Origin of the sequence: Lysinibacillus telephonicus, assembly GCF_003966145.1 — a bacterium.
GTDB classification, from domain to species: Bacteria; Bacillota; Bacilli; order Bacillales_A; family Planococcaceae; genus Ureibacillus; species Ureibacillus telephonicus.
In genome coordinates this window covers 1-49,506 of the sequence record NZ_RXNR01000029.1, presented here as the reverse complement: position 1 = coordinate 49,506, position 49,506 = coordinate 1, and the positions used below count along the sequence as shown (strand labels likewise).

Annotated in this window: 47 protein-coding genes, 1 pseudogene and 1 riboswitch; of the genes and pseudogenes, 13 read left to right on the top strand and 35 right to left on the bottom strand. The window is 33.7% G+C overall.

From position 1 onward, the window contains the following. Positions 1 to 189: 189 nt before the first annotated feature. A pseudogene (locus EKG35_RS21525) lies at positions 190 to 273 on the bottom strand (YjcZ family sporulation protein); the annotation flags it as partial. Between the two features lie 426 nt (positions 274 to 699). Between EKG35_RS21525 and EKG35_RS11560 the strand changes: the two are divergent. Beyond that, positions 700 to 948, top strand: a complete 249-nt coding sequence (locus tag EKG35_RS11560; RefSeq protein ID WP_246020326.1) for a hypothetical protein — start codon at positions 700 to 702, stop codon at positions 946 to 948. 369 nt (positions 949 to 1,317) lie between these two features. Continuing rightward, entirely contained in the window at positions 1,318 to 1,587 is a 270-nt protein-coding gene (locus tag EKG35_RS21150) for a Parvovirus coat protein VP1-like protein (protein WP_126294612.1), read from the top strand. 227 nt (positions 1,588 to 1,814) lie between these two features. On the opposite strand, the gene EKG35_RS11550 is transcribed toward EKG35_RS21150, so the two are convergent. The 13 genes from EKG35_RS11550 to EKG35_RS11490 all read right to left on the bottom strand — a co-directional run bounded on the left by EKG35_RS11550 (position 1,815) and on the right by EKG35_RS11490 (position 14,145). Beyond that, a complete protein-coding gene (locus tag EKG35_RS11550; protein ID WP_126294611.1) occupies positions 1,815 to 2,471 on the bottom strand; it encodes a potassium channel family protein in 657 nt (218 codons plus the stop codon). Positions 2,472 to 2,496: 25 nt separating this feature from the next. After that, the gene (locus tag EKG35_RS11545; RefSeq protein ID WP_126294610.1) at positions 2,497 to 3,834 is read right to left on the bottom strand and encodes a TrkH family potassium uptake protein; all 1,338 of its coding nucleotides are present in this window, start codon (positions 3,832 to 3,834) and stop codon (positions 2,497 to 2,499) included. 138 nt (positions 3,835 to 3,972) lie between these two features. Next, a riboswitch (cyclic di-AMP (ydaO/yuaA leader) is annotated at positions 3,973 to 4,113 on the bottom strand. 65 nt (positions 4,114 to 4,178) lie between these two features. Next, on the bottom strand, positions 4,179 to 5,156 hold the full coding sequence (locus EKG35_RS11540) for a 2-hydroxyacid dehydrogenase (RefSeq protein WP_126294609.1): 978 nt from the start codon (positions 5,154 to 5,156) through the stop codon (positions 4,179 to 4,181). Positions 5,157 to 5,279: 123 nt separating this feature from the next. Beyond that, on the bottom strand, positions 5,280 to 6,338 hold the full coding sequence (locus EKG35_RS11535; RefSeq protein WP_126294608.1) for a tartrate dehydrogenase: 1,059 nt from the start codon (positions 6,336 to 6,338) through the stop codon (positions 5,280 to 5,282). 23 nt (positions 6,339 to 6,361) lie between these two features. Continuing rightward, positions 6,362 to 7,126 (bottom strand): SDR family NAD(P)-dependent oxidoreductase, encoded by a 765-nt coding sequence (locus tag EKG35_RS11530; protein ID WP_126294607.1) that lies wholly within the window; start codon positions 7,124 to 7,126, stop codon positions 6,362 to 6,364. A gap of 26 nt (positions 7,127 to 7,152) precedes the next feature. Next, complete coding sequence (locus EKG35_RS11525; RefSeq protein ID WP_126294606.1) at positions 7,153 to 8,598, bottom strand: aldehyde dehydrogenase family protein; 1,446 nt, start codon at positions 8,596 to 8,598, stop codon at positions 7,153 to 7,155. Continuing rightward, complete coding sequence (rpiB, locus tag EKG35_RS11520; protein ID WP_126294605.1) at positions 8,582 to 9,064, bottom strand: ribose 5-phosphate isomerase B; 483 nt, start codon at positions 9,062 to 9,064, stop codon at positions 8,582 to 8,584. Before rpiB ends, EKG35_RS11525 begins: the two co-directional genes overlap by 17 nt. Positions 9,065 to 9,077: 13 nt before the next feature. Beyond that, a complete protein-coding gene (locus tag EKG35_RS11515; protein ID WP_126294604.1) occupies positions 9,078 to 9,923 on the bottom strand; it encodes a phosphogluconate dehydrogenase C-terminal domain-containing protein in 846 nt (281 codons plus the stop codon). Further along, positions 9,907 to 10,740, bottom strand: a complete 834-nt coding sequence (locus EKG35_RS11510) for a sugar phosphate isomerase/epimerase family protein (RefSeq protein WP_185807734.1) — start codon at positions 10,738 to 10,740, stop codon at positions 9,907 to 9,909. The genes EKG35_RS11515 and EKG35_RS11510 overlap by 17 nt, the downstream gene beginning before the upstream one ends. A gap of 15 nt (positions 10,741 to 10,755) precedes the next feature. Next, a complete protein-coding gene (locus tag EKG35_RS11505; RefSeq protein WP_126294602.1) occupies positions 10,756 to 11,526 on the bottom strand; it encodes a triose-phosphate isomerase in 771 nt (256 codons plus the stop codon). Continuing rightward, on the bottom strand, positions 11,519 to 12,211 hold the full coding sequence (gene dhaL, locus EKG35_RS11500) for a dihydroxyacetone kinase subunit DhaL (protein ID WP_126294601.1): 693 nt from the start codon (positions 12,209 to 12,211) through the stop codon (positions 11,519 to 11,521). Before dhaL ends, EKG35_RS11505 begins: the two co-directional genes overlap by 8 nt. A gap of 2 nt (positions 12,212 to 12,213) precedes the next feature. Continuing rightward, positions 12,214 to 13,212 (bottom strand): dihydroxyacetone kinase subunit DhaK, encoded by a 999-nt coding sequence (locus EKG35_RS11495; RefSeq protein ID WP_126294600.1) that lies wholly within the window; start codon positions 13,210 to 13,212, stop codon positions 12,214 to 12,216. A gap of 147 nt (positions 13,213 to 13,359) precedes the next feature. After that, complete coding sequence (locus EKG35_RS11490; RefSeq protein ID WP_126294599.1) at positions 13,360 to 14,145, bottom strand: DeoR/GlpR family DNA-binding transcription regulator; 786 nt, start codon at positions 14,143 to 14,145, stop codon at positions 13,360 to 13,362. Between the two features lie 359 nt (positions 14,146 to 14,504). Here EKG35_RS11490 and EKG35_RS11485 point away from each other — a divergent pair, with 359 nt between their 5' ends. From EKG35_RS11485 to EKG35_RS11470, 4 genes are all read left to right on the top strand, one after another. Continuing rightward, on the top strand, positions 14,505 to 15,515 hold the full coding sequence (locus EKG35_RS11485; protein WP_126294598.1) for a DctP family TRAP transporter solute-binding subunit: 1,011 nt from the start codon (positions 14,505 to 14,507) through the stop codon (positions 15,513 to 15,515). A gap of 31 nt (positions 15,516 to 15,546) precedes the next feature. After that, positions 15,547 to 16,029: a TRAP transporter small permease gene (locus EKG35_RS11480; RefSeq protein WP_126294597.1), complete on the top strand. Its 483-nt coding sequence runs from the start codon at positions 15,547 to 15,549 to the stop codon at positions 16,027 to 16,029. Next, positions 16,026 to 17,300 (top strand): TRAP transporter large permease, encoded by a 1,275-nt coding sequence (locus EKG35_RS11475; RefSeq protein WP_126294596.1) that lies wholly within the window; start codon positions 16,026 to 16,028, stop codon positions 17,298 to 17,300. The genes EKG35_RS11480 and EKG35_RS11475 overlap by 4 nt, the downstream gene beginning before the upstream one ends. Before the next feature lie 356 nt (positions 17,301 to 17,656). After that, positions 17,657 to 18,694: an alpha/beta fold hydrolase gene (locus tag EKG35_RS11470; protein ID WP_126294595.1), complete on the top strand. Its 1,038-nt coding sequence runs from the start codon at positions 17,657 to 17,659 to the stop codon at positions 18,692 to 18,694. Positions 18,695 to 18,846: 152 nt separating this feature from the next. Here EKG35_RS11470 and pdxA read toward each other — a convergent pair whose 3' ends face one another. The 11 genes from pdxA to EKG35_RS11415 all read right to left on the bottom strand — a co-directional run bounded on the left by pdxA (position 18,847) and on the right by EKG35_RS11415 (position 31,076). Then, a complete protein-coding gene (gene pdxA / locus EKG35_RS11465) occupies positions 18,847 to 19,866 on the bottom strand; it encodes a 4-hydroxythreonine-4-phosphate dehydrogenase PdxA (RefSeq protein WP_126294594.1) in 1,020 nt (339 codons plus the stop codon). Further along, entirely contained in the window at positions 19,856 to 21,166 is a 1,311-nt protein-coding gene (locus EKG35_RS11460) for a four-carbon acid sugar kinase family protein (protein WP_126294593.1), read from the bottom strand. Before EKG35_RS11460 ends, pdxA begins: the two co-directional genes overlap by 11 nt. Before the next feature lie 486 nt (positions 21,167 to 21,652). Further along, positions 21,653 to 21,880 (bottom strand): thymidylate synthase, encoded by a 228-nt coding sequence (locus tag EKG35_RS11455; protein WP_126294592.1) that lies wholly within the window; start codon positions 21,878 to 21,880, stop codon positions 21,653 to 21,655. A 16-nt stretch (positions 21,881 to 21,896) separates the two neighbouring features. Further along, a complete protein-coding gene (locus EKG35_RS11450; RefSeq protein WP_126294591.1) occupies positions 21,897 to 22,421 on the bottom strand; it encodes a tubby C-terminal domain-like protein in 525 nt (174 codons plus the stop codon). Between the two features lie 143 nt (positions 22,422 to 22,564). Next, positions 22,565 to 23,110, bottom strand: a complete 546-nt coding sequence (locus tag EKG35_RS11445) for a DoxX family membrane protein (protein ID WP_126294590.1) — start codon at positions 23,108 to 23,110, stop codon at positions 22,565 to 22,567. A gap of 164 nt (positions 23,111 to 23,274) precedes the next feature. Then, the gene (locus tag EKG35_RS11440; protein ID WP_126294589.1) at positions 23,275 to 24,633 is read right to left on the bottom strand and encodes an aspartate kinase; all 1,359 of its coding nucleotides are present in this window, start codon (positions 24,631 to 24,633) and stop codon (positions 23,275 to 23,277) included. Between the two features lie 418 nt (positions 24,634 to 25,051). Further along, positions 25,052 to 25,813, bottom strand: coding sequence for an LSm family protein (locus EKG35_RS11435; protein WP_126294588.1), 762 nt, complete (start codon positions 25,811 to 25,813; stop codon positions 25,052 to 25,054). Next, positions 25,810 to 29,625 carry a multicopper oxidase domain-containing protein gene (locus EKG35_RS11430; protein WP_126294587.1) on the bottom strand — a complete coding sequence of 1,272 codons (3,816 nt, stop codon included), beginning with the start codon at positions 29,623 to 29,625 and terminating at the stop codon, positions 25,810 to 25,812. Before EKG35_RS11430 ends, EKG35_RS11435 begins: the two co-directional genes overlap by 4 nt. Further along, on the bottom strand, positions 29,618 to 29,935 hold the full coding sequence (locus tag EKG35_RS11425) for a hypothetical protein (protein ID WP_126294586.1): 318 nt from the start codon (positions 29,933 to 29,935) through the stop codon (positions 29,618 to 29,620). The genes EKG35_RS11430 and EKG35_RS11425 overlap by 8 nt, the downstream gene beginning before the upstream one ends. 40 nt (positions 29,936 to 29,975) lie before the next feature. Further along, positions 29,976 to 30,263 (bottom strand): hypothetical protein, encoded by a 288-nt coding sequence (locus tag EKG35_RS11420; RefSeq protein WP_126294585.1) that lies wholly within the window; start codon positions 30,261 to 30,263, stop codon positions 29,976 to 29,978. Between the two features lie 126 nt (positions 30,264 to 30,389). Then, positions 30,390 to 31,076, bottom strand: a complete 687-nt coding sequence (locus EKG35_RS11415) for a hypothetical protein (protein ID WP_126294584.1) — start codon at positions 31,074 to 31,076, stop codon at positions 30,390 to 30,392. Between the two features lie 78 nt (positions 31,077 to 31,154). Between EKG35_RS11415 and EKG35_RS11410 the strand changes: the two genes are divergently transcribed. Further along, complete coding sequence (locus EKG35_RS11410) at positions 31,155 to 31,562, top strand: hypothetical protein (protein WP_126294583.1); 408 nt, start codon at positions 31,155 to 31,157, stop codon at positions 31,560 to 31,562. 3 nt (positions 31,563 to 31,565) lie between these two features. Here the strand turns inward: EKG35_RS11410 and EKG35_RS11405 are convergent, their stop codons facing one another. The 3 genes from EKG35_RS11405 to EKG35_RS11400 form a co-directional block, all read right to left on the bottom strand. Continuing rightward, positions 31,566 to 32,873: a copper resistance CopC/CopD family protein gene (locus EKG35_RS11405; RefSeq protein ID WP_281274613.1), complete on the bottom strand. Its 1,308-nt coding sequence runs from the start codon at positions 32,871 to 32,873 to the stop codon at positions 31,566 to 31,568. Positions 32,874 to 33,012: 139 nt separating this feature from the next. Beyond that, a complete protein-coding gene (locus EKG35_RS20945; RefSeq protein WP_185807733.1) occupies positions 33,013 to 33,171 on the bottom strand; it encodes a preprotein translocase subunit YajC in 159 nt (52 codons plus the stop codon). Between the two features lie 250 nt (positions 33,172 to 33,421). Further along, the gene (locus EKG35_RS11400) at positions 33,422 to 35,491 is read right to left on the bottom strand and encodes a DNA topoisomerase (RefSeq protein ID WP_126294581.1); all 2,070 of its coding nucleotides are present in this window, start codon (positions 35,489 to 35,491) and stop codon (positions 33,422 to 33,424) included. A 394-nt stretch (positions 35,492 to 35,885) separates the two neighbouring features. On the opposite strand from EKG35_RS11400, the gene EKG35_RS11395 reads away from it, so the two are divergent. Continuing rightward, entirely contained in the window at positions 35,886 to 36,800 is a 915-nt protein-coding gene (locus EKG35_RS11395; protein ID WP_126294580.1) for a class I SAM-dependent methyltransferase, read from the top strand. 153 nt (positions 36,801 to 36,953) lie between these two features. Here EKG35_RS11395 and EKG35_RS11390 read toward each other — a convergent pair whose 3' ends face one another. After that, positions 36,954 to 37,856, bottom strand: a complete 903-nt coding sequence (locus EKG35_RS11390) for an AEC family transporter (RefSeq protein WP_126294579.1) — start codon at positions 37,854 to 37,856, stop codon at positions 36,954 to 36,956. 145 nt (positions 37,857 to 38,001) lie between these two features. Further along, on the bottom strand, positions 38,002 to 38,820 hold the full coding sequence (locus EKG35_RS11385) for a cobalamin-binding protein (RefSeq protein ID WP_126294578.1): 819 nt from the start codon (positions 38,818 to 38,820) through the stop codon (positions 38,002 to 38,004). A 240-nt stretch (positions 38,821 to 39,060) separates the two neighbouring features. Between EKG35_RS11385 and EKG35_RS11380 the strand changes: the two genes are divergently transcribed. Further along, on the top strand, positions 39,061 to 40,887 hold the full coding sequence (locus EKG35_RS11380) for a dihydroorotate dehydrogenase (RefSeq protein ID WP_126294577.1): 1,827 nt from the start codon (positions 39,061 to 39,063) through the stop codon (positions 40,885 to 40,887). Between the two features lie 45 nt (positions 40,888 to 40,932). Here EKG35_RS11380 and EKG35_RS11375 read toward each other — a convergent pair whose 3' ends face one another. Then, positions 40,933 to 41,268, bottom strand: coding sequence for a hypothetical protein (locus EKG35_RS11375; RefSeq protein ID WP_126294576.1), 336 nt, complete (start codon positions 41,266 to 41,268; stop codon positions 40,933 to 40,935). A gap of 116 nt (positions 41,269 to 41,384) precedes the next feature. On the opposite strand from EKG35_RS11375, the gene EKG35_RS11370 reads away from it, so the two are divergent. Further along, a complete protein-coding gene (locus tag EKG35_RS11370; RefSeq protein ID WP_126294575.1) occupies positions 41,385 to 42,011 on the top strand; it encodes a LysE family transporter in 627 nt (208 codons plus the stop codon). Positions 42,012 to 42,021: 10 nt separating this feature from the next. Here the strand turns inward: EKG35_RS11370 and EKG35_RS11365 are convergent, their stop codons facing one another. Then, positions 42,022 to 43,392, bottom strand: a complete 1,371-nt coding sequence (locus tag EKG35_RS11365; protein WP_126294574.1) for an amino acid permease — start codon at positions 43,390 to 43,392, stop codon at positions 42,022 to 42,024. A 247-nt stretch (positions 43,393 to 43,639) separates the two neighbouring features. Next, the gene (locus tag EKG35_RS11360) at positions 43,640 to 44,761 is read right to left on the bottom strand and encodes an MGDG synthase family glycosyltransferase (RefSeq protein WP_126294573.1); all 1,122 of its coding nucleotides are present in this window, start codon (positions 44,759 to 44,761) and stop codon (positions 43,640 to 43,642) included. Positions 44,762 to 44,912: 151 nt separating this feature from the next. On the opposite strand from EKG35_RS11360, the gene EKG35_RS11355 reads away from it, so the two are divergent. Together EKG35_RS11355 and EKG35_RS11350 are read left to right on the top strand one after the other, a co-directional pair. Continuing rightward, the gene (locus EKG35_RS11355; RefSeq protein ID WP_126294572.1) at positions 44,913 to 45,488 is read left to right on the top strand and encodes a YkoP family protein; all 576 of its coding nucleotides are present in this window, start codon (positions 44,913 to 44,915) and stop codon (positions 45,486 to 45,488) included. A gap of 143 nt (positions 45,489 to 45,631) precedes the next feature. Next, positions 45,632 to 46,468: a metallophosphoesterase gene (locus EKG35_RS11350; protein ID WP_421664583.1), complete on the top strand. Its 837-nt coding sequence runs from the start codon at positions 45,632 to 45,634 to the stop codon at positions 46,466 to 46,468. 169 nt (positions 46,469 to 46,637) lie between these two features. Here the strand turns inward: EKG35_RS11350 and EKG35_RS20940 are convergent, their stop codons facing one another. Then, entirely contained in the window at positions 46,638 to 46,802 is a 165-nt protein-coding gene (locus tag EKG35_RS20940; protein WP_185807732.1) for a hypothetical protein, read from the bottom strand. A 357-nt stretch (positions 46,803 to 47,159) separates the two neighbouring features. Further along, a complete protein-coding gene (locus tag EKG35_RS11345; RefSeq protein ID WP_126294570.1) occupies positions 47,160 to 47,780 on the bottom strand; it encodes an FMN-binding negative transcriptional regulator in 621 nt (206 codons plus the stop codon). Positions 47,781 to 47,888: 108 nt separating this feature from the next. Here EKG35_RS11345 and pdxR point away from each other — a divergent pair, with 108 nt between their 5' ends. Next, a complete protein-coding gene (pdxR, locus tag EKG35_RS11340; protein WP_126294569.1) occupies positions 47,889 to 49,268 on the top strand; it encodes a MocR-like pyridoxine biosynthesis transcription factor PdxR in 1,380 nt (459 codons plus the stop codon). The last annotated feature ends 238 nt before the right edge of the window (positions 49,269 to 49,506 follow it).

The window sequence follows — 49,506 nt, the reverse complement described above, 5'->3', positions numbered from 1 at the left end:
TTTATAATCATTATCGTTACACAAAAAAATTAAACGGCTTAAGCCCTTTAGAATTCCGAGCTCAAGCCGCTTAAAATCTTTTTATTATTTATACTGTCTACTTGACGGGGAGCAGTTCATACTTCTGGACAGTCCCTTTCTTAGTTAAATCTTGTTCGGGGGTGAACATTGATAAAAGCTATTTAGTAATTAATAATAGCCTTTATTGTTGAAGAAGGCTGTACCAACGATAATTAATAAAATAAACAAAACAACAATTAACGCAAAATCGTTTTTGTTGTCTTTTCGATCAAAAGCTCCTCCTACGTTATTATCACGTTTTTTATCATAACTTCCGCCTACGTTTTCGTATGACATACTATCACCTCCTTAATTAACATAACTTATGCATTTTTTTAAAAGTGGATTGTACAAAAGTGGAAAACAAAGAAAAAAAACGCCTTAATAAAAGGCGCTAATGCTGTTCAAAATATTTCATATTTACATTGTATATACCACTACACTTATTGATGCTAGCCTCGTTTCATCCATTTATGAAGACAGCTTCCATTCGAGTCTTCCTTGACTCCCCTATATAGCTTTGCTTAAATTGCAATAGATCAAAGGATAAATATGTAAATTGGCGGATATTAAAATTTTAACCGATTCCTCCTATTAAACATATAATTGATTGATGTTAACAATCTGGAGGTTACAACTTTGGAAAGCAAAAACAATCGATTGTTAAATAATGAAATGAACTCAGCTAAACTTGCCCTGATTGCAGGTGCATTTGCTACACTTGGTGAAGGATTATCAACTATTGCTGAAGCTCTAGCAATAGAAGAAGAAGATATTGCTATTGAAAGACAAAGTACGGAACTAAAAAATGAATTAAAAAATTTGCAAAAGCAAATTGATAATTTAACAAAAGAAGTAAGGCAACTAAGAAAGACGCTTGGCAGATAATTAACTCTTCGAAACTTTAACCCCACATCGTATTCCATTTATAATTTAAACAACCATAATTCTAGTAGAAGATTTTATAATACGTTCATTCAACTATTTTATTTCTATTATAAAATTTACATTTATTATATTTACATATTGTACAGTTTCTCTCGCATTATAATATACTATAACAACATATTTTTATATTAATTATCCAATTTTCGCCTTCCTATTGTCTTTTTAAAAGATTCTTAAGCTTAAAATATTAATTTAATCTCTATCTACTTTTTTTATTACACATGAATCCTCTTATTATATAAGCCTTTTCCAAATAACTAAAACTTCATACTATATAGTATCTAGTGTATATAAGAAAAGAGGGAGAAAATGAAAAGAAATAGACGTCGCAGACTAGGCTTATGTTATCCTGGGTATCGATATTGTGGACCATGGTGTACTGGTCCTGGTGAACCCATCAACCCCGTTGATTCATGTTGCAAAATGCATGATGAATGTTATTTAACTTATGGCCCATCAGCATATTGTGACCAACTATTTCAAAATTGCTTGAAACCATATATGAACCCTAATAGCAAAATGGGAAGGGATGCTGCATTCTTCTCCAAAGCCATAAAATTACGCAATTTCTTCTTTTAATTAGCCATTATATTTCTTCAAGAAGTTCCATCCTCTTGAACAAAAAATCAGCTTTCTTTTGAAAGCTGGCAAAATATAAATAGAGAGGCCATTCAGAAAGTAAATTTACTGAACAGCCTCTCTCTATGTCTAAAAGCCTCTCTCTTTTTACAGTCATGTTAACACCACAGCTCAGAAAGATAGAGTGCTTCCCTGAATGCCCTTTAGGATGCTTTTAAATTTTTCCATTATTCTATTCTTGAGAATTTAGCTAAATCATTTCTATTTCCAATCGTTACTAAAATATCATCTTTTTGCAGCAGCTCTTCTGGTGAGGGTGAAATAATAATTTCTCCATTTCTTAAAATTGCAATGACACTAACGTTAAATTTGGCACGAATATTAAGTTCCCTAAGGTTTTTTCCCTCCATTTTCGGCGGCAGAATAATTTCTTCTATATTATAATCTTTTGAGAGTTCAATATAGTTAAGCATATTTGGTGAAAGTAGCTGATTGGCTACCCGTTCTCCCATATCTCTTTCAGGATATATAATCCAGTGGATACCGATTGCTTCTAAAACCTGGCCATGCCGTTTACCAATTGCCTTTGCAATTATTTTTTTTATACCAAGATTTTTTAATAACATAGCTGTTAAAATGCTGGATTGGATATCATCGCCAATCGCGACAATTACACAATCAAAATTGTCAATTCCTAAAGAAGTGATGGCTTTCTCTTCGGTAGAATCTGCTACTACTGCATGTGTCACAAAGGGCTCAGCATTTTCAACACTTTCTTCGTCTATATCAATTCCCAATACCTCTTGACCTGCTTCATGTAATCTTCTAGCTATACTAGTTCCAAACCTTCCTAGACCAATAACAGCATATTGTTTTTTTGCCATCTCTATCTTCTCCCCGCTAAAGTACTTAACCAATCATAATTTTCCCTTTAGGATGACGGTAAGCTTCTTGTTTTCGTCTCTTCGTAATAGCAAACCCTAGTGTTAATGGACCTAACCTTCCAATAAACATCGTTATAATAATAAGGATTCGTCCAATAGGTGAAAGCTCTGGAGTTAACCCCATCGAAAGTCCTACAGTCCCAAAAGCAGAGGTTGCCTCAAACAAATACATAATAAAGGCGTGGCCTCTATCCGTAATACTAAGTAAAAATGTAACGACGACAACAATGAAAAGACCGCTCATTGCAACAGTAAATGCCTTTAATACTGTTTCAATTTCGATTCGACGTTTAAAAATAACAACATCTTCTTTTCCACTAAGTTGTGATTTTACTGTTGTGACTAAAACAGCAAATGTAGAAACTTTTATACCACCGGCTGTTGACCCAGAACCTCCACCGATAAACATAAGAAAAATTGTTAAAAATAATGTAGCATGAGTTAAATCTGCAATAGGTAATGTGTTCGCGCCTGCTGTTCTAGGTGTTACACCATGAAACAATGCGCCCAACACCTTTCCCATTGGCGATAAAGAACCTAAGGTATTAGCATTGCCATATTCAAATATGAAAACTAAAACGACAGCACTAACTGTTAGAATAATTGACATACTTAATACAACCTTTGAATGTAAAGAAAGAACGCGTGTGTGTCGATAGTCATAAAGTTCGTTGATTACAAGAAACCCGAGTCCACCTATGATAATTAAGGAGCATACTGTCAACACGACAGTTGGATCATCCACATAATCAACAAGACTACTGTAATCTCCCATTAAATCAAATCCGGCATTATTAAATACTGAAATTGAATGGAAAAAGCCGAAAAAAATGGCTTGAGCAATTGGCATTTCAAATGAAAATCGAATCGCTAAAATAATTCCGCCAATCGTCTCCGTTATGGCAGTAAAAATTAATATTCTTTTAGCTAATCGAATCATTCCTCCTGGAGAAGCGGCATTGTAGGCTTCTTTTAATAATAGCTGCTCTTTAAAACTAATTCTTTTTCCTAAAAGGGCAAACAAAAATGTAGCAAGCGTCATAAACCCTAATCCACCAATTTGAATTAGTATTAAAATGACAACTTCACCGAAAAAGGAAAAAGTATTTCCAGTATCCACAACAACAAGACCTGTAACACAAACAGCTGAAGTTGCTGTAAATAATGCATCCAAAAATGGCAATGTAGTATAATTTTCCGTTGCAATAGGCATGCTCAATAAAAAAGCTCCAACTAAAATTAAAGAAGCAAAGCCTAGTACAAGCAATTTTGCAGGATCAAGGCTATCTTTAAATTTTTTCATATTTTCTCCTTAATGCCGAAATATAATATTTAGTTTTTATTAAGTAGTATTCATCAATTTTTTAGAAATATAAAAAGACCGATTTAATTAAACGGTATTTGAATTAAATACCGTTTAATCAAGGCGGTCTAACATATGACCTCCTCCGCTTTAGCCGACGAAGTTAGCTGACGGGTAGGATGGCGAAAGAGTCTTACATCCCTTCTGTAACTACAGAATTAACCCCAAAAAAAGTGGGTCCTCCGTTCTCAAATTAATGAGATTTGGCCTGTGTTATTTATTTACTGGGATATTGTACTCCTTGATATGAAATTTGTAAACTTCAAAAATAAAAATATATTTTATTAATTTTTCACGAAAACTTCTGGATTTACTGTATAAAGCAGCTGTTCCCCACTAAGTCCGTTTAATATATTTCTCAATGTTATTTCTACCATTTTATCTCTCGTTTCAACGTTTGCGCTTCCAATATGCGGTACAGCGATTACATTATCTAATGTCAGAAGTGGATGACTTTGATTAATAGGTTCTTTTTCAAAAACATCTAGACCAGCAGCGAAAATTTTCTTTTCCTTTAAAATTTTGTACAAATCATTTTCATCTATTGTTGTACCACGGGAGGCATTGACGAAAATACTTGTTGGCTTCATTAGCGCAAACTGTTCATATTTCAACATATGGTAGGTTTCCTTTGTAGCTGGAGCTAACATTACAACGTAATCGCTATCTTTTAAAAGAGTTTCTAAATCCTTATATTGGACTTGCAATGTTTCCTCCGTATCAAGAACTCGGTTTCGGTTAAAGTAGGAAACGTCCATATTTAAACCTCGAGCCATTTTAGCTAATTCTTTGCCAATTCGACCCATACCAATTATTCCTAATTTTGCACCAGAAATTTTTTGCCCTGCAAATAAATATGGACCCCAGCTTTTCCACTCATCAGCCTTTATAAAATTCATAGATTCGACAACCCTTCGAGCACATGCAAACATTAAAGTTAGCGCAAGCTCTGCTACCGCTTCTGATAGTACATCTGGTGTATGTCCTACAGGAATGTTTCTTTTCGTCGCTGCTTTTATATCGATGTTGTCAAATCCAACTCCCATTGTACTAACAACCTTCAAGTTTTTTGCACAAGAAAAAAGCTCTTCATCAATTCGATCTGTCACGTTTGTAAAAATTGCATCGGCATCTGCGGCTTCTTTTAATAATAAATCTCGCGGCATTACACTATTTTCTTGCTCCCACATTACAACATCAAAACTTTCCGGAATTATTTCCATTACCTCTGTTTCAATTTTACGTGTTATTAAAATTTTCATGTATCATTTCTCCCATATTATAAATAATGAAAGCCCACTTACAGGAAGGTTTGATTCCCTTCTTGGCAGCAGGCTATTTCTCCTTGCAACAATTATACTCTTTTCAAAAAATTTATATCAACATTATTGTTTTTTTAATTTTTCAAATAATGCATCAATAAACTCTGTTGTTCCATAATTACCACCTAAATCTGGTGTTTTAACATTATCAACTAATAATTCTTCTATAGTATTTAGTAATAGGTTTCCAATTTCTTCATACCCAAAATGTTCTAACATTAATTTCGCAGTCCATAATTGACCGATAGGATTCGCGATATTTTTCCCATAAATATCAGGAGCAGAGCCATGAACCGGTTCAAACATAGAAGGGTATTTTCCATTTAGATTAATATTGGCGGAGGGTGCAATACCGATGCTTCCCATAATTGCTCCACCTAAATCTGATAAGATATCACCAAACAAATTACTCGCAACAATCACGTCAAACGATTCTGGCTTCGTTACAAAAAATGCACTTAAAGCATCAATGTGTATAAGCTCTGTTTCAATATCCTCATATTTAGCTTCAGTTTCTGTAAAAACTCTATTCCAAAAAGGCATACTATGATATAAACCATTCGATTTAGTTGCACTTGTCAGTTTATGATTACGGTCATTTGCTAATTGAAATGCAAAATCTATTACACCTTCTGTCGCTTTCCGTGTAAATACATTTGTTTGGATAGCTATTTCATCATTATCCTGATGTATTGTGCCACCGACTTGACTGTATTCACCTTCACTATTTTCCCGAACAACGATAAAGTCAAAATTTTTATCTCCTCTTAGAGGAGAGGTGATGCCTTTTAAACTTTTTACTGGCCGCAAATTAATAACCTGTTGAAATTCTCTTCTTAAGCCAATAACCGTTTGCCATAACGCGATATGATCAGGAACTCGTTTCGGATCACCAATCGCTCCTAAAAAAATAGCATCATGTTGACTTAGCTGCTGAAAGCCGTCATCTGGCATCATCTTGCCATGTTCTTCGTAATAATCGCAGCTATATGGATATAGTTTCTTTTCAAATTTAAATCCACCATGGATTTCGCTTAATAAATCTAAAATTCTTAAACTTTCTGGAACTACTTCTCTTCCAATGCCATCCCCTGGAATTACTGCGATATCAATTTTTCTCATACTGCTTCCCCTTTAATAAGATGTTATAAACCTCTTCCACCGTCAACGTTATATACTGCTCCTGTAATGAAGGATGCGTCATCCGAGCTTAAATACGCGACCATTTTTGCGATATCTTCTGGTTGACAAAGTCTCCCAATTGGAACAGAATCCTCATATAGCTTCCGTCCTTCTACAGGATCCATATTGCCATAGAATTTTTCAAGCATAGGTGTTTCAGCTGGACCAGGGTTTATTACATTTACACGTACTCCAGTATGAGCAACCTCTAAGGCTAAAGAACGAGATAATTGAACAAGAGCTCCTTTTGCAGCACAGTAAGCTGTTATTCCAGGTCGAGGCCGAACCGATGCGATTGATGCAATATTTACGATACTTCCCTTACTATCATTGTTTTTCAAGTAAGGTAGTGCATATTTAGCTAATAAAAATGCAGATTTCACATTAATCGCCATTTGTTTATCCCAAAATTCCTCTTCTACTTCTTCAAGTGGTGTAAAGGTCATTGGAATTCCAGCGATATTTGCTAAAATATCAATTGTTTTGAATTCCTCAACTGTACTGTTGATAATATTTTGTACAGCTTCTTTTTGTGAAATATCGCCGATTATTACTTTCGTTGGTACGTTATACTCCTGAACAATTTTTTCCGTTTCCCTTGCCCCTTGTTCATTCAAATCTACAATTACGATAGTAGCTCCATCTTTAGCAAATTCAATTGCAGTTGCACGCCCCATCCCCGAACCTGCCCCTGTAATAATTGCTACTTTCCCTTTGAATCTGGCCATTTTTTCGTCTCCCCTTGTTTTAATTTTTACTGATAGTTAATAATAATTGCTTTTTCATCTGTCATTTCACGGATTGCGTAAATTGGACCTTCTTTTCCTAATCCGCTATCTTTTATGCCCCCATATGGCTGCCAGTCAGAACGATATGTTGAAACATCATTAATGATGACGCCCCCGTACTCTAGTTCCATCGATGCCCGCATGACTAGATTTAAATCTGAAGTAAATAAACCAACTTGAAGACCAAATTTTGTATCATTTGCCTCTTTGATCACTTCATCGACATCTGAATACTCTATTAGATTAATAACTGGTCCAAATACTTCCTCACACATTACTTTCATTTTCGGTTTTAAGTTTGCTAATATAGTAGGATGCCAGAAAGCCCCTTCTCTAATGCCGCCTAATAAAATTTCAGCTCCATCATCAGCTGCTTCTTTTACCCATGCTTCAACTCTTTCTGCTTGCCGCTCAGAAATTAGCGGTCCAATATCAGTGGCAGGATCTTCTGGATCTCCAACTACCAAACCTCTCGCAGCTTCGATTAGATATTGTTTAAATTCTTCAAATATCTCTTTATGAACATATAGTCGCTGCACTGAAATACACGCCTGCCCATTAATTGTTGCTAAACCGCGCGTAGCACATAATTGAGCGATTTCCTTTAAATTTTGGGCATCTTTATGAACTATATTTGGTGCGTTGCTGCCAAGCTCTAAAGTTACCTTTCTTATCCCTACAGAATTTTTAATATGCTTTCCAACACCTACACTTCCTGTGAACGTGTACATATTGATTCGCTCATCATGAAGTAAAAATTCTCCAGCTTGATGTCCGTAACCGTTTACGACATTTATAAATCCTTTAGGAAGTCCAGCTTCCTCAAGAATTTCTACTAAACGCATTACTGTAATTGGAGCCAATTCAGCCGGCTTTAAAACAACAACGTTTCCAGCTGCAATAGCAGGAGCAATTTTATGAATAGCTAGTGTAAATGGCAAGTTGAATGGAGTTATAGCTGCTATAACTCCTACAGGCACTCTTACGGTATAGGCTATTTTCTTTTCAGAACTAGTTCTACTTGGCATTGGAATTCCTTCACCAAAAATACGTTTTGCTTCTTCAGCGGCAATTGTAAGTGTTTCAATTGCACGGTCAATCTCAACATAAGAATCCTTTAATGATTTACCAACTTCACGTGTAATCGATATGGCTAATTCATTTTTTAAATCATCAATAATTGATGCGGCTTTCATTAAAATGTCATATCGATTTTTTGCACTTAGCTTAATGCTTCGAAACGTTTCAACTGAATTAGCAACAGCTTCTTTTACAATTTCTTCAGTAGCACTGTAAACATTTGCAATATGTTCATTTGTGTACTTATTGAAGACCGGTATTACATCCCCTTCATATATCCGTTTTCCAGCGATAATATGACCTAGCTCAACAACCTCATTTTGTTGAATCATGTCCATCCTCCTTGCTTTTTAAATATTCCTTTTCCTTATCTATTATTTGCTGAACTTTTCTAGCCGAATTCCCTCCTGGAAAAGTTGACTCTAAGTACTTTTGAATCACTTGCTTAGCTAATTCAATTCCTATTACCTTGGCACCCAACGTTATAATTTGTGCATTATTACTTTTTTGTGCCCTTTCTGCAGAATACGTATCATGGCAAGTTGCGGCACGAATGCCTGGAACTTTGCTTGCAGCAATTGCCATTCCTAATCCAGTACCGCATAACAATATTCCTCTATCAATTTCCTTTGAAATGATGGCTTCCCCTACTTGAAAAGCGACTCCTGGATAATCTATTTCCTGACATGAAGCATCCCCTCCATACTCCATCACCTCATGTCCTAACGATTCCACGAAAGCTTTTATTTCTTTTTGCAATTCAAATGCATTATGATCTGACCCAATTCCAATTTTCATGAAATTCCTCCCGTCAGCTTAATTTCAGCATTTTATGAATTGTATAATCCAAATTTTCCTTTTCAAATACCTTTTTCCAATCGGGTTTTATAATCGCTTCCTTACCTAATTCAATAGCGATCATACAAGCATCAGAGAATGGATTTGTTCCTTTTAAGGCGACTGATAATGCAATTTGAATATGTCCATAAAGCATTGCCTTTGCTGCTTCTTCTGGAACACCTAATTTTTTTGTTTCCTCAAGACTTTCTTTTAATAAGGTGCCAACCATACAAGTAATCGTTTCTACTAAAGTTGGTTCTAATATCGCCATTTGCTCAACTGTAATGACATGGCATTTTTCAACCGGTGCATACATTAAGGAAATCAATTCAATAGCGCCTTCTAATTTTGATTCATCCCCTTTATGAACTGCAACGACAACTTCTTGTCTCGCTGCTACCCCACCGAAGGCATCTTCATATTCTTCTTTTGTATACTTTTCTAAAAATATTGATGGGTGGCATGGATGTGCAACAATAGATGTGCAATGATCATTAACGACTAACTGATCTGCATAAGCAGCAGCTGGATCTAATGTTATTAATACAGCACCATCCTTCATAAGAGGCGATACTTCCTTTGAAACTTTATGAATATATATATCAGGTACAGCTAAAATAACAAAATCACTAAGTGGAACAACTTCCTCCATCACTGTAATTGTTAAGTTTCTGTCAGTCATCGCTTTGATCTTTTCTTCTGATTTCTCACATAAATTCAATGAAAACTCTTTACCTATTAGATTATTAGAAATTCGAGTACCCATTTTTCCACCGGCGCCGATGATAGATACAGTACAGTTAGTTAAACTGCTCATCGTAGTTCCTCCATTGCTCTATAAGATTTTCCTTAATAAAATCTAAGCTTTCTCGAATCCATTGTTTTTCGAGGCTAACTGTTTCTTCTATCGAGTTAGAAAATGGCAGCCAAAACTCGACTATTGCATTTGTGTTCACATGGTGTTGTCTTAAAGTCCTTACTAAATGCTTTGTATCCAATAATCCTTTACCAAATGGTGTTCCGATTAAAGAAAACCCTACCCAGCCTTCTTTTCTTTCAAATTTAAAATCTTTTAAATGTAGATTTTTTATAAAAGGTGCTGCTAAAAGGAGCACTTCATTTGGGTATTCTAAATTTGCAATACAATTAGCGGGATCTAGACATATACCTAAATTTGAACTTGATACTGTCTCTGCGATATGAACCAAATCTGCTGTTTTTCTTTGCTCATAAGTTTCAAGGGCAATCGTAATTCCCTTTTCCTCATACATTGGCATCACTTCTTGTAAAAGAACGATTGCTTCCTCAATTGTTGGAACAAAATCTGCGGAATTTAACATGGTTCTTAATGTTTTACTATTTAACTTTTCACAAATATATAAGAATTTTTCGAGCCTATTTTTTTCTATCCCTTTTGTTCCAACCTCTAATTCGATATTTAGCTCCTCTGCTTTTACAGCAATTTGCTCCAGCTCATTATCTGTATAACTTTCAAGTGGTACATAATCGCAAATTTGAAATAAATGTATTCCGTAACGATTTGTTTCCTCCAACAAAGTGAAAATATTTTGGAAATTAAAATCGTTAGAAAGACTATGCCAGTAAAATGAGTATGTGCTTAATCCAATCTTCATCTTTGAACCTCGCATTTAGTTTTGTAATTGTTTAACTTGATTTAAAATTTCTTTAAATGAAGTTAAATTCCACGCTGAACGACCAATAAATAATCCATTTACATGATTTAGCCCAAGTATGGGCAATGCATTTTCAGTATTCACACTGCCACCATAGATAATGGGAATCGAATAGCCTATTGATGGATACAGTTCATTTAAAAGTTGTCGAATAAATTGATGTGTATTTTGAATATATTGAGGATCTGCACATTGACCTTTTTCACCTATTGCCCATCTCGGCTCATAAGCAATCATTACATCATTGGAGGATAACAATTCAATTTTGTGGAGGATTGTTTTAAGTTGAATAGATAAAATTTCATTTGTTATCCCAATATCTTTTTGCTCTCTATTTTCTCCGATGCAAATCAATGGCTGTATTTGATGTTTTAGTGCGGCTTTTACTTTTTTATTTATACTTGAATCATTTTCGTTGAAGTATTCACGTCGTTCTGAATGTCCTAATTCAACTAGTTGTACACCAATTTCACTTAAATGAATTGGAGAAATTTCACCTGTAAAAGGTCCTTCATCTTCCCAGTGCATATTTTGCGCACCTAGTAATATTGGCGAATCTTTTAATATTTCTTTCATTTCTGTTAATGCTGTAAATGGGGGAATAATAAAAAGTTCAATATGATAAGGAAAGTTTATAAAAAATGACTTCAAAGCTGTAGTATATTCCCTAGCTTCCTTCAAGCTTTTATGCATTTTCCAATTCGTTCCGATATAAATTTTATTCATATTGAAGCTCGCCTTTATTTTGCAATTCGTTTACAAAAGTATATATAGCTTCAAACATAATTGAAATCGTCGTTGCACCGGCATCCTGATGCCCAATGGCACGTTCGCCCAACGATTTTGCGCGGCCAAATTTAGCAATTAAATTTTTTGTATTTTCCATTCCATCTTGTGCTTTTTCGCTTGCTTTTTTTAAAGCATTTATTAAATCTTCATTTTCTTCTAAAGCTTGATGTAATGCTTTAACGGCAGGTTCTAAAGCATCGATCATTGTTTTATCTCCAAGCTCTGCTTTTCCCCTTGCTTTTACTCCTTCCAGCCCACTTTGAATAAAGGAAGCAAGTAGTTCTAAATTCAACTTATGGATGATTGGTTTATCTTTTACACTGGCAACAAATAACGTTCCAAATAAAATGCCTGATGCGCCACCCATATTGCTAATCATTGCTTTTCCTGTTTCCAAAAAAATAGAATTAACAGTTGTTAGGTTGTTGTTTTGCAATATTTCGGCTGCCTTTTTAAATCCTACTTCCATGCCGATGCCATGATCTCCATCCCCGATAGCACTATCAATACTTGTTAATAAGGGTTTAGATTCTATTACTTTTTGACCCATATAGAGGAATAGTTCTTTTACTTGATCAATCGTTAAATACGTTTTTAAGCTATCCCCATTAGATACCATCATCGTTATCTTCCCTTCTTGAAATAATAAGGAGAGTAGGCTGGTTTGTCGTAGTATTTTTTTAATTCTTCATCCAATTTCATAACTGTAATAGAAACGCCAGCCATTTCTAACGTTGTACAATAGCTATTTACATCTGCATCATATATGATAATGCCTTTATCTTCTAATATATTTGTAAGTTTGCGGCTCACAATAAACAGTTCCATTAAAGTAGTAGAGCCTAGGCCATTCACAAGAATGCAAACCTCATCACCTTTTTCTAGTTCAATATCCTTTAAAATATAATCCACCATAATTTGAGTTAATTCATCTGCACTTAATAGCTTTGTCTTTTGTATACCGGGTTCTCCATGAATACCCATACCAAATTCAATTTCATCCTCTGCAAGCTCAAATGTATACTTGCCTGTGCTTGGGATAGAACTTGGTGACAGAGCAACGCCAATAGAACGGATATTATCAACTGCTTTTTGAGTTATAGCTGCAACTTGTTCCAATGATAGGTTATCATTTGCAGCTGCACCTGCAATCTTGATTGCAAAAATATCTCCAGCAATCCCTCGGCGATCTTTAGCATTTTCTTTAGCAGCAGATGCAACATCATCATTTACTAGAACTGTTTTGGTCTTAATGTTCTCAAAATCCAGCATTTCAGCTGCCATATCAAAATTCAATACATCTCCTGAGTAATTGCCGTATACATATAAAACCCCATGACCACTATCTAATTCTTTTGTTACTTCTATAATTGTATCTGGTGTAGGGGCCGAAAAAACATTTCCAATTGCAGCACCATCCGCTAAACCTTCTCCAACCATCCCTATGAATAATGGTTCATGGCCGCTTCCTCCGCCTGTTATAATTGCTACACGATCCGGTTTATTTTTCACTATAACTCCATTTGAATTTAAAACCTTCTTGTAACCGTTTCCAAAAGTTGCAATAAATCCTTCTACCATTTCATTCACAACATTTTCAGGATTATTCATAACCTTTTTCACAAACATCCCCCTATTCCCTTTATTATTTGTAAAATATTACAAATTACTTTCATTTTGTTTTATTTCTTAAAAATTAAAAGTAAATGAAAAACTTATGAGTAAAGTATATTGTTAACATATACAAACTTATGCTTAATGATTACTAATCTAGTTATCAGGATAGAGGATTGTTAGTTTTTTATTATATAAATTGAGTTCTTGAGTTTGATTTCTTTCCAGCTCTTTATTCGTAATAATGACATCTATATCTTGTACAGAAGCAAATGTGGCAATAGAATTTTTATTCATTTTTGAATGATCTAGTAATGCAATCACTTTTGATGCATGCTTAATCATTTGTTTTTTTAGCTCAACTTCATATACACTAAAATCTTGAAGTCCATTCGCTGTTGTAAAACCGTTTGCAGATACAAAGAAACTATCAATATTAATTTTTTCTAAAATACCGACCCCCAAATTCCCTTCTAAAGCCATCGAAGATTTTTGTATAATTCCCCCTATTAAAATTACAGTTAAATCTGGATTATTATTTAATTCCATCGCTGTATTTATACCATTAGTAACAATTGTTAATCTTTTTTTCATATTAGCTAATAATCTTGCTAACTCTAATGCCGTTGAACTAGCATCTAACATAATACATTGATTGTCTGTAACTAGTTCCAAAGCCTTTTTGGCAATTTTATACTTTTCATCTTTGTTTTTTAATTGTCTAATGGAGAAATGATATTCCTTTTCAACCTCTTCCTCAAGAATCGCTCCTCCATGAGTTCTTTTTAAAAGGTTCATTTTTTCTAATGTAGTTAAATCATTTCTTAATGTAGCATCCGACACTTCGATTGCATTTGCTAATTCTTGTATTGTCACTCTTTTCTTCTCGAACAATATTTCTAAAATTTGCTTTCTACGTTCTTCTGCAAACATTTTACTCATCGGCTATCCCTCACTGAACAATTATAAATAAAATTACATATAATTCTTTCTACTCAAACATATACATTGAGAAAATTAAATTTTTCGATTATTTAAATAATATCGCTAGAAAACGAAAATATGAATTATTTTACTTTTTATTTCCTTTTATTTAAAAGAAAAATTCACTAACAAACGAAAAACAAGTTATTAGAAATCATTAGCGGACATAAAAATTAGAATATTCAGAAATCAAATGCATTTTCTTTCCTTTTATATTTGGCTTAAAGGAAATGTTTAGGGGGGCGGAGGAGGAAATTTAACAAAAAATGTAAGCGTTATCTTTAAATCATATTTTATTTTTACAAGGAGGAAATAAAATGAAAAAACGATTATTACTGCTTACAACTATTTTGTCACTAATTTTATTGGGCGCCTGTGGTGGTGGAGAAAAACAAGGTGAATCTTCTGGGGAATCAAATGACGAAGCTAAAAGAATTTCAATTGCAACAACACAAACAGAAGATTCTCACTATGGTGCATATTTAAATACCTTTAAAGAAGAAGTTGAAAAAAATTCCAATGGTGCTATTGAAGTATCGCTTCACTATAATAGCGAATTGGGAAATGAGCGCGATAATGTTGAATCTGTTCAAATGGGGACTTTAGATGGTGCATTTATTTCATCAGGTGTAATAAGCAACTTTGTAGATGAATTCAATGTACTGGACTTTCCATTCCTATTTGAAAACACTGAGCACGCACGTTCAGTATTAAATAGTGATATTGGTGAAGAATTTAATGCAAGTTTACTAGAAGTCGGCATTAAGAATTTAGGATTTGGTGAAAACGGTTTCCGTAATATTACTAACAACGAACGACCAATTGTAACTCCAAAAGATTTAGAGGGTATTAAAATCCGTACAATGGAAGTACCAATTCATCAGGAGGTATTTGCTGAGTTCGGTGCTAGTCCGACACCAATGGCTTGGAGTGAAGTATTCACCTCTTTACAACAGGGAGTGATAGATGCTCAAGAAAACCCAATTGCAATCATCTATTCTTCCAAATTAAACGAAGTTCAAAAATATGTATCAATGTCTGGTCATGTTTATTCACCAGCTGTATTTATTTTTAACAATGAGTTATTTGAATCTTTCTCCGGTGATTTACAGCAGGTCCTTCTAGATGCTGCCAAAGTAGCACAACAAGCAAATTATGATTTTATTGATCAAAATACCGAGGCTCAACTTGAAGAATTAAAACAATTAGGCATGGAGATTAATGAAATCGATTTAAAAGCTTTCCAAGATGCTGCTCAGCCTGTTATTGATAAATATAAAGGCGAATATTCAGAGCTATATGACAAAATTAAAGCTGCTGCAAACTAATAAATAGAAGAGTTGTTTTAGGAGGAACGCTATGAATACAATATTGAAATGTATTGATGGCATTAATAAGTTTGTAAAAATTTTACTTGCAATTTCTCTTATTAGTATGACCATCATTATGATTTTACAAGTATTTTCTCGATTTATTTTAAATTTGCCATTGAATTGGTCAGAAGAAGCAACTCGTTATTTAGGTATATATGCAGTATTTTTCGGAGCAGCATTGGCAGTAAGATATAATGAATTAATTTCAGTTGAAGCTGTTCCTGACCTGCTTCCTGAGAAAGGAAGAAAGTATTTAAAAATTATTGTTTTGCTAATTTGCATTGTGTTTTTTGCGATAGTACTCGTACAAGGATTTTCGCTCGTTTCAAATGTAAGTATGCAAAAATCCCCTGCATTACAAATTTCAATGTCTATTCCGTATTTTTCAATACCACTCGGTGCTCTATTACTAATTATTAATGCAATTGCAGCGATCATTGTTTTGGTAAAAGGAGGGGATAAAAAATGACAGCAGCATTAATGGGGTCATTAATGGGATTTTTCATTATCGGTGTTCCCATTGCAATCGCTTTAGGATTCGCATCAGTCGTGGCATTATTATATAGCGGCGACGTTTCTTTATTATTAGTTGCACAGCGCATGTTCACCGCCATTGACTCATTCTCATTGATGGCTATCCCCTTCTTTATTTTGGCCGGTAAGTTAATGGAAAATGGCGGTATTTCTAAACGGTTAGTTAATTTTGCTAACACATTAACAGGACATCATACAGGAGGTTTAGCAATTGTAGCAATTGTTACATCTATGTTCTTTGCGGCAATTTCAGGTTCTAGTGCTGCAACAGTAGCAGCTGTCGGTTCAATTCTAATCCCATCCATGATAAATAAGGGATATCACCGTAATTTTGCTGGAGCAGTGTCATCTGTATCAGGGGAACTAGGAATTATTATTCCCCCTTCTGTTCCACTAATTTTATATGGTGTAACGACGAATACATCTATTGGCGATTTATTCATGGCAGGAATTACACCAGGTATTGTTATCGTTATTTCATTAATTATTTTAGTTTATGTCATTGCAAAAAAACGTGGATATGAAAAAGAAAAGAAAGCAACCTTAGCAGAAACGTGGAAAGCATTTAAAGATGCCATTTTAGCTCTATTAATGCCTATTATTATACTAGGCGGCATTTACGGAGGGATATTTACTCCAACTGAAGCAGCAGTAGTTGCAGTACTTTACGCATTCATTATTGGAGCATTTGTCTATCGTGAAATTAAATTGAATAATCTATTTGAAATATTTGTAAGCTCAGGCATTACTTCTGCAATTGTATTGTTTATAATAGCAAATGCGGGTATTTTCGGTTTAGTTCTAAGTAGAGAAAATATACCTGCAATGGTTGCGAACTTCTTTGCGAACATTACGGATAATCCAATTATTTTCTTACTATTAATAAATCTATTATTAATTTTAGTAGGAATGTTTATGGAAACAAGCGCATCTGTTATAATTCTTGCACCATTATTAACTCCCGTAGCGATTTCTATGGGGATTGATCCTGTACACTTCGGAATTATCATGATTGTGAATCTAGCATTAGGTATGTGTACTCCACCACTTGGAGTTAATTTATTTATAAGCTGTCAAATAGCAAATGTAAAATTAACAAGCATAACCAGAGCTTTAATTCCATTTTATTTTGTCTTGATAGGGGTATTATTACTATTAAGTTATGTGCCTATTATTAGCATGTGGCTTCCAAATCTACTTAAATAGATATTAAAAGGGCTGTACCAGAAGTAGGTAATACAAACTTCTGGTACAGTTTCTTTATATGAAAATACTTTAACTTCCCTTTCGGTATAGATAAATTGCGACTTTCGGCTTTGCCTTTCGAAGAAGAAAGAGGCTGTTACATACTGGTTTCGAATAGAAAAGTGAAATTGAATGCGCTAAGGTATGGAGAACTACTTCCATCTATAGAAGCTTCGGTAAAATTGACCAACTTAACTTAAATAGGGGTGTGTTTATTCAAAAATTTAAATAAATTTCGTATTATAGGTTATAGAAATTGATTCATGATTTCTAAGTATGGAGATTATTAAGATGAAAATTAGATAAGGAGTTTGCATTTGAAAAGGAAAAGAAAGTTCCCCATTTTATTTATAACAATAACATTGATCATAATAACTGCTCTTTTATTTCCTACTTGGACACCTAAAATTGAAGGAGTAAACAGCGTTGCCGAATTAAAATCAATTGAAATAAATGGTACTAAACTTGAAGTGATGATTAGAGGTGCCGATAAAAGTAATCCGATTGCTATCTTTGTGCATGGTGGACCAGGCAGTTCAGAGATACCTTATGTCAGGAAGTATCAAGATCTTCTTGAGGAACATTTTACAATTGTTCATTATGACCAGAGAGGAAGTGGGAAGTCATTTCACTTCTTTGAAGATTACTCGAATATAACCTCAGAACAACATGTGGATGATTTATTGGCACTGACTGAATATGTTAAAGAAGAGTTTTCTCAAGAAAAGGTCATATTAATTAGTCATTCTTATGGAACATATATAGGACTGCAAGCAGCTAGTAAATATCCTGAAAACTATGCAGCTTATATTGGTATTGGTCAAGTTTCAAATACTACAGAAAGTGAAATGGATAGCCTAGAATATATAATACACCAGGCACAACAAGCAGGAAATCAAAAGGATGTAGAGCAAATAGAATCACTTAGAGATTCTATTGAAAACGGTGAGGCGCATACACCCAGAAATATGGTCCGTAAATACGGAGGGGCAGCAAGGTTAATTGATGAAAATATGGACTATCTTCTAGGGTTTCTAACTAGTCCAGAATATAACTTACTTGATGTTATTCGTTATTTTAAGGGAATTTCAGCTACACAAGAAATATTATTAGATGAAGAAAAAGACAAAGATATTACAACAATTGTAAATAAAATAGATATTCCTTTATATTTCGTCATGGGAAAATATGATTATATGACATCTACAAATGCAGCAAAAAAGTATTATGATAACTTGGATGCTCCAATTAAGGATTTTATTATCTTTGAGTATTCTGCACATTATCCTCAATTCGAAGAAGAAAGACTTTTTGCTGATTGGTTGATAAAAACTTCTAAAAGTTTGGAGTTGTAGTTTAATATCCTTCTTTTATTAATTTTTTATGGTACACATCGTGTAATAATTTAAAAGTGGATTTTTGAAATCAATTTTGTTCATGTAAAAAAACGTCATTTCTCTTGTCAGAAAAATGGCGTTTAATTAGTTTTTTCCCCTGCTTTCTTTTTCTATTCAAATAGCTTTTCATCTTCTTCAAACTTATTTCCATATTCAGCAGCAAGCTTAATACATTCCTCCATTGAAACACTTGAAGCAATGTTTTTCCATGCAATATCAAAAGCCGTACCGTGATCAACAGAAGTTCTTAAAAATGGCAATCCATTTGTTATGGATACTGTTTTATGGAAATCCGTCATTTTTGCGGCAATATGCCCTTGATCATGATATAACGATAAAACCGCATCATACTTTCCTTGCAAAGCTTGATAAAATACAGAATCTGCTGGTACAGGACCATAAGCATCATAGCCCTTGCTTTGGGCTAATTGAATGCCTGGGGAAATCTCATCTATTTCTTCATTTCCAAATAATCCACCTTCTCCACTATGTGGATTTAAACCGGCAACTGCAATTTTCGGTGATGAAACCCCCAATCTTTGCAAAGCCTTAGTACAGCGAATAATATAATCATATATCCGTTTTTTTGTCATTAGATTAATGGCATCTTTTAATGATAGGTGCCGAGTTAAGAAAAAAATTCGTAAATTATTAACTTGGAACATCGTTAATGGATCATTTGAACGAGTTAATCCTTCCAACATCTCGGTATGTCCAATATATTCTACTCCGGCTGCCTTTAAAGATTCCTTATTTATCGGTGTGGTAGCAATAGATTTTACTTTTTTATTCAATGCAAGTTCAACCGCTTGTTTTACATATTCATAGGCAGCCCTGCCACATTGTGCTTGCACCTTTCCTTGCTGAAGTGTTTTAATGTCGATATTATCCAAATTGATTACATCAATTGTTCCAAAAGAATATTTTCCTTCCTGTGGAGAGATGATTTCATTTATTTTTAATGGAGTATTTGTTACTTCAATTGCTTTAGCTAAAACTGAAGCACTTCCTATTACTACTGGTTGGCAAATTTCATAGACTGTTTTGTTTGCTAAAGATTTTACTGTAATTTCTGGTCCTATCCCTGCTGCATCACCCATCGTAATGGCAACTATATTGTTATGATTCATTTGCGATAATCCCCTTTGTATTTATTGATTGCAAATACCTTAAACATTGATGCAATGTCGTTTTATTGCCAATCAGCCCCCCCTTTGTTATGATTGGCAACCGATCTAGTTTGCCATTTACTAATTCTCCATAGGCTATTAAACTTTCGACCTCTTCTATTAATTTAATAGCATCTGCACTAACAAAGTTACATAATGATGCAGTTACATCCCCGCCACAACATATGACCCCACCAACTGAAGATGGGTCTAGTAAAATTAATTGTGTTGTCACATTTGCAATCGCAGTTGTTAATTTTTTTGCTATTAATTCTTGTGATACATTTTGTTCCTGTGCAATTTCTCTTAAGTCAACGTTAGCTTCTGATGGATGTGTAGTCGATATGATAAAAATATTTTTTCTTGCAAATTGTTTAATAGCTTTATTAATTGCATTTTCTATAATGCTTTGTGCTTTACTTGGATTAAGTAATTTTATTGGATCTAAATAGATATATTCGCAATTCTGTTCCTTCTCTAATACATAGGCAAGCTGTTTTTTTGTTAAATCTGAAACACTACCAATTGAAAAAATATAATTTATTTTTGGATTATGGTTAAAATATTTTGCTCGTATAAATTCAAAAGTTAGTGGACCAGGATCTACTGGAAAACAATTGTAATTCATAGTTGCCATACCTCTTGCAACTATTTGAATATCTTCATTCGTAATCGCATCTACTATGATTATTTTGCAACCATTCTCAATCTTCTCTTGAAATATTTTTTTTACGTTCTCTTCTCCTAGTCGAATTTCGTGTAATCCAATATGTGCAACTAAATTTTTAGATTGACTTTGAACAATATTTGGAACATATGATTGATTTACAGGGTTCATCGGGTCTCTATTAAGACTTGTATTTTCAAGTAATTCATCATGCAGCAATAAATAACCACCGATTACTTTCCTGCCGGAGTCTGGAAATGCTGGAGATATTACGGCAATGCCATTCTTTCCTGCTGCATCTAACAGCAAGTCTGTAATGAATCCTATTCTGCCTCTCATAGTACTATCAATCCGATTTGCAATAAGTTCTGTTCCCCAATACTGCAGCTCGGTTATTGCTTCCCTTACTCTTTTTTCTACAATATCCTCATGCATATAACGACAATCCAAGTCCATACCAATTACATCAAAGTGAAGCGTTTGAGGGATAGTTGCTCCATTCATGACAGTTGCTGTTTGTAAACCTAATTTCTTTAACAGAACAGCTGTTGCATTTGAACCTGTTAAATCATCTGCAATGTACCCGACCTTCATAACCAACACCTACTTCATTTTTTTAAAACCTTTATATGTTTGTAAAAGTAAGTATTAAAATTTTTTGACTATTAGTTTAAAATTAATTTTCTATTAGTATGGTGATGTGAGCTACTCCATTGATTAGTGAATTTGTAATTATTTATGTACAATTTGAGCAATTAATACATTGAATTACATACTTAAATAAAAATATATTTTTATATTTTTAGTTGCTGCTTAAGGAAATAATATTGAACAGAATCTGGATGGTAAAGTTGGAAATGAAGAGGTATAAATTCGCTGAATTAACTAATGTTTTCGAAATAACATGCTTGTTTATCAAGGAATGACTATGAAATTGAAGAGGGTTGCCTAGCGAGAATCTAACTCTAACTTTTAAATGTATTACTTATTGAACATCAGCGTCTTGCATCCTATTCCAACAAAAAATTAAAAATCACATTGGACTTTCAGGAACAGGATGCAGCGCTGCTATGGATAATACTATAGAGATGTTAATTGCTGTAAATCTTCTTTTAAATAGATAACTAATTCTTGTCTATACACATCATTTTCTAAATAATGGTCTAATGTGTGGAAATCATACTTGAAACTTCCAAAGGGAAATGTGACATTTTCTCCCTTTACTGCAGCAAGGAGTCCTGCTACATCATTTGAAACCATCTCTAATACTTCTTCACCTGTTGCTGTTAATACAAATATTACATTCATTTGAACTCCTCCTAAACTATGCTCCAACAAACAAAGCAGCCTGGCTTATGGCAATATAAAACTCAACGTTTTGTATTGGGCTATTTTCATCTATTTGTAATGTCATATAAAATTGATCATTTAAAAATTCAGCTTTCCATCGAGCTGCTAAAGTTTCTTCAAATAGAAACTCAGACCAATCTTCCATTTGTTTATTGACTTGAATTTTAATAACCCCATCGGTAATTGTTAGTTCAGGAATGGCCATTTTCCAATTTTCGTAAGTAATAATATATTTTTTACCGATTTTATGATCGAATCCCTCGTACCACAACTTGCCCCTTCTAATGACTTTTTTTATAGTGAAAGACTTTTCACCAGATTTATTGGAGACTTCATATTTTAAAAAATATCGATAGTCGAAAAATTGATCTAATGCCTTTTTTAGACGATTATCATATATTCTTTTTGAAATCGCTGCAATTTGCCCGTTGTCATCAAAAATGGGAACCTCTATTACTGATTCAATTTCCCTCGGATGTGTATATGTATAAATTTTCATATATTCTCCCAAATGTTGCGAATGCAAATATCTTTTAGATAATCATACTACAAATTCCTTCTAATCATTAAATAAAAAGGCGACGTCCTTAAAAAATAGACGTCACCTTTCTAATTACCTAGTTAATTCATAATATTCGTTCTTTACTCATAATCAAATTTACTCCAAGGAGTTCCCAACTTTGGCAGAACCCATCGATCAAGCCCGTACCAACCCGCTACTTTCCATGCTAGAACTAACCAAGTTGCAAGTATAAATAGTAATGGGTTGGTGCTAAGTGTTCCTGCAAATAAAAAACTAACATTCATAAAAGACCCGAAAAAAGCTGCAATTCCAGTTAGCAACCCTAAAATTAAACCAAGCCCTACAAGCAATTCCCCATAGGCAACTATAAAAGCAAATATCTTTCCATTTGGCAGTACTACATTTTCTAGAAACATAGCATACCACCCAGCTACATCATTAGACTGTGCAGATTTTTCAAGAGCACCTTTTACGAATCCTGTTACTGCCGCTCCGCCATTTTCCCCAATCCATGCATCATTATGTATTTTTCCCCAACCTGCTTTAAGCCATATGAATCCTACATATAGTCTAATTATTAGCCATAAACCAGCTGATCGAGAATCATTCAGCAAAAACCGGGAAAATGGATTTTCTTTCATATAAATATAATTATTCTTTTCCATAAGATCACTCCCTACAAATATTATAAATTTCGACTATTAACAAATTCTATATTATTTGTGAGTAATGGAATGAATTTCTAAAAGTTTTCACTAATTCGAAATAAAATCGTCAAATAAAAAGGTCCTACAGATTTAATCTGTAGAACCTAAAAATCGTTTAGCTCTTATACTGTTATGGGAGCAAAAAATTCATCGTATAACGCACGTAAAATTTGGTTTTCAGCAGGTTGCAATACACCAAATACTAAGCTTACTTCAGAAGAACCTTGATTAATCATTTCGATATTTGCACCTGTTCTAGAAATTGCTGAAGCCGCACGTGCAGCTAGACCCGTATTATTACGCATCCCTTCACCAACAATTACAATTAACGATAAACCGTGACGGAAGTATACATCATCTGCATGTAATTCTTCTTTTACACGATTTACGATCCGTTCTTCAACTTCATTTGTTAATTGGTTTGAACGGATAACAACTGAAATATCGTCTAATCCTGAAGGAGTATGCTCGTAAGAAATATGCTCTTCTTCTATAATTTGAAGCAGTTTACGACCAAATCCAATTTCACGATTCATTAAATATTTTGATACATATAATATTGAAAATCCACTATCTGCTGAAATGCCTGTTACAGGACGGCCTGTTAAAGGGCGAGTTGGAACAATTTTTGTTCCTGGTGCAGTGGGATTGTTTGTATTCTTAACTGTGACAGGAATACCTAATTTGTATACAGGCATTAATGCCTCATCATGGAAAACTGAAAATCCTGAATAAGAAAGTTCACGCATTTCGCGATACGTAATTTCTGAAATACCTACTGGGTTATTTACGACTTTTGGATTTGCAGAAAATACAAAATCAACATCGGTAAAGTTTTCATAAAGATCTGCTTTCACAGCCGCTGCTAATATAGAGCCAGTAATATCTGAACCACCACGGTCAAATGTACGTAAAGTTCCGTTTTTTGTATATCCGAAAAATCCTGGGAAGACAACAATTTCATTGTCTTTTCCTAAATCCTTTAGGTTTTCATATGCTTCTGGCAATGCTAATGTACGCTCAGGAAAATCATTTAAAATTAGCTTTTCTTTTGGAGATACATATTTTGCACGTAAACCGATGGAGTTGAAATATTCAGCAATTAGTTTTGCATTATTATCTTCTCCACTCGCTTTAATATTATCTATAAATAAAGTTTTATTTGATTTATCGGAAGCAACACGCTCTTGTAAATCGTTTTTAATAACATCACAAATTGCATCGTCTAATCCAAGTTCATGTGTAATTTCCTTAAATCGATTTACTACAATTTGTAATTTTCCTGCTGCATCACCGTTATTTAATGCCGCATCAGCTAATTCAATAAGTAAATCCGTTACTTTAATATCATCGCCGAAACGTTTACCAGGAGCTGATACTGCAATAATCTTTCTCTTAGGATTTGATTTTACAATATTCGCCACTTTTTTAATTTGTTCTGCGTTAGCAACGGATGTACCACCAAATTTACATACTATCATTTCATCAGATCCTTACTATTCAAAATTGTATTTTCCGAAAAAACATTTGATTGTTCACAGTGTACAAATTTTATCTACTTACGTCAAGTCTATTTATAGAAAACACAATAATTTTACCAAAAAGACTTATCAAGTAACATATAAATTTACTGTTAATATCCACCACTTAATTAACAACTCCGCATAAGTTTATACAGGTCAGTTTATTATATGTAACTCCTGATTGTTAGGTAGCATGTTTTCTTATTTTTGCGGAATATTAATAATCAAATAAAACCGTGTACATCTACTTAAAAGATGCACACGATTTCTATAGATATGCATAAATATTAAAAATATTACTTTGCAATTTTATCGTCAATTTATTATATAACAAGTTTTCTTTTTAGCAATATAGAATTAAAAGTAATTAACAACTTCATTTTAAATTGATTACTTCTATATAACAAACTTCATTTAAATTAATCTTTTTTTCCTCACTCTTATTTTTTATTGTAATTGTTCCTTCTTCTACACAAGTTAGTGTTCCACTATAGAATTTTTCAAATGTTTTAACTTTCACATCTTTGCCAAGAAATTGTTTTAGCTTTAAAAATAATGAGAGACCGAAAAATAGATTAATGAGGTTTGGATTTTTTGAAACATACTCCCCAAAATTAAATGCTAATTCCCTTCTTGTATAAAAATCTACATCCAGTAAATCATCCTCTGGATATTCTTCTTCATAATTATCTGCCCTAGCTATTGATAACAGTTGATCATATAAAATAAATATTGCTGATCCAACTGAATTTATTTGTATAAAATCCCGTCCAGCTGTTGCTATTCTTCCTATTTTATAGATACTTTTTTTATGATTGTTTATCAATTCTTGGCTATCTGCAAGAGGAAAAGGAAGTATATTTGCTTTTACAACCATTCCTTTCATATTTAAAAAATGTAGTTGTAATTGCCTTTTATTTCCCTCGTCTCTTTCTGAACCTAAAGAACGTAATAAATCATTCGCTAACTCAATACATTCCTGTAATTCATCCAGTTCTTCCTGAGGCAGTCCGCTCGTAGGAGATGCAAAGCGACGGGTTCTTTTTTGCTTTTTGCATAAAAATGGTGAGCCAAACAAGCCACCGTTTAATTTACCACAACTGCATGAAATACTATGGCAATTTTCACAATGTATCATGATTGAACACCCTCATCTCTATTTTGATGTTTTGGTGTAGAAGTAGCCCGGTTCTGTTTTATTATTTTCCTTTTATAAGAACGGCGAGAAGTAATCTTTACTCTGCCCTTCTTTTGAAACTTCTTTGAATTTAGATTCTTCCTATCTAATTGATAATTTAGAGTATTATTTTGCTTCCATTTATTCATTTTCAAAGGAGCTAATAAATTTTTTCTATTTCTAAGAACCCGCATGATTCCCCACAATCCTAATTCTATATCCCATCGAATATTTCCTGAGCGGTACATGTAGTCGCCTGGCTTACTAAATAACCCGCCGGCTCCGTATAATAAATGGAAATTATCATTCGAACCAACAGTATTTTGGCCCTCAACAGAAATCAAAGATGAATTAATATCATCTTTACTTCTATGGAATATATGTCCGTGAACAGCAAATGAATGTGCTCTAGGTTTATCTGCTGGGAATGTAAATCGAATTACTACTGGATCACCCGGATAAGCTAAAAATAATGGTGTGCTTGGATCTCCAAATACTCTTGAACTGAACACTTTATAGACTTCGTTAAACTTTTTTATACGATTGCTAAACCGCTCATTTCGGTAATTAAACCCTCTTGAACCTTGATCCTCAAAGTCTGGGAATTCTTCATCTATTACAAAGAGAGGTTGTGGATCTATAATCAATTTGCCATTTTTATCAACTAGCCTTACACCATCATGCATCAAAAGTGAAAACTCTCTAAATTCAGGTAATAATGGTGTTGAGATAATTACTTGGCTCCCAGTTTCAACTTCTTTTCTCGTTTTATGATTTAAATATTGTGAGCCTCGTGGTTCTGTAATTAACATGCCAAATGCACCATGGTGTCGATGGTTCCGGATATCTGCCATATCCCAAAGATTTACACTTCCAATCGGCTGATCAATATACCAGCTGTATGTTATGCATTCGCCAGGGCCGATTGTTTGGTCGCAATTAAACCCTACTGTTGCACCATCAGAATGTCGTACATCATATACTAATAGCTGTGCATGCATAGAAATTCGATTTGATGGAGGGAAGAATGCTTCAACTGGCACTTCTGGATATCCATGTCTACCATTATGATGATCAATATCTTTCAAGCAATTCATTAACTTAATTTCTACGAATTCTCCAACATTGGCTCTTATAATAAGGGGTTCAGGATTTAATTTACCTGAAAGTATTGCATCAACGTCTTTTTCTAAAGCAAACACAATGCCGAATGGGTCATGATCTCCATAATCGTTATATTCGATTTTTGTATTAAGTGCTACTACGTCGTATTTTCGAACTTTTGCATTTTTAGGGTATTCAAATTCAGATTGAGAAACAAGTGGTGGTACTTTTCCTGTTTTTTTAGGCAATGGCTTCTCTCTTAATGGAAGTTGCTCTCGATCTGGCAGTGGTTTTAAATGTGGTACTCTTTTTCCAAATGAACGGAATATCCCCCAATTTCCCAGCCAAATATCGTCTACTGAACCAAAATGATAGAGCATATCAAAATCTCCTTCACCTTCCATGTTGAATTCTAGAGTGAAGGTTTCAGCTATTACTATATGCTGTTGTTGATCAAGCTCTGAGTCCAAGTCTCCTCTTTCACGATGCCAACGCTGACGGTGAAGATTAAAACTATGGGATTCTTCTTGTGCCCCTTGTATTAATCGAACACGCACAGGATCTCCATTATATGTTTCTAACAACGGTGTTACTGGATCGCCATGCACCCATGAACTAAATACATAAGCTGGATCACAATGCGGTTCTTTTAAGCGAAACTGAATTGGTTCATTACGGTAATTAACAGCCATTACACCTGGGTCATCCGGGGAACTTGGAAATGGTGGTGGATTTAGTGGTTTGTCGTCTTTATCAAATAGCAGTGCAAAATCATGAACAAACAAATTAATTTCGCGGAAGTCTGGAATAAGTGGATTTATTATCATTGCTTGTGTACCAGAGTTCATTTCTTCTCCAGTATAAGGGTTTAAATAATAGGATCCTCTTGGTTCAATATTAATACTTGAAAAGACTCCGTGTAGTTGATGTTCATTGGCGAATAGGTGGTCATGCCAAAATGTTGACTTCAGTTCTACATCAGCAAACCATTGATATTCTATTGTTTCTCCAGAAAGCACAGAGGAGTCATAGTTCCATCCAACATTCGCGCCATCTGAAACTAAAACATCAAACTTAACAAAGTGTACGTGCATTCCTGCCTCGTACGTTCGAGTTACTAATTGAAAAGCATTGCCTCCGATTGTCTCTGGTAGTTTATTCGTAAATTTAAATCGAATTGCCTCACCGGCATTGGCACGAATGACAAGCGGCTCCGGCTTCTTCTTTCCAGACCGAACTGCTTCCTCATCCTCTGCTAGTACGTATAAACGTCCTTCAGGATCATACCATCCTTCATTATTGTAAACAATTGGCATTTGAATTAATACGACATGGAACTCTCTTATTGGCGTTTCATCCGTAGTAGGATTTACAAAAACAGCTCCTGGAACAGCATTTGGGGCGAATTGATTTTTTTCAATTTCTGTAGGCTTTCTTCCACCAATAATTCCTAGAGGTGGGCGGGGTGCTTTAAATCCTGGTATACCTGGTATAAAGTTAGGGAACCCTGGCTTTTCTAAAGTTGGTTTAGGTGGAAGAGGCCTATCTGGCAATGGCTGCAACGCCTTAATTTGAACCCCATTCGGGTAGCACATGCTACCATCTTGCAAAGTATTAAATGTCCTTTGCATTCCCCACATTCCTTCGCCAAAGTGAGGATAAAGGTGACAGTGAATAATCGCATCACCAAAAGCCCCCTGCAGACTGCCTGCACCATAGGCTGGAGATACAGTATATTGATTTTGAGGCGAAATTGCCTGGACGTCCACAATCTCTGAATCAGAGTCATTCATTTCAAATAGCCATTGATGTAAATGGTAATGGAAAGAATGGGTTTCTTTAGTTCCGCCATGGACTAAGCGAATTTTAATCGGATCTCCAACGTATGCACGTAATATTGGCGTATCAGGATCCCCAAAAACCCATGAATCATGGTGTACTTCTTCCCCTTCACAGTCCGGGCATACAACGCCTTCTTGTATCAACCTTAGTCGGTTGCGCATCGGCTCTGAACGATAGTTTATTAAATGTGTTGCTTCTGGCTGCAATGTGTGTGGACTAATAGGCTTTTGTCCAGTTAAATCATCGACTTCCATTTCATCGTGGAAGAACCAGCCAAACTCCCTGTATGACGGTAATAAAGGATTGTGAACATCAGCAAACACTCCACTATTTATCGGTTTGCCCGTTACAGGGTCCGTCCACCAAGATCCGCGCGGTTCTACAAATAATGCTCCAAATAAACCATGAACGTTGCTTCCTAATTCACTTGATAAAGGATTTCCTAAATCCGAAAAGAAGTTAATTCCTTCAAAGTCAACGCTCCATTTATAAATAATGGATTTTCCCGGTTGAACGGTTGTATTCCGATTCAATCCAACAAAAGCACCATCAGAAGTCATTACATCATACTCTGCATTTTGAATATGAATCCCAGTATTAAAAGGAAGCTGATTTTCAAATAATATTTCAATCGTATCGCCTACGTTTGCCCGTATTACTAAAGGTTCTACTAAATCAACCGTCGAAAAGGGATTTAGCTCCACCTTCTTTTTTACAATATCCTCATTTTCTTTTAATACATACATCATGCCATTTGGGTCATGATCACCAAAGCGATTTACTACGATGCGGATAGGTATTGCGACAATATGATATTTTCTAATCATGATGACCATTCCTAATGTCAGGAATAGGTCGACTAAGATTCTTTTCAATATAAAACACTTCGATATCGTCTATATGCACACGAAATTCTTCACCATCCAGCTCTGTTACATTCGTTACTTCAGCTTTTATTATTAAATAATCGCTCATTACATCTATAATTTCTCCGATAATCATAAATGGGTAAGGAAAAATAAGAATAAATGCCCTTTTCCCTATATTGTCTTCAAATTCCTGAGTCACAACACTTTGTCTTATTGCGTTAATATCAGGTTGATCGTTTCCTAAGGAAATTAAAGAATCGTCAATCACCTATTTCATCCTTTCTATCAATTAAGATTTTAATTAGCAACTAGATTAGCGGAATTCTTCTATCTGGATCAAACTCTGTAAAGACTGAAATAGCTTCCATTGGAAAACTTAATGGTGTCGGAAATTTATAAAACGGTGCATTATGCATTTTGATTATTGCTGGATCTAGTGTAATATACCCATTCGTCACTTCCACTACTTTCCCTGAAAATATTGGACGAAATGTTTGCCCCAAAATATTTAACTGTTTACTTTCTGTTACGAGTAATATTGTTTTGCCCAACATTTCTAAAAATACCTCATTTTCAGGTATAATCGGTTCCCTCATTGAATTACACCCCCTTAAAATCTTGTAAACTTATATTATGGAAATTTTGAGGGAATGGGATATACAAAAGCACAAGATTAAATAAATTACTAAAAAAAGAGAGTCTTCCATAAGTGGAAAACTCTTTTAGACTTTGAAAGTCCATTTTGAAAGGTATCGTTGAAAAAATGAAATAAATCGAGCTTGTTTTATATAGTTTATTTTATTTATCATTAGTTCTTCATTATTTTTTAAAATAATCTTGCCTAGTTGTACTTCACGAACCTTCCCACTATGTTGTTTACCAGCAGTTATGGTAAGTTTTGTCCCCTTCATATTTTTCAAATTCGTCTCAAGCAATTCTTCAAAAAACTGCTGTCGCAATGTTTCTTTCTCTGCAACTGTCGCACCGAAGTTTGTTAACAATTTGCGCCGCAATTCTTCATCAATAACTACATTTTGGTGTGAGGCAGGTACATCCGCTATTCCAAATGGGGTCTTAGCAGAATGGATTGCGGTATATGGAATCCATATTCGAGTAAAAAGTGTTCTTAACATAACAAAATTTCTACCGACAACTGTTACCTTTCCAATCGTATGGATTACTTCTTCCCTATTACGGGAATAAATTTCAACTAATTGATTCTTTTTCGCTTTAAAAAATTTAAGAAGAATCATTTGTTGTTTATAATTTGGAAGTTTTTGCCCAAGATTTTGTAAATTGGCACTATGGATATATTCTTGCAGCATTTTTAATTCATGTAATGGCAATGAGCTTGCAGGTGAAGTGTACCCCTCTTCTTTTTTTAATTCGGGATAATCTTTTTCATACATCTCTAACATCCTTTCAACTATTCGACTAGTACCAGCCATATAGAATTGTTCATACACTATGGGAAAGGAGCGGATGAAATGAGTATTTTAATACTAATCATTTTAATTAGCTATTTTCTAGTGTGTTCAATTTCTTATACTTTCTTAAAAAAATTAAAGTATCTAATTAGTTACCATCTTGGAATGAATATTGCTATGACAAGCAGCGGTGTTATGGGGATAGCCATTGGAACTTTATTAGGGTATGCATTTCCAGCACATTATACAACGATAACAATTGCAACTACCTTAATTGCGATACTAATTGGAGCAATTTTTGGTGCGTTAGTAGATTATCAGACTTTACTTTCAGGTGTCTCAAGCGGCTTGATGGCTGGCATTATGGGACCAATGATCGGGGTTGTGGCAGATCTTCCCCTTATAACTTTTTGTACAATTCTTGTTTATGCTATGTTTGCCTTACTTTGTTTTTCTGTAAGGTCATAAATCCTAAGGCAGCGGGTTTAGATAAGTTAATATAGCTACAACAATCACAATAAAACACATTAATAAAAAATCAAACGTAATCCATCTTCCTAAATCCACTGTCTGATTATTTTTCATTTTCAATCGAACCTTGCTGCCGATAAAAATGACAATACAAACTAGTATAATTTTTACAAGTAAAAGAATTCCCCAAGGCGTTCTTAAGGCTTCTATATTTGGTAAAAAGTTCATTGCCATTACACTGCCTGTAACTGTTAATAATACAAAACTTATTAATGCATAAGTTGAAAAAATGGGTAGAAACGATTTTACGTAAAGTCGTTGTTTTCTCCAGAATAATAAAATATAAACTAATCCTGCCGCCCAAAAAGAAGCTGCAAGTAGATGAATACAATCAGCAATAACTAATAAAGGAACAGGATCAAATTCAGCAGCATGACTGTTTAAGCTTTTACTAACAACGATAGCGAAAATGAAAAACAAATCGAACCATCTATTTTTGTAAAGTATCATTAACCCCAGAAGGGAAATAAAAAGTGAAGTAAACCATAGAAAACCAAAGCTCGAATCAATTGGGAAGTTAAATGAAAGCGATACACCATGAATGGTAAAAATATTTAGCTGTATTAAGATAACAGAAGTTAGACCCGCTAAATGGATTATTTGAAAAACAATCCCATAAAGTAAATACTTCTTCTTTAATTCCAATGAATTGCTTCGTACTATTTGCCAAATTAACACCCATCCTATCAATAACAATAAACCAAAAAAATAAATTGTTTTCATGATGTATATTAAGAGTTCAGAAGGATTAAATTTTTCTATTATTGTTTGTTTCTGAGATTCTTCTTTACTTGATTCATCAGCGTTAACAGGTTGATTGTCTTCAACAATATTTGATGTTGATTGATTTGGTTCTATTTGCTCCATTTCTGGAAGTTCTGTTTGTAGTTCTTCTGCACCTTTTACTGGTTCGGTTGTAGAAGTGGTGATGACATTTACTTTAAAGTAATAGGATCCTTGAATTGGATGGCCGTCATTCGAAGAAATTACATAGTATTCCACCTTATACTTGCCATTCTCTAAGTTTGGAATTTGTATTGAAATTTCTTTGCGGTTTTCACTTATTTGTCCCGACTCGCTTAATATCTCCTGCTGCTGTTCATTGAAGACTTTTATCATAAAGTTTTTCTCTACTTCGCTATTAAAAAATATCCTGATCTCGGTCGGTGAAATGTCTAGTTCGCTATTTGCTGAAGGTGATTCATCAACTACGAAAGAATGACTATATGCCGTTGAACCTGTAAATATAAATAAAAAAGCAATGAATAATAAATAAATAAGTAACTTGTAGGTTTTAATTTTAATACTCCTTTCCCTATTCGTTACTATTTAGCTTATTCATTGCTTATAAAATTGGATAGTGTTTAATAAAAAACTTAAAAAATGGTTAATAATGATATTCAGTCTTTAACCATTTTATATGATCAATTTTGTCCTTCAAAACCGTTACGACTGTGCCATTTAAACTTTTTATATCAACATAATCGATTCCAACATTGTCGGTTCTACCTATTAATTCATATCCACCCGATGTTGTTATCTCCATATAACGACATCGATTTTTTAATAATTTTGCATTCAAATTATTTGTTAATCCTGCAACATTCAAATCAAAAAAGTTACTACAATCACAGCAAGAGACATGATGATGATGCCTTTGACAATTACATGGACGGTTATTATGTCGTTTGTTTCTATCTTCACTATACATAAGTAGCCTCCCCTCATCATTTTAGATAGATTACAGCTAATATATGCACTATTTAATTATAAAGAAAGGCAGTAGCATAGTTGCTTCAAGTTTTGCTTTTATTAGAGAATACAAATTCTATGTTTTCACCTACAAGCTTTAATTTGGCTTTCCCCTTTTTTCCACTTTTCCATGTAAAGCGAATTTCTCTTGTTTCTCTACCACTTAATAACTTCTTTGCATCTGTTGTAGTAATTTTCCCCTTCATAATGGATTTACTGATAAAAAATTTACATGCCTTATTGGAGCAAGTATATCCTTTAAAACCTTCCACAACTACATGGCCGCAAACTATACATTTCCCTACTATAACCTCTTGTTTTTCTGCTACTTCCATATCTAAGGCAATAAAACGACCAGTTGACTCTTTTACATATTGCAGCATCTCAGAATAAAATTGACTGGAGCTTATATGCCCGTCCACAATATCCTTTAATTTTTTACTCCAAACCGCAGTTAATACAGGTGAAACGATATCATGGTTTTTAAGACTTATAATGACATCTATACCAAATTGAGTAGCTTTAAAAGACTTCCCTTCTCTCGTTATCATACCGATCGAAATAAGCTTTTCAATAATTTCCGCTCTAGTTGCTGAAGTGCCAATCCCTTCAGCATCTTTTAATATTCTTTGCAGCTCTTTGTCTTCTACAAAACGTCCTGCATGAAACATCGCATCTAACAATGTACTATCGGTATAACGAATGGGCGGCTCGGTCTTTTTTGATAGCACTTGAGTTGTATGTATCGGTAATTCCATATTTACTTGAAGAGGAGGAAGTGGCTGCTCCTGTTTCTTTTTAAATAATTCATATAGAACTGTATAGCCTTTATCAGCAACAACATGACCATTTGCTTTAAAGAAATGACTAGCTGCTTTCAAGACTACTGCAGTTTTATCTATAACATAAGGCGGCATAAAGATTGATAAAAGCCTTCTAGCAATAAGGTGGTATATTTTAAATTCTCCTGGCGACAGCTTTTTGTTTCCAAGAGGAACTTCTGTAATAGTAATAGCATGGTGATCAGTTAATTTTTTATCGTCTACATATTTTTTTGAATGTATAACGTTTGCTATTTGTTTTTTATTGTTGAGAATATTTTGAACAACATCTTGGTACTCTGACAATGTTCCAAGTGACTGTATATTTGCATCAATATTTTTTGCAAGGCTTGTAGGTAAATGCTTAGATTCAGTCCTAGGATAAGTTATCAGCTTCTTTTCATATAAACTTTGAGCAATTTTTAATGTTTCAGATGATGTAAAACCAAAGAATTTATTCGCTTCCTTTTGAAGCTCCAATAATGAGTGAAGTGATGGTGCGTGCATTATTTTTCGTTCTGTTTTTACATCATGTACAATAGCTGTATTTCCAATCTGTGACTGAATTTGTTGTGCAATTTGAAGTGTCTTTATTTTATTGTCATTTGTTTTTAAATCGAACCAAAGTGCTTTAAAGTGTCCAAGATCAATTTCAAATTGAAAATAAGGTTCAGGTTTAAATTGTTGGATTTCCAGTTCTCTTTTTACAACAATTGCTAAAGTCGGAGTCATCACACGACCAATTTTAATAATTCTTCCACCTTTAACTGTTGCAGCCCTTGTAAGATTCAACCCAATGAGCCAGTCAAAAACTGAGCGATACATAGCAGCATTTCGTAAATTTCGAATTAACAAGTCATTCTCATCTATTAAATTAGAAAGTGCATCGCGAATTGCACTGTCTGTCGTTTGAGATGTCCAAAAACGTTTTACAGGAAGTTTGCAACCTACACGTTTATAAAAAGAGTAAAATATATTTTCTCCTTCCATACCAGCATCACATGCATTGATGATGAATTCATACTGATTCGCTTTTAATTGCTGTTCAATTTCTTTATAAACTTTATAGGCAGACTTTTTCACTCGAAATTCATACCGTTCAGGAATCATTGGTAAAATATTTAAATCCCATTTTTTCCATTCTGCCTTATACTCATGAGGCTCTTTTAATTCAACAACATGCCCGACAAAAGATGCAAAATGAATTTCATAAGGCAATTTCATTGTTTTATATACTTTTTGAATATCACGCATAAGAGACGGTTTTTCTGCAATTAGCAGAGCTTTTTTCATAGGAAGACACCCCCTACTAGGTTTTACCTTAATTATTTAGACTATATTTATCTTTACAGAAAAAAATCCTAACAGCATTAAGCTGAAAGGATAATAAATGAAGAAAGCTATCAATCAATGCTTTCAGTAAATGATTAAATGTGAGAATCAAAGTTAATCACATGGTACCAAACATATGTACCTATGTCAATTTGTTCATTACAAAATGAAGGAATTCCATGTTGTTAGTCGAAAACTCCTCCTTACTTGAAATTGTAAAAAACCTCATTTAATAGATTGTTTTCTTGACAAAAAAATCTATTTATGCTATAATTTACAATTATTTTCTCTTTATGTATAATAAGATTCTCCTGGCCAGGGGAATCTTATTATATTTTTATAGGAGGAAATTTAAATGAAACAAAATGAGTCTAGTTTAACTTCCTTAGTCTCGGCTTTTGGTCGAGCATATCACAGTATATATGACACACCAAAAATTTTTGATGATTTTATTATAAAAGATTTAATTACTGAAGAAGAGTTTTCAGCTATAAGCAATAATATGATTAACGGAATACAGTTTTTCAATAAAGATATTGGACAAAGTTTTAAAAATAATCCAGGAGAAATTTTAAAATGGATTACACAAGTACAGCTTTCCCCAACACCTTTAGCCCGCTCTGCCTATTGCGAAAAAGTGTTGCTTAATGAAGTTATGCTAGGGGTAGAACAATATGTCATACTTGGGGCTGGATTAGATACATTTGCTTTTAGACATCCAGAATTGAAAAACAGTTTAGAGATATTTGAAATTGATTATCCGGCTACACAAGATTTTAAAAAGAAAAGAATAGATGACGCTAAATTTGACCTCCCAAATAATCTTCATTTTATTACTATGGACTTTACTACTAAGTTTTGCCATCAGGATTTATTAGATGAAGGGTTTGATAACAAAAAAACTTTCTTTAGTCTTTTAGGTGTTTCATATTATTTAACTGCAGAGGAGAATGCGAGCTTGATCAATGATTTATTCGCTAACGTCCCATCTGGCAGTTCGATTGTTTTTGATTATGCTGACGAAAAACTTTTTGAGGAAATAGGATTTTCTAATAGAGTTGAAAATATGGTAAAAATGGCTTCAGCAAGTGGAGAAACAATGAAGTCCTGTTTCACTTACGATGAAATGGAGAATATGTTGGAAAAGTCCGGTTTACTTATTTATGAACATTTATCCCCAACTATGATAAACGAACTTTTCTTTAGAAATAGAACCGATTATTTGTCTGCATTCGAGACAATTCATTTTATCCATGCTGTAAAGAAATAATTCGATAACAAAAGCCTCTCATAATTTTAATGATGAGAGGCTTTTTGTTGTTTCGATTCGACAAAGAAATTAGATTGTAGGAGTATGATAATACTGGTCAAAAAACACCCATGATAAGCTCTGTTATGCAATTTGAAACCCTTCCCCAACTAATTATCCTAAAAAATGAAGTATGATCGGAATGGTCACCAAACTAGTGAGTGTCGTTACTAATGTCATGAAAGAAACTAAGTTGGATCTTGTGTCAAATCTAATAGCTAATATAGTCGTATTTGCCGCAATTGGCATTGCTGCTAATAAAATAATGACATTTTTAAGCGTATCATTTAAAGGCATAAAGCTCACTATTAAAACAGCAACTAAAGGAGAAATTACCATTCTTATCACTGTAACTATGTTAATAATTTTTAGATCAAATTTTTGAGGTTTAATTTGTGCTAACTGCATACCTAAAATTAACATAACAGTTGGGATTGCTGCTGACCCTAATAAACCGATGCCATCAACAATTGTAGATGGCAGTTCAATATGTAAAAGTTGGAATAAAATACCAATAATCACTCCGTATAAAATTGGCATTTTTATTACATTCTTGAGTGCTTCCTTTATCGTCGTTGATTTTTCACTACCATATGATGCGATAAAAATACCGACTGAATTAATAAATAGTCCGTGAATCACCATAATGACTACTGCATAATCGAAAGCAGCAGCTCCAAATGCAAATAATGCTACAGGAGCCCCATAATTACCGCTGTTAGGAAAAACAGTTCCTAATAGCATAGCTGATATAAGGGATTTATCAATTTTAATAATTTTTCCAGCGACAATAGTAATCGAAATTAGCACAGTGACAAGTATAAGGTTGAATAAAAAGATATATAAATATTCGATGCTCAATTCATTCGTATAAAATGTATCAAATGTTAAAAAAGGAATCATTAAATAAAGTGACATTGTTGAGATTGATTTTACATCTAAATTAAATATTTTTTGTCCAATATAACCTGTTCCAAATATTAGGAATGCAGGCAAGATGACTAAAATTAATTCCATGATTAAAGCCCTTCTTTCAGTGCCATATTTTATAGTCTATTGTAGTTGGAATAATTATCGAGTATGTCGGGATTCTCATTATTCTATCTAGAGACATTTCGATAGAAAAAACGCCTCTACTTATTAGTAGAAACGCTTTAACAAATTAACTATCCAATAGACAGTCTATATGTTCGTTAAATGGCGGGTATATGTGAGGATGTAGAATACTTGCAATCTTATTTAAACCTAAAAGTAGTCTAGGTGAAGGTCTACAAAAAAGTGGCTCCTCTAATATGTATAGTTGCTTGTTTTTAATCGCATCCATCTGATGTACGTCAGCTCGTTTCATTATGACCTTTGGATTTACTTTTTCTTTCTGTACCCCCACCCAAATTACGCAAATAACATCGGGATTTCTTTTTCTAATCTCTTCCCAATTGGTTTTAATACTAGCTTGGGGGATATCTTCAAATACATTTCTTCCGCCTGCAAGTTTACTTATTTCTGTTAACCAATTTTCTTCTCCTGGTGTAAAAATAGGTTTAGCCCACCATTCCCAATAAAGAGTTTTTGGTGTTTGTACTTGTTTACTTAATCGTTCATAGTTTTCAAGTATAGAGATGTATTTTTCAAATAGTTGCTGCGCTTTGTCGGAAGTATTTGTAACTTCCCCTACAAATAATAAACACTCCCCTACCTCTGTTAATGTTTTCGGATTAGGGACTATGACATATGGAATTTTACGTTTTTCTAACTCTTCGATATTTCGTTCCATACCTGGAACAGAAAGGGATGCTAATACCAAGTCAGGCTGCAATGCTTCAACTTTATCCATATCGATGTTTAAATCAGGACCTAATCTTGGTAATGAACGAATTTCCTCCGGCCAATCTGAGTAATTATCTACCCCTACTAGCGAAGAAGTTAACTTCAAATAAGCTGCTAATTCTGTATTACTTGGACAAATAGATATTATTCTCATAAACTACTCCCTATTTTTACTTGGAATACAGTAATTTCTTTATAGTAAATGAATTCTGTTTAGGATTGTAAAAATCCTCTTTCTAATTTAAAGAGGTATTAAAAAATCATCTATCCTTTAAACAGTTTCTTTATGAATAAAAAGGTCAATTTATAATTATAGCTATACATGCTAAAATATGACAAAAGGTTACTTGCCAAAACTAAAAGTGCCTTAAATAAAGTTCAGAAGGTGTTGTTTATGCCAGACTGGTCTTATCATCCATTAAAAAAATTTTTATTAGATAATATAAATCCAAAAACAGGTCGAGAGTTTATTCATAAATCTATGAGTACAATCGCTTCCATTCCGGGTGGGCGAAGTCTTATTGGATTTTTAGGGCATATGAAACCTTCCCGGGATTTACATAAGGAAATTAATCATACTAGATTTTCTTCTCCTATTGGGTTAAGTGGTCAAATTGACCCTAATTTGTCAGGTATTAATGCCTTTCAAGAGTTAGGCTTTGGATTTATAGAAATTGGGCCCATCGTAATAAACGAACCTAGAGAGCAAGAAGAACCAAGACGGAAAAATGATCATATTCTATTTTCTAATCATCAAGAGAAAATTCCCCTTAAATTAGCAATAAAAAAATTAACTAATCTTAATATGCAAATCCCTATTTTTGCAAAAATAGATGAACAAGCGACTAGAAATGAATGGAATCTAATTGTGCAACATTTAACACCTTTTGTAGATGGTTTTATCGGAACAAGTGAACAAATTAACCTATACATAAATAAAAGTGAAATTTCTTTTGGACGTCCATTTTATGCTTCATTTTCAGAGGATGAAATTTACAATAAAGAACTATGGAAATTAATACAACAGCCATATGTTGCTGGTATATTAGTAAATGCACCTTATCACACTGAGGATAATTATTGGCGTGAAGTTGATAATGCAAATGAACTTTTAGTTAAAGTGGTGAAACAGGTAAAAAATTTACACCCAGAGTTAATAGTTATAACCTCTGGGGGTGTGGAAACACCAGAAGAAGCTTGTTCGCTAGTTCATGCAGGTGCAGATTTATTAATGCTAACAGATGGCTATGTAAGAGCTGGGCCAGGGTTGCCAAAACGAATCCATGAACGACTACTATTCGAAAAAGTCCAACCTAGTAAAAAGCAACAATGGCTTTGGTCATTTATGTTCGGCCTCTCCATCTTAATCGGAGGGATTATTGCCTTATATTTTGCATTTACAAGTATTATCCTCCCCTACGATGAATCATTTATTGGACTGACAAAAGATGAAATATTACAAGTAAATCCGCTCATCCTATCCTTTATGTCACATGATAGAATGGCGTTAGCTGGAACAATGATATCTGGGGGAATATTGTATATGCAGCTGGCACGACACGGTATAAAAAATGGACTGCATTGGTCAAAAATTGCTTTTCATACAGCTGCAATTGTAGGATTTCTTGGTATTTTCCTTTTTATTGGCTTCGGTTACTTTGATTGGCTGCACGGCCTATTTTGGCTTATCTTATTGCCGATTTTTTATTTAAGCTATATAGAAGGAAAAAAAGTTATAGGTGCACCCTATTCGAGTCATGAAAAAAATGACAGAACGTGGCAACTTGGACTTTATGGACAGCTCATGTTTATTATACTTGGGTTTTCCATTTTAATTGGCGGAATTGTTATTTCCACTATAGGTGTTTCCAAAGTTTTTGTGTCTACAGACTTAAGTTTTATATGTATGACACCTCAAATGTTAGAACGTATTAGCAATAATTTGATTCCTGTTATCGCACATGATCGTGCGGGATTCGGCAGTGCCCTTGTTAGTGTTGGTTTGCTTGTTCTGATGCTTTCCCTATGGGGGTTTAGAAAAGGGGAACGTTGGATATGGAATACCTTATGCTTAGGTGCATTACCTGCGTTTATAGCTGGGATTGGAACACATCTATATATTGGATATACAACCTTTATACACTTACTTCCCGTCTACTTTTTAGTAGCTTTATATTTGTTAGGTTTAGTATTATCATATCCTTTTTTAAAAAGGAACTAGTGAAGAGCCCTCCTAAAAGTTATTTTAGGAAGGCTTTTTGTTTTTTTATTTTTCATCTTTACTAGAAATCTTCTTATTAATACCTCTGTATATTTGTGTATACAGCGTCCCTTGAACAACATGCTCTAAGAAAAAATCACCAATTAACTTTAAATATTCATCATCATCATACATTCGTCTATTTTGTATTTCCATTTCCGCTAATCCTTCATATGTTGCAAGAATGGCGTACGTGTAATCGTGACCAGTGATAGGAATTAACACTTCAATGGTATGGCTATATTGTTCGTTTCGATATTTTTTTATCTCTTGCAAATTTTCAATAGCTTCTTTAAATTTTTCTTGTTTAATCTCAAAGGTTTGATACACATAAACGGTCATAGTTCTACTCCTTAAAATTATTTAGCTTTCAACGAAATTTAATAATTTGTCCTATCTAGGTTTCAGATTGAATAGGATGGTACAAACCATTCTTTGTTGTAAAAGGAGTTTACAAAATGAGTTCATTCTTTGGATACGTTTTTCTAGGAATTTCCCTTGCCGCTCCAATTGGTCCAGTAAACGCTGCACAATTAACAAAAGGGATATATGGCGGTTTCTGGCATGCCTGGCTCGTAGGTTTAGGAGCAATGCTAGCTGATGCTATTTTTATGCTAATTGTATATTTGGGTATTTTCCGCTTTCTTGAAACAGAGTTTATGCAAACCTTATTATGGTCATTCGGTTGTTTTGTACTAATTTATACCGGCGTTGATAGTATGATAAGTGCAGGTAAAGAAGTAAGTATGAAAAGAATAAAAGGAAATTCACATAAAAAGTCTTTTTTATATGGTTTTTTATTATCTATTTCTAATCCACTATCTATGCTGTTTTGGCTAGGTATTTTTGGATCAGTACTTGCCAAAACCGTTTCAACTTATGATATCGACCATATTATTTTATATACTTTTGCTATTTTCGTCGGTCTATTCATATGGGATATAACGATGGCGTTTATCGCAAGCAGCTTTAGAAAAATATTAACGTCGAAATTACTCGGTGCAATTTCAATCTTATCTGGAATATCGCTTATTGGCTTTGGTGGATATTTTGGCGTACAAGCCATTAAATTATTATTTTTCTAAATACATAAAGTTAAATACCACGTGGTAATTCGTTTTTTTTCTTATTCTTTTTATTTCCTTTTCTCATAAAAAGAATCACTATAATAACTATTGCCATAAATAGTATGCTTACAAAAAAGCCCATGCGATTAGTTTTATCTAGAATGGTGCCACTTATTGCAAGTAGTATGAGCAGCATTGCAAAAATTCGCTTTATATGATCAAACTTGGTTGCTTTTATTAGTTTAGGGAATGAAATTAAAATGAAAAACCAATTGTAAATGAGCATTAATCCAGCAGCTGTTGTAATATACTCATACACTCGATCAGGTACTAACCTTGAAATAATAATTGATATAACCAATACTGAAATTGTTAATGCCAGGGCAAATGGAGGTACTTTAAGTTTACTTTTTTTAGTGAAAAGTTTAGGTGCATCACCTTCCTCTGCCATCGTCACGAGCATGCTTGTGACTGCAAATAAGGAAGCCGCCATTGTGGAAAAACCTGCAATAATAATTCCTGCATTAAATACGTGAGGAAAAAATGCTAAATTATACTCCGCAAGGGCAATCACAAATGGACTTTCTTTTGAATTAAACTGATCGTAGGCAACCAAACCTGCCGCTAAAAGGATAGATATTAAATAGATAGCAGTTAACATTATTAACATAACAGTAGTCGATTTAGTTACCTCTTTTTTATGCTGAAGTCTCATTGATAAAATACCCATAATTTCAATGCCACCAAAAGCATAAAAGCCAAAAATCAGGGACGACCATAAGCCAATCATACCCTTTGCGAAAAAATCATTCGTTGTGTTAGGTAAATTAAAATCTTTAATACTACCTCCAAAAAAACCAAAGAGCACTAAGACTGCAAGCACGATAAACATAAAGATAGCAGCCACTTTCATGACTGCAAATAAGTTTTCAGCTCGTTCAAAACCTTTTGTTCCGATTAAGATAACAATAATCCCAAGCGCCGCATATATTGATGCTAATACCCAGAGCGGTACATTTGGAAACCAGAAACGGGTTAGTATAGATAAAGCGGTTAACTGACTACCAGAGATAAGCATTTCCGAAAACCAATACACCCAACCGCTGCTAAATCCAGCCCAACGTCCATATGCTTTTTTTGCATAAGTACGAAACGATCCTTTTTGTGGGTCTTGTATAAACATTTTCCCCAAAGCTTCCGAAACTATCATTGCTGTTATTCCAGCAAGGATAAAAGCTATCATGAAAGAAGGACCAGTTTTTAATATACCAATACCTGAACCGAGAAAATAACCTGTCCCAATGGTACAGCCAACACCAATAAGGGAAAGTTGCCACCATTTCAACTTACTTTCATCGTTTTTATCTTTTTTCTCTCCTGTGCGTGCTGGTATCTCCATTAAAAACTCCCCCCTTCAATTCCTATTTATTATGAGCATCGGAAAGAAGTTTATGTATTTTGGAAAGAAACTAGAAAAAGGTGCTTTCCTAAGTATGTCGTGTCTACTTTAGACTAGCAGAGAATAAAAGATCTTTACCTTATATGAATTTTGTAATTATTGATTCTTTGCTAAAGTATATAAAAAAACAACCAGAAAGCTCTGGTTGAACCATTGTTTTCTCCTAGAAGCTACTAGTCATTTCTTTTTAATTCACTATCATTTCTCTAGACAATAACTTATTGATAAAAACAGAAATATGTTGTTCGCTGTATAAATGTTGATGATAATTATCCAAATGTTGTTTAAACTGTTTTTGATGATTTTCACAGCTTAAAATTTGTAATATATTCTGCTCAAAATCTCGGGTTTTTTTCCAGTTGTCCAAGTGATAAACTAGACCCCATTTTTTTAGATTCCTCAAGTTAATTTCCTCTTGTCCAGGCAACTCATGATAAATAAAAATTGGGATTTTCTTATATAAACACTCGCTAATCGTTACTCCGCCAGGCTTTGTAATGATTGCATCCACACTGTTGTATAACTTGTTCATCTTTTCCTTTGAGGAAATATAGGGTAATGCTTGAATTAGTGGATAGTTCTGCTGCTGAATCCAATTTAACAACTTTTGGTTTTTACCACACAGGACTGTATAACGAATTTTCCCTGAGGGCTGAAGCTTTTTTACAAAAGTTTTCATTAAACCTGCTCCAAGGTTACCCCCACATATTAATACTGAAAATATTTCGTTAGACTTATTTCTATCAATATTGTCCTTAAAATGTGGATGAATCGGAATTCCTGTCACAAGTATATTTTCCGGTATTACCCCTCGTTCAATTAATTCATTTTTTATTTCTTTCGTAGGTACAAAATGGTAATCGATGTACTTTATTCCCCATAGGTGGTTAATGAAATAGTCGGTATAGATATTAATTACTGGAACGGATAATTTATTTTTTTCTTTTAAAAGATTTAACAAATAAGAAGGTAATGCATGGGTGCAAATGATTAACTGAGGATTTTTTTCTTTTATTAACTTTTCGACCTGATTTAGTAATAGCCATTCGTATAAATAGAAACGACTTCTCTCATTATTTTTATACACAGTTTTTTTGTATAACCAGCTATAGAAAGCCGGAAGAAGATGTATCCATTTTATATAAAATTTCGAAACGAAGACTTCCACTTTTCCGTAACTATACGATAAAATGTCTATCTTTTCACATTCAAATAAGTCATTTGTTTGAAGTGATTCAATAACTCCATTTGCTACTTGATGATGACCAGATGGTATTTGCAGAAAAGGCATAAATAAAATCCGTTTCATTTCTATCCACCAATCTTTTTCCGTAGTATGTTTCCACTTTTATTATTTCACCCACTATAAATTCTTCCAATTAGACCGTTTAAATTAATAAATATTTTAATGGGAAGTGGTTAAGCTACGTAGTGAAATCTTAAGAAAGGAGAAGTTAGAGGTGAAGCGGCGAATTCTTAAATTATGGAGTATTATTGATCCAATATATTTTTCCTGTACTCGTTTACAGTGTCTAGAACAAATTACGGGACATCCCAATATTTTTCGAGTCCGTTTAACTCGTTATAAAGGCCGTGAAATTCAACTTTCAGACGGAACGTTAATTAGAAAAAATGATACTCTTGTCAAAATACATCTACATAACGTCCGAATTTTAAAAGAGATGCAGTCCTTTGACGAGTTTAAAAAATCAGTATTCCTTTATAAGAAAGTACAAGAGTCTTTACCAGATTTAGCATTTTATATAACTCACCATAAAAATCATAAGAAAATAAAAGGAATAATTGGCATTTCATTTATTGATCGAGGTTATAAACGTTTTGGATTCGAGTCTTTTCCATGCTCTAGTCTTACATATATATGGTTTAAACGAATTGCACTTTATCCTATTCATTTCCTTTCACGATCTGAGAATTCTTCAAAAAAGAAGAAAAAGATTCCTACCCCTCAATATTTATTTATGTCAAAAAATGCTTTATGTAAGAAGTATGGTTTATTTGTAAAAAAAGTTGCTTAAAAAATCATAAAACTATAGGCATACCCCTTAATTACTTGGGTACCGCCTATAGTTTTTTATTTTGTATTAATTTCTTCATGTATACCCATAAATTACTTCTAACAAAATACTCTCTTCTGTTTTATTATTTAATAGAGGAGGGGATTTACTTGTTAATATTATTTACTATTTTCATTGTAACTATCCTGTCCATTATATTCTATAAAGGATATAGAAATACTCAGCAGGTTTTAGTCAACAATGTTTTTATAAATTCAAATGACGATACACAAATAAATGACGATTCGTTTCGTGTATTACAAATTTCAGATATGCATTTAGAAAATATATCAATTTCACCTTCACGCCTATACTCCCTATTGAAAGATCAACCTATAGATTTAATTGCTTTAACAGGCGATTATTTAGATCGAAAACGTACTATCCCTAAACTATTACCCTATTTAAAAGTTTTTAATAAATTAGATCCTAAGCATGGAATTTATGCAGTGTTCGGAAACCATGATTACGTTTTACGCGATCCAGATTTCATGAAATTGAAGCAGATTTTAGATGAAAATGGATGTAAGACTCTAATTAATGAAAATGATGTAGTTTGGAATAACGGAAAAAAGATAAATATAATCGGAATCGATGATTTCAGTACAAAAAGAAGTAACGTAAAAAAATCTTACGATGGACTTTCAAATGGTTATAACCTTGTATTAACTCATGATCCGAATATCGTTCTAAATTTGAAGGATGTTCCATACGATTATTTACTTTCAGGGCATCTCCACGGTGGGCAAATTCACTGGCCAAAACCATATCATCTTGTGAAGATGGGGAAAATTGTACGGTTAAATATGATCAAAGGGCTGCATGAATTTGAAGGGAAATTGTTTTATATAAGTGAAGGATTAGGACAAACAGGCGTTAATATTCGTTTGGGCAGTCGTCCAGAAATCACGCTTCATCATCTAACACTTAATCATGCTTAAGTAAATGAAATAAGATCATATGTATGAGCTTAAGCTAATTATTTTAAAATTATGAAATCCTTTTTTAGGCCGAGGATTAACGTTTAAACGTTGTGTAAACACGTTTAAGCGTTATTTTTGTATTAAAGTAAATTTTACTTGTGTTTGGCATGGCAATATATTGGGACTATTATTTATAGTCGCCTTTTCTTTTAAGTTTGTTTAATTGCCACACTAAATAAATATTGAATAAGAATGATGTTATTAAAAATGAAATTATTACATATTCCTCTTCATTATAAAATAACAACGGTACTAAGGATGCAATAATTGCCAAAACGATACCATTAAACATATCAATCTCTCCCAAAACTAATTTGAAAAACCAGCAAGTTGATTTTTACCTTTATATACCATTTTACCATATTTACCCTCATTCTTAATCTAGAACGTTAATCTCCTGGATTAACGTTGTAACTTTCCGAGAAATTTGTGTACTCTCTCTATGTTTAAAACAAAAAATATGATATAAGTTAAGTAATTATGAAACTTCTTCTAAATCTTCAATTGTTGCTTGGTATATTTCCATATCCTTATATGTAGAGAGACTACTATTATCGTTTATAAAAATAGCTAGAAAAAATATTGCCCCCTTCAGATAGACTTGCAGAAGCAGCTTTCTGAAGCTTCTACAAGTAACAGCACTGCATTATTACTTATCGTTCACTCTCTTTTTCATTATCTCCGCCATTCGCTTAGAATTAATATTTTCTTCTTTTTGCAGCTCATCAATAATGTTTAGATAATCCTCTTCATTACGATTTTGACTTAATTTATAAGCAGCTTGAATTTCCCTCACTTTAATCTTAAATCCTACTACACCTTTAAGTTGATTTTCTAAAAACTCAGGTGAAAGGTTTTCCCACAAAATTGCATTTTTCCGATGCTTTTCGTATTTTTCTTGCAGCTTGGACAGGTCTTGTTTTAATTTGTCTGCCTCCATCCTAGTCGCTTTGCCATATACGTGAACAGCTTGATAGTTCCATGTCGAGACATTTTCATGTTCATACCAAGAAGAAGAGATGTAAGCGTGGGGTCCTTGATATATTACAAGTGCCTCTTCGCATGTATCAAAAGTTCTCCATTGAGGATTTCCATATGCCATATGGCCAGTAATAAAGTAATCTTCTCCTTCTTTACTAAACTCTAAAGGAATATGGGTGGCAATTGGCTTCCCATTATTTGTAGTAACAATTGTCCCGAATGAGTTTTCGCTGACGAACTCTGTAATTTCATTAAAATCAGTAACTTTAAAATACTTAGGTATATACATGATCTAACACCCCTTTAAATTGGATAATTTTTTCAATATTCTATAATGCGGTTTGACATTTAAAAAGGTACAATTATAAACAAATAAAGATGTCAAAGGAGGTTGTGAATGAAAAATATTATTTTTGCTTTTAAGGATGACATTCCCAAATATAAGCAAATTTACGAGCAATTTAAATTATTTATTGAAAAGGGCACCATCCCTGTCAACGAACAATTGCCTTCTATACGTCAACTAGCAGATTCTCTTCAAGTAAGCCGCAATACGACACTCAATGCTTATGAGCAGCTTGTGGCAGAAGGCTATATCCGCAGTGAGGGGAGAAAAGGTTATTTTGTTAATGAATTAGACCCACTTTTATATCAAAACATTCAAATACCTACGAACAAAAAGAAACTAGACTCAATTCAACAAGTAGTTATTGATTTCAAAGCAGGAGCTGTAGATCAATCCCATTTTCCATTAAAAATTTGGAGAAGAATAGCAAATCAAGTTTTAGCATTGCAGGAGAGTTATCGTTATGGAGATCCTTTCGGCGAAGAGTGTTTACGTGACCGAATTGCAGAATATTTATTTCAATCACGAGGTGTGAAAACAGAATCAAGTGCTATTATTATCGGTAGCAGTACCCAACAAATGTTAATTAATCTTGGACAAATTTTAAAGAATGACTTTCATAGTGTTATTGTAGAAGACCCAGGATATGATGGTGCTAGAGAGGCATTTAAATTCCATGATTTATCTCTTGAAACTCTCCCTGTTTATGAAACGGGTGTAGATTTTTCTAAGTTAGAGCAAATGATGTCAAGTTTAATATATGTAACTCCTTCTCACCAAAGTCCGATTGGAGTGAGCATTTCTATTCCTGAACGATTAATGCTTATCCATTGGGCTAACAACAAGAAGGGGTTTATTATAGAAGACGATTATGATAGCGAATTTCGTTATACACAGCGGCCGTTTCCAGCACTTGCTTCTCTCGATTCCAATAGAGTCATTTATTTAGGGAATTTCTCAAAATCGTTTCTTCCAGGAATTCGCCTAAGCTATATGGTGCTGCCGGAGCCAATATTAAACCGTTATAAAAAACAATTTCTTTATTTCGAATGTACAGCTTCCCTTTTTAGCCAGCTTACAATGGCGAAATTTATGGAAGATGGAGAATGGAATCGCCATATTAAGCGAATGCGGCTTGTTTACAAGCGTAAAATGCAGTGCTTAGTTTCAGAGTTAAGAAAACAATTCAAACAAAATATATCAATAATTGGAGAGCAATCCGGGTTGTACATATTGGTTAAGGTACATTTAAACCGTACAGAAGAATGGTTAATAGACCGCGCTTTCTTACATGGTGTTAAAGTTTATCCTACATCTATTTACTTTATAAATAATTATTTTGATCAGCCGATTATTAAACTTGGATTTGGCAATCTTTCTAATGAAGAAATCGAGCTAGGTGTGAAGTTTTTGAAAAAGGCGTGGTCATAAATATTAAGTGGAATTGTTTCACAAAAGGTATTAATATTTTCTATTCAAATAAATAGCATAGATTTGTAATTTATTTAATCATGTATAAGTTTCTTTACTCCCGCTAAAACTTTTAACAAGGAGCATTCCTGTTAGAAGGATTTTCAGGGTCTTGAAATAAAAAAAGCCCTCTAGTATGATGCATGAGTGTCAACAGCCATTGACCCATCATCACACAGGAGGACTCCGTCTATGAATT

Bases quoted from the DNA above. Each gene is read 5' to 3' on its own strand.
- EKG35_RS11435 (WP_126294588.1), bottom strand. From the start codon at position 25,813: ATGATACATTGTGAAAATTGCCATAGTATTTCATGCAGTTGTGGTAAA.
- EKG35_RS11440 (WP_126294589.1), bottom strand. From the start codon at position 24,633: ATGATAGTATGTAAATTTGGTGGTACATCCGTTGCTAACGCAGAACAA.
- EKG35_RS11450 (WP_126294591.1), bottom strand. From the start codon at position 22,421: ATGAAAATTTATACATATACACATCCGAGGGAAATTGAATCAGTAATA.
- EKG35_RS20945 (WP_185807733.1), bottom strand. From the start codon at position 33,171: ATGGAGATAACAACATCGGGTGGATATGAATTAATAGGTAGAACCGAC.
- EKG35_RS11485 (WP_126294598.1), top strand. From the start codon at position 14,505: ATGAAAAAACGATTATTACTGCTTACAACTATTTTGTCACTAATTTTA.
- EKG35_RS11410 (WP_126294583.1), top strand. From the start codon at position 31,155: ATGAGTATTTTAATACTAATCATTTTAATTAGCTATTTTCTAGTGTGT.
- pdxA (WP_126294594.1), bottom strand. From the start codon at position 19,866: ATGAATCATAACAATATAGTTGCCATTACGATGGGTGATGCAGCAGGG.
- rpiB (WP_126294605.1), bottom strand. From the start codon at position 9,064: ATGAAAATTGGAATTGGGTCAGATCATAATGCATTTGAATTGCAAAAA.
- EKG35_RS21150 (WP_126294612.1), top strand. From the start codon at position 1,318: ATGAAAAGAAATAGACGTCGCAGACTAGGCTTATGTTATCCTGGGTAT.
- dhaL (WP_126294601.1), bottom strand. From the start codon at position 12,211: ATGATGGTATCTAATGGGGATAGCTTAAAAACGTATTTAACGATTGAT.
- EKG35_RS11525 (WP_126294606.1), bottom strand. From the start codon at position 8,598: ATGATTCAACAAAATGAGGTTGTTGAGCTAGGTCATATTATCGCTGGA.
- EKG35_RS11420 (WP_126294585.1), bottom strand. From the start codon at position 30,263: ATGAGGGAACCGATTATACCTGAAAATGAGGTATTTTTAGAAATGTTG.
- EKG35_RS11475 (WP_126294596.1), top strand. From the start codon at position 16,026: ATGACAGCAGCATTAATGGGGTCATTAATGGGATTTTTCATTATCGGT.
- EKG35_RS11395 (WP_126294580.1), top strand. From the start codon at position 35,886: ATGAAACAAAATGAGTCTAGTTTAACTTCCTTAGTCTCGGCTTTTGGT.
- EKG35_RS11550 (WP_126294611.1), bottom strand. From the start codon at position 2,471: ATGGCAAAAAAACAATATGCTGTTATTGGTCTAGGAAGGTTTGGAACT.
- EKG35_RS11360 (WP_126294573.1), bottom strand. From the start codon at position 44,761: ATGAAACGGATTTTATTTATGCCTTTTCTGCAAATACCATCTGGTCAT.
- EKG35_RS11430 (WP_126294587.1), bottom strand. From the start codon at position 29,625: ATGATTAGAAAATATCATATTGTCGCAATACCTATCCGCATCGTAGTA.
- EKG35_RS11490 (WP_126294599.1), bottom strand. From the start codon at position 14,145: ATGAGTAAAATGTTTGCAGAAGAACGTAGAAAGCAAATTTTAGAAATA.
- EKG35_RS11365 (WP_126294574.1), bottom strand. From the start codon at position 43,392: ATGGAGATACCAGCACGCACAGGAGAGAAAAAAGATAAAAACGATGAA.
- EKG35_RS11460 (WP_126294593.1), bottom strand. From the start codon at position 21,166: ATGAAGGTCGGGTACATTGCAGATGATTTAACAGGTTCAAATGCAACA.
- EKG35_RS11530 (WP_126294607.1), bottom strand. From the start codon at position 7,126: ATGGCCAGATTCAAAGGGAAAGTAGCAATTATTACAGGGGCAGGTTCG.
- EKG35_RS11535 (WP_126294608.1), bottom strand. From the start codon at position 6,338: ATGAGAAAAATTGATATCGCAGTAATTCCAGGGGATGGCATTGGAAGA.
- EKG35_RS11455 (WP_126294592.1), bottom strand. From the start codon at position 21,880: ATGAATGTAATATTTGTATTAACAGCAACAGGTGAAGAAGTATTAGAG.
- EKG35_RS11385 (WP_126294578.1), bottom strand. From the start codon at position 38,820: ATGAGAATAATATCTATTTGTCCAAGTAATACAGAATTAGCAGCTTAT.
- EKG35_RS11380 (WP_126294577.1), top strand. From the start codon at position 39,061: ATGCCAGACTGGTCTTATCATCCATTAAAAAAATTTTTATTAGATAAT.
- EKG35_RS11375 (WP_126294576.1), bottom strand. From the start codon at position 41,268: ATGACCGTTTATGTGTATCAAACCTTTGAGATTAAACAAGAAAAATTT.
- EKG35_RS11545 (WP_126294610.1), bottom strand. From the start codon at position 3,834: ATGAAAAAATTTAAAGATAGCCTTGATCCTGCAAAATTGCTTGTACTA.
- EKG35_RS11445 (WP_126294590.1), bottom strand. From the start codon at position 23,110: ATGGAAAAGAATAATTATATTTATATGAAAGAAAATCCATTTTCCCGG.
- EKG35_RS11510 (WP_185807734.1), bottom strand. From the start codon at position 10,740: ATGAAGATTGGATTAAGCACATACTCATTTTACTGGCATAGTCTTTCT.
- EKG35_RS11390 (WP_126294579.1), bottom strand. From the start codon at position 37,856: ATGGAATTAATTTTAGTCATCTTGCCTGCATTCCTAATATTTGGAACA.
- EKG35_RS20940 (WP_185807732.1), bottom strand. From the start codon at position 46,802: ATGTTTAATGGTATCGTTTTGGCAATTATTGCATCCTTAGTACCGTTG.
- EKG35_RS11400 (WP_126294581.1), bottom strand. From the start codon at position 35,491: ATGAAAAAAGCTCTGCTAATTGCAGAAAAACCGTCTCTTATGCGTGAT.
- EKG35_RS11480 (WP_126294597.1), top strand. From the start codon at position 15,547: ATGAATACAATATTGAAATGTATTGATGGCATTAATAAGTTTGTAAAA.
- EKG35_RS11515 (WP_126294604.1), bottom strand. From the start codon at position 9,923: ATGAGCAGTTTAACTAACTGTACTGTATCTATCATCGGCGCCGGTGGA.
- EKG35_RS11505 (WP_126294602.1), bottom strand. From the start codon at position 11,526: ATGAATAAAATTTATATCGGAACGAATTGGAAAATGCATAAAAGCTTG.
- pdxR (WP_126294569.1), top strand. From the start codon at position 47,889: ATGAAAAATATTATTTTTGCTTTTAAGGATGACATTCCCAAATATAAG.
- EKG35_RS11540 (WP_126294609.1), bottom strand. From the start codon at position 5,156: ATGAAAATTTTAATAACACGTAAAATTGAAACAGAGGTAATGGAAATA.
- EKG35_RS11345 (WP_126294570.1), bottom strand. From the start codon at position 47,780: ATGTATATACCTAAGTATTTTAAAGTTACTGATTTTAATGAAATTACA.
- EKG35_RS11415 (WP_126294584.1), bottom strand. From the start codon at position 31,076: ATGTATGAAAAAGATTATCCCGAATTAAAAAAAGAAGAGGGGTACACT.
- EKG35_RS11370 (WP_126294575.1), top strand. From the start codon at position 41,385: ATGAGTTCATTCTTTGGATACGTTTTTCTAGGAATTTCCCTTGCCGCT.